The 43,991-nt window shown below is 45.6% G+C and carries 34 protein-coding genes (1 of these 34 only partly in view); 17 read left to right on the top strand and 17 right to left on the bottom strand.

The window, feature by feature from the left end; all coding sequences use genetic code 11:
• On the bottom strand, positions 1–243 hold the start of the coding sequence (gene prmA, locus KO533_RS17970; protein WP_105250427.1) for a 50S ribosomal protein L11 methyltransferase. Its footprint begins 639 nt before the window's first position; only the first 243 of its 882 coding nucleotides appear in the window; the start codon lies at positions 241–243; the stop codon falls past the left edge of the window.
• Positions 244–697: 454 nt separating this feature from the next.
• Here prmA and KO533_RS17975 point away from each other — a divergent pair, with 454 nt between their 5' ends.
• From KO533_RS17975 to KO533_RS17990, 4 genes are all read left to right on the top strand, one after another.
• Positions 698–1,420: a fumarate reductase cytochrome b subunit gene (locus tag KO533_RS17975; RefSeq protein ID WP_219255448.1), complete on the top strand. Its 723-nt coding sequence runs from the start codon at positions 698–700 to the stop codon at positions 1,418–1,420.
• Between the two features lie 171 nt (positions 1,421–1,591).
• Positions 1,592–2,263, top strand: coding sequence for a fumarate reductase cytochrome b subunit (locus KO533_RS17980; RefSeq protein WP_219255450.1), 672 nt, complete (start codon positions 1,592–1,594; stop codon positions 2,261–2,263).
• A gap of 93 nt (positions 2,264–2,356) precedes the next feature.
• Entirely contained in the window at positions 2,357–4,363 is a 2,007-nt protein-coding gene (locus tag KO533_RS17985) for a fumarate reductase flavoprotein subunit (protein ID WP_219251925.1), read from the top strand.
• On the top strand, positions 4,363–5,094 hold the full coding sequence (locus KO533_RS17990; protein WP_113940800.1) for a fumarate reductase iron-sulfur subunit: 732 nt from the start codon (positions 4,363–4,365) through the stop codon (positions 5,092–5,094). The genes KO533_RS17985 and KO533_RS17990 overlap by 1 nt, the downstream gene beginning before the upstream one ends.
• A gap of 50 nt (positions 5,095–5,144) precedes the next feature.
• Here KO533_RS17990 and KO533_RS17995 read toward each other — a convergent pair whose 3' ends face one another.
• The gene (locus KO533_RS17995; protein ID WP_219255451.1) at positions 5,145–5,429 is read right to left on the bottom strand and encodes a putative quinol monooxygenase; all 285 of its coding nucleotides are present in this window, start codon (positions 5,427–5,429) and stop codon (positions 5,145–5,147) included.
• Positions 5,426–6,448 carry a zinc-binding alcohol dehydrogenase family protein gene (locus KO533_RS18000; protein WP_173247891.1) on the bottom strand — a complete coding sequence of 341 codons (1,023 nt, stop codon included), beginning with the start codon at positions 6,446–6,448 and terminating at the stop codon, positions 5,426–5,428. Before KO533_RS18000 ends, KO533_RS17995 begins: the two co-directional genes overlap by 4 nt.
• 134 nt (positions 6,449–6,582) lie before the next feature.
• On the opposite strand from KO533_RS18000, the gene KO533_RS18005 reads away from it, so the two are divergent.
• The gene (locus tag KO533_RS18005) at positions 6,583–7,509 is read left to right on the top strand and encodes a LysR family transcriptional regulator (RefSeq protein WP_219255453.1); all 927 of its coding nucleotides are present in this window, start codon (positions 6,583–6,585) and stop codon (positions 7,507–7,509) included.
• A 51-nt stretch (positions 7,510–7,560) separates the two neighbouring features.
• On the opposite strand, the gene rho is transcribed toward KO533_RS18005, so the two are convergent.
• Together rho and trxA are read right to left on the bottom strand one after the other, a co-directional pair.
• The gene (gene rho, locus KO533_RS18010; RefSeq protein WP_011787892.1) at positions 7,561–8,826 is read right to left on the bottom strand and encodes a transcription termination factor Rho; all 1,266 of its coding nucleotides are present in this window, start codon (positions 8,824–8,826) and stop codon (positions 7,561–7,563) included.
• 209 nt (positions 8,827–9,035) lie between these two features.
• A complete protein-coding gene (gene trxA / locus KO533_RS18015; RefSeq protein ID WP_105250415.1) occupies positions 9,036–9,362 on the bottom strand; it encodes a thioredoxin TrxA in 327 nt (108 codons plus the stop codon).
• A 152-nt stretch (positions 9,363–9,514) separates the two neighbouring features.
• On the opposite strand from trxA, the gene rhlB reads away from it, so the two are divergent.
• A complete protein-coding gene (gene rhlB, locus KO533_RS18020; RefSeq protein ID WP_063884693.1) occupies positions 9,515–10,831 on the top strand; it encodes an ATP-dependent RNA helicase RhlB in 1,317 nt (438 codons plus the stop codon).
• Positions 10,832–11,758: an exopolyphosphatase gene (locus tag KO533_RS18025; RefSeq protein WP_219255455.1), complete on the top strand. Its 927-nt coding sequence runs from the start codon at positions 10,832–10,834 to the stop codon at positions 11,756–11,758.
• A gap of 66 nt (positions 11,759–11,824) precedes the next feature.
• Here the strand turns inward: KO533_RS18025 and KO533_RS18030 are convergent, their stop codons facing one another.
• The 10 genes from KO533_RS18030 to nadC all read right to left on the bottom strand — a co-directional run bounded on the left by KO533_RS18030 (position 11,825) and on the right by nadC (position 21,128).
• The gene (locus KO533_RS18030; protein WP_113940794.1) at positions 11,825–12,361 is read right to left on the bottom strand and encodes a thioredoxin family protein; all 537 of its coding nucleotides are present in this window, start codon (positions 12,359–12,361) and stop codon (positions 11,825–11,827) included.
• A gap of 502 nt (positions 12,362–12,863) precedes the next feature.
• Positions 12,864–13,256 carry an 8-oxo-dGTP diphosphatase MutT gene (gene mutT / locus KO533_RS18035; protein ID WP_219255457.1) on the bottom strand — a complete coding sequence of 131 codons (393 nt, stop codon included), beginning with the start codon at positions 13,254–13,256 and terminating at the stop codon, positions 12,864–12,866.
• A gap of 78 nt (positions 13,257–13,334) precedes the next feature.
• Entirely contained in the window at positions 13,335–13,544 is a 210-nt protein-coding gene (gene yacG, locus KO533_RS18040; RefSeq protein ID WP_006083355.1) for a DNA gyrase inhibitor YacG, read from the bottom strand.
• 73 nt (positions 13,545–13,617) lie between these two features.
• Positions 13,618–14,352 carry a cell division protein ZapD gene (zapD, locus tag KO533_RS18045; RefSeq protein ID WP_219255459.1) on the bottom strand — a complete coding sequence of 245 codons (735 nt, stop codon included), beginning with the start codon at positions 14,350–14,352 and terminating at the stop codon, positions 13,618–13,620.
• Positions 14,345–14,962: a dephospho-CoA kinase gene (gene coaE, locus KO533_RS18050; RefSeq protein WP_219255461.1), complete on the bottom strand. Its 618-nt coding sequence runs from the start codon at positions 14,960–14,962 to the stop codon at positions 14,345–14,347. Before coaE ends, zapD begins: the two co-directional genes overlap by 8 nt.
• Before the next feature lie 39 nt (positions 14,963–15,001).
• Positions 15,002–15,928, bottom strand: coding sequence for an A24 family peptidase (locus KO533_RS18055; RefSeq protein WP_219255463.1), 927 nt, complete (start codon positions 15,926–15,928; stop codon positions 15,002–15,004).
• 32 nt (positions 15,929–15,960) lie between these two features.
• Positions 15,961–17,229, bottom strand: a complete 1,269-nt coding sequence (locus KO533_RS18060; RefSeq protein ID WP_219255465.1) for a type II secretion system F family protein — start codon at positions 17,227–17,229, stop codon at positions 15,961–15,963.
• Positions 17,230–17,282: 53 nt separating this feature from the next.
• Complete coding sequence (pilB, locus tag KO533_RS18065; protein WP_219255467.1) at positions 17,283–18,992, bottom strand: type IV-A pilus assembly ATPase PilB; 1,710 nt, start codon at positions 18,990–18,992, stop codon at positions 17,283–17,285.
• Positions 18,993–19,063: 71 nt separating this feature from the next.
• Positions 19,064–19,498, bottom strand: coding sequence for a prepilin-type N-terminal cleavage/methylation domain-containing protein (locus tag KO533_RS18070; RefSeq protein WP_219255469.1), 435 nt, complete (start codon positions 19,496–19,498; stop codon positions 19,064–19,066).
• A gap of 748 nt (positions 19,499–20,246) precedes the next feature.
• On the bottom strand, positions 20,247–21,128 hold the full coding sequence (gene nadC, locus KO533_RS18075; RefSeq protein WP_105250404.1) for a carboxylating nicotinate-nucleotide diphosphorylase: 882 nt from the start codon (positions 21,126–21,128) through the stop codon (positions 20,247–20,249).
• A gap of 257 nt (positions 21,129–21,385) precedes the next feature.
• Between nadC and ampD the strand changes: the two genes are divergently transcribed.
• The 9 genes from ampD to KO533_RS18120 all read left to right on the top strand — a co-directional run bounded on the left by ampD (position 21,386) and on the right by KO533_RS18120 (position 39,624).
• Positions 21,386–21,949: a 1,6-anhydro-N-acetylmuramyl-L-alanine amidase AmpD gene (gene ampD / locus KO533_RS18080; protein ID WP_219255471.1), complete on the top strand. Its 564-nt coding sequence runs from the start codon at positions 21,386–21,388 to the stop codon at positions 21,947–21,949.
• Between the two features lie 81 nt (positions 21,950–22,030).
• Complete coding sequence (gene ampE, locus KO533_RS18085) at positions 22,031–22,882, top strand: beta-lactamase regulator AmpE (RefSeq protein WP_219255472.1); 852 nt, start codon at positions 22,031–22,033, stop codon at positions 22,880–22,882.
• A gap of 310 nt (positions 22,883–23,192) precedes the next feature.
• Positions 23,193–23,945, top strand: coding sequence for a pyruvate dehydrogenase complex transcriptional repressor PdhR (pdhR, locus tag KO533_RS18090; RefSeq protein WP_105250401.1), 753 nt, complete (start codon positions 23,193–23,195; stop codon positions 23,943–23,945).
• A gap of 81 nt (positions 23,946–24,026) precedes the next feature.
• Positions 24,027–26,693 (top strand): pyruvate dehydrogenase (acetyl-transferring), homodimeric type, encoded by a 2,667-nt coding sequence (aceE, locus tag KO533_RS18095; RefSeq protein WP_105250400.1) that lies wholly within the window; start codon positions 24,027–24,029, stop codon positions 26,691–26,693.
• 12 nt (positions 26,694–26,705) lie between these two features.
• Positions 26,706–28,712, top strand: a complete 2,007-nt coding sequence (gene aceF / locus KO533_RS18100) for a dihydrolipoyllysine-residue acetyltransferase (protein WP_219255474.1) — start codon at positions 26,706–26,708, stop codon at positions 28,710–28,712.
• Positions 28,713–28,859: 147 nt separating this feature from the next.
• Positions 28,860–30,287, top strand: coding sequence for a dihydrolipoyl dehydrogenase (gene lpdA, locus KO533_RS18105; RefSeq protein WP_105250398.1), 1,428 nt, complete (start codon positions 28,860–28,862; stop codon positions 30,285–30,287).
• Between the two features lie 139 nt (positions 30,288–30,426).
• Positions 30,427–34,899, top strand: a complete 4,473-nt coding sequence (locus KO533_RS18110; protein WP_219255476.1) for an EAL domain-containing protein — start codon at positions 30,427–30,429, stop codon at positions 34,897–34,899.
• A gap of 237 nt (positions 34,900–35,136) precedes the next feature.
• On the top strand, positions 35,137–37,353 hold the full coding sequence (locus KO533_RS18115) for a patatin-like phospholipase family protein (RefSeq protein ID WP_219255478.1): 2,217 nt from the start codon (positions 35,137–35,139) through the stop codon (positions 37,351–37,353).
• 228 nt (positions 37,354–37,581) lie between these two features.
• Complete coding sequence (locus tag KO533_RS18120; RefSeq protein ID WP_219255480.1) at positions 37,582–39,624, top strand: M13-type metalloendopeptidase; 2,043 nt, start codon at positions 37,582–37,584, stop codon at positions 39,622–39,624.
• A gap of 80 nt (positions 39,625–39,704) precedes the next feature.
• Here KO533_RS18120 and KO533_RS18125 read toward each other — a convergent pair whose 3' ends face one another.
• The gene (locus KO533_RS18125; RefSeq protein WP_219255482.1) at positions 39,705–40,046 is read right to left on the bottom strand and encodes a DUF2845 domain-containing protein; all 342 of its coding nucleotides are present in this window, start codon (positions 40,044–40,046) and stop codon (positions 39,705–39,707) included.
• Between the two features lie 96 nt (positions 40,047–40,142).
• Positions 40,143–40,802: a hexitol phosphatase HxpB gene (gene hxpB / locus KO533_RS18130; RefSeq protein WP_113940780.1), complete on the bottom strand. Its 660-nt coding sequence runs from the start codon at positions 40,800–40,802 to the stop codon at positions 40,143–40,145.
• A gap of 436 nt (positions 40,803–41,238) precedes the next feature.
• Between hxpB and acnB the strand changes: the two genes are divergently transcribed.
• Positions 41,239–43,836, top strand: a complete 2,598-nt coding sequence (acnB, locus tag KO533_RS18135) for a bifunctional aconitate hydratase 2/2-methylisocitrate dehydratase (protein ID WP_168825809.1) — start codon at positions 41,239–41,241, stop codon at positions 43,834–43,836.
• Positions 43,837–43,991 lie beyond the last annotated feature (155 nt).

Raw genomic sequence — 43,991 nt, forward strand, 5'->3', positions numbered from 1 at the left:
CTCACCGAGGAAAGGCAAGGTTTTCAGCATGGCGATGGTTGGTGTCAGATCGGTTTCTGCATCGAATAAGGCCACTACCACGGTATCGCGCCACAGTGGGGTTTCGCCTAATTTAGGTTCAAAAATAGGGGTATCTTTACCGTCTTCGAAGGTGATAGAGACTGAACCTTCTTCCATGAGCAAGTCGCTGATGGTTTCAGCGTCATCGCTATTGGTGTTTATACGGAGTTGGATCCAAGGCATGGGGGCATCCTGTGACTGAGTGTTCATAAACTAAGGGTTCAAAATATCGCGGTATTGTATACCCAAACTATCCCAAAATGCAGGATGTAGGGGGAATTTAAAGCGCTTTAGGTAAGGTCGTTTGGTTATCACTAGGCTTTAGGTTCGACGACTGGCTATCCTGGTATTACGCTTTTGTCTATACAGACAAGGGGTTAGCTGGCGGGTATAGATTGGTGTTAAAAAACGAATTGTCAGTTTCATTATTTGATATAACACTATGAAAAGTATTGGTTAATTGGTTTTACCTTTGTTTGGTTTTGATACGTTTTTTGTGATCATCTTCTAAGAGTTTAACTCCGTCAGGTGAGTTGGCTCACGCTTTAAATCTGTGACACTCAAGCCTGATTTGAGTTGCTGCTATGGTGTAGTTTGCCAAGAGGTGCCAACGATAAACGACATAGGTTAATTCAAGATGACAAGCATAACTCGAGTTCACAATAGGGTGAGTACACCGCTAGGTCATCCTTGGTCGGCTAAGGCTGATAGGCTGCAGAGTGCGACAGGGATTATGCTTGGCAGCTTTTTACTATTACACATGCATTTTGAATCGAGTATTTTGCTGGGTAAAGAGGCTTTTTATCGGGTCGTTCAGTTGCTTGAAGGTGGAATGTTTAGCAGCACAGGACATGGCTTTCCTATAGTCACTAAAGTGTTTTCAGTGTTTATGCTATTGGTGGTGATAGTACATGCCGCGGTGGCGCTACGGCGTTTTCCGGCGCAGCTAGGGCAATGGCGAGCCCTGCGTTCGCACATGGGGAATATCAAGCATAAGGATACCCATGCGTGGTTTTGGCAACTGATCACTGGCTTTATCTTATTTTTCCTCGTTCCTGTTCACCTCTTCACTATGATTTTGAATCCTGAAATTGGCCCGCATTTATCGGCTGAGCGGGTTTATCACGATAACGCTTGGTTGCTGTATGCGTTGTTACTTCCCGCTGTAGTGGTACACGCCATGATTGGTCTCTATCGCGTAGCGGTAAAGTGGGGCTTAACCACTCAGCGCTCAGGCCTGCGAAAAATCGCTAAGGTGCTGATTATTTACTTGCTATGCCTTGGTACTGCGAGCCTTGTGTCCTATCTTTTTATCGGTAGCGAGCTCGGTATTCCTGTGCAGCCCTTCGTACCTGAGTAGGCTTTAAGCCAGCAGCAGGATTTTGTTTCACTGCTATTATTAAGCATTAGGTTAATTATTCAGCACTCAATTGATCTGGCTCACGTTTTCGTGTGGATGTGTGAGCGATATTAGTTTGCGATAAGACTTAATGAGATTGGCTCGATAAGGTCAACGGCGTGAGGCGATAGGATGGCGATCAAATTAAATATTAAAAAATGGAGTGCTTGGCTGGATTTAAGCCAGAGTTTGTCAGGGGTAATACTCGCAGTCTTTTTGTGGACCCACTTAGTGTTAGTGTCATCGATTTTATTGGGTGCGGATGCCATGAGTTGGGTGGCACGCACTATGGAGCTGAGTTTTCTGTCCGCTGATGGACACGGTTATCCTTGGGTAGTGACTTGTATTGCCATTGGTATTGCCATTTTGGCGTTAGTGCACGTGTTAGTGGCATTGCAAAAATTACCCATGAGCCTGCGTCAGCAAAGGGCTCTGCGCCAACAAATGCAAGTGATCAACCACAGCGATACTCGCTTGTGGCGTTGGCAAGCCATTACCGGTGTCGTGATTTTACTGCTGTTGCCTGTGCATTTGTGGCTTATTGGCTCGTCTCCCGAAACGATTGGCCCTCAGGGAAGCGCCGATCGTATTTGGAATCAAGGTGTCTGGATGGTTTATCTGCCTTTGCTGCTCACTGTGGAGTTACATGCAGCAATTGGCATTTACCGTGTGGCTTTGAAATGGGGCGCGGCGCGGGATCTCAACAACCGCAGTCGATTACGTAAGATCAAGACCATAGTGAGCATGCTATTTGTCTCTGTTGGTGTTGCCTCACTTTTGGCATTTTTACCCTACGCGAGTTAATTCCGCTTTTAATCAATGATTAAGTTAATCAGTGAATAGAATGTCGAACATAAAAAAACAGCACAAAACAATAGACCCTATTAAGGAGCAGGCGTGAAACTGATTTATACCGATTCATTGGTGGTAGGAGCTGGGCTCGCGGGCTTAAGGGTCGCTATCGCTTCGAAAGAGCGTGGGCTTGACACTTTAGTTTTGTCACTCATTCCTGCAAAACGTTCCCACTCTGCTGCCGCTCAAGGGGGTATGCAGGCGAGTTTAGGCAATGCCGTTAAGGGAATGGGCGATGATGAGGATGTGCATTTTCAAGATACGGTAAAAGGTTCCGACTGGGGCTGCGATCAAGATGTCGCACGGATGTTTGCCCATTGTGCACCTAAGGCAGTACGTGAGCTGGCCAATTGGGGCGTGCCTTGGTCTCGGGTGACTGCTGGCCCGAGGGAAGTGATAGTCAATGCACAAAAAGTCACGCTACATGAGGCGCAGGAAGCCCATGGATTAATTAATGCGCGGGACTTTGGCGGGACTAAAAAATGGCGCACTTGTTATACCGCCGACGGTACAGGTCATTCGCTGTTATACGCTATGGATAACAAAGCGATTTCCATGGATATTCCCGTCCATGAACGTATCGAAGCCTTGGCACTTATTCACGATGGTAAGCGTTGTCATGGCGTGATTGCTCGTTGTTTGATTACGGGTGAACTTAGAGCATATGTGGCTAAGTCCACTACGATAGCCACTGGTGGTTATGGCCGAATTTATGAAGTGTCGACCAATGCGATTATCTGCGAAGGTATTGGCCAAGCGTTGGCATTGGAAACGGGCGTGGCAAGGCTTGGCAATATGGAGGCGGTACAATTCCATCCCACTGCCATTGTTCCCGTGGGCATTTTAACAACGGAAGGGTGCCGTGGTGATGGCGGCTTATTGCGCGATAAAGACGGTTATCGCTTTATGCCTGACTATGAGCCCGATAAAAAGGAGTTGGCATCGCGGGATGTCGTATCGCGTCGCATGACTGAACATATACGTAAAGGTAAGGGCGTCGATAGCCCTTATGGCCCCCACCTGTGGCTAGATATTACCCTTTTAGGTCGCAAGCATATTGAAACGAATCTTAGGGAAGTGCAGGAAATTTGTGAGAATTTCCTTGGCATCGATCCCGCTAAGGATTGGATCCCTGTTCGCCCAACTCAGCATTATTCTATGGGCGGTATTCGGACTAATGCCACAGGTGAAAGTCCGCAGCTTAAAGGCTTATTTAGCGTAGGTGAGGCGGCTTGTTGGGACATGCACGGCTTTAACCGTTTAGGCGGTAATTCGTTGGCCGAAACCGTGGTTGGCGGCATGATTATTGGTAAATATGTCGCCGATTTTTGTGAGAACAATAGCCTTGAGATCGACACTCAGCTTGCTGAACGGTTTATGCAGCAGGTGCAGAGTGAAATCGATATGCTGGTCGAGGGTGATGGTCACGAGAGCGCCTTTGAGCTCAAGCGCGAAATGCAGCGCATCATGATGGATTATGTGGGGATTTTCCGTAATGGCCCCGAGCTTGAAAAAGCGGTTGCCGAGCTAAAAGTGTTGCTCGAGCGTTCGCGTAAACTCGGACTTAAGTGTAAAAAGCGTCACGCCAATCCCGAGTTAGTTGAAGCCCTGCGGGTCAAGCGTATGCTAAAAGTGGCGCTAACCGTAGCCTGCGGGGCCGCAGCGCGAACAGAGAGTCGTGGTGCCCATGCTCGCGAGGATTATCCGCAGCGAAATGATCGAGACTGGCTGAATCGCACCCTGGCCAGCTGGCCGGATCCCGAGGCACTCGAACCTGTGCTTAACTACGAAGCACTCGATGTGATGAAGATGGAACTCCCGCCGGGTTATCGTGGTTATGGCATCAACAACGCCATAGTGCATCCCGATACCGAAAAGCGTGAACAGCAAATTGCCGAGATTTTAGCTGAGCTAGGTGATGATGCTGACCGTTATCAAAGGCAGCGGGCTCTTATGCCCTTTGAATTACCCGAGAGCTTACAACCCAATAATGAACGTTTAAGTGATACTTTAAAAAGTCCATCTGCCAATGCGTTAGGAGAAAAATCATAATGAGCCAAGGTCGCCAGTTAACCTTTAATATCTTTCGTTATGATCCGCAGGAGCCAAACGATAAGCCGAAAATGGTGCGTTATCAGCTTACCGAAACGCCGGGGATGACGGTATTTATCGCCCTTAATAAACTCAGGGAAGAACAAGACACTTCATTGCAGTTCGACTTTGTTTGTCGTGCTGGCATCTGTGGTAGCTGCGCTATGGTGATCAACGGTTTCCCGACGCTAGCTTGCCGCACCTTAACGGCCAAATACCCTAAGGGCGAAATCACCTTAATGCCGCTGCCAGGTTTTGAGTTGATTGGTGATCTCTCGGTTAATACTGGTAAGTTTATGCGGGAACTGGCCGAACGCTTAAAGCTGTGGTTACACCCTAAGGCCAATGATATAAGCGTGCATCGGCTTGAAGATCCTATGGACCCAGATGAAGCTGCGCGTTTATATGAGCTAGAGCGCTGCGTTGAATGTGGCGTGTGTGTTTCTGCCTGTGCGACTAAACAAATGCGTGAAACTTTTGTCGGCGCTGTGGGCATGATGAAAATAGCTCGTTTTGAGATGGATAGCCGTGACGCTCGTACTGCCGAGGATTTTTACCATGTGATTGGCAATCAGGATGGCGTATTTGGTTGTATGACTTTACTCGGCTGCCAAGACAACTGTCCTAAGGATTTGCCACACATGCAGCAAATTGCGTATTTACGCCGTAAGATGGCCATGACTTTGATTTGATGTGTGATAAATGATGAAAAGCGCCAACGTGTTTGGCGCTTTTTTGTTGATTAGCAGGCGTAGCTTTTGTGAATGTCAGCTCGACTGATTAAGTCTGCGGTTTGAGCGACGAATGCTTGAAAGTGCGTACTCACCATATGTTCATCCAGTGCAGCTTGGGATTGCCAAATTTCGTACATCCAGAAGATATTTTCATCATCTAATGAGTGATGCAGTTTGTATTCGATGCAGCCAGCTTCGGTATGAGTGTCTGTCACGAGTTGCTTGAGTATCTTAAATAGCGTATCGCTTTGGCCTTGATTCGCTATGATTTGAGCAAATACTGTTATTTTCATTGGTTAAAACCTTCTAAAACAATTTTACCGATCGCTTTGCCAGACTCTATCTGAGCGTGAGCTTTGATTAAGTTTTGGGCATTAATGGTGCCGTAGTGTTCACCGAACGTACTCTGTAACTCACCTGTATCGATAAGGGCGCTTAAGCGGTTGAGTAAGTGATGTTGCGCAATCATATCCTCGGTCTGATATAGGCTGCGGGTAAACATCAGTTCCCAGTGTAAGGATAAGCTTTTACGCTTAAGTTTCATCACATCTAATGGCCCCTTAGGATCATCGATTAATGCTAGTTTTCCTTGTGGCTTAAGCACTTGTACTATTTCATCAAAATGTTGATCGGTTTGGGTTAAGCTAATCACATGGGTCACATCAGTAATGCCAATATTCGCAAGTTCCTGTGAAAGTGGCTTGGTGTGGTCGATAACAGCATCGGCACCAAGTTTGTGCACCCAAGCGGCGGATTCTGGACGAGATGCAGTGCCTATCACTTCTGCACCTGTGAGTTTTACTGCAAGCTGAGTGATGATTGAACCCACACCGCCGGCCGCACCGATAATTAAAATACGGGCGTCAGTTGCCGAACCATCTTGGGGTAAAGCTAAACGGTCGAATAAAATCTCCCATGCCGTAATCCCCGTTAAAGGTAATGCCGCGGCTTGGGTATAGGTTAAACTTTTAGGTTTATGGCCGACAATTCGCTCATCAACCAATTGATATTCTGCGTAACTTCCGCTGCGACTGATATCGCCCGCATACCACACTTCATCGCCAACGTTGAAAAGACTGACTTTCTCACCAACTGCTTTGACGACACCGACCGCATCCCAGCCGATAATTTTGTATTCGCCTGCAGGTGCAGAGCTAGATGCACGGATTTTTGTATCAACCGGATTGACAGAAATGGCTTTGATTTCCACTAAAAGGTCAAAACCTGTCGCAGTTGGCTCGGCTAGCGTGATGTTTTCTAATGCATTTGGCGCTGTGATTGCACTTGCTGTCTGGTAACCAATGGCTTTCATGTTTATTCCTCTGGGTGTACTTGCTGGAGTCGACTTATTTGAGTGTACTTGTATCGTGTAGCCATTGTGTGGAATATTAGCCAAGAGATAAACAGGATAAAGTTTGTAATTTTTTCAAAGGATTTTTGATAATCATGCTAATTAATGATTTAGCTTTGTTCGTGCGAGTCGCTGATTGCGGCAATATATCTGCCGCAGCAGCCGAGATGGATATCTCCGCCGCTTCTGCCAGCGCGGCAATAAAACGGCTTGAAAAACAGCTCGATACTAGCTTATTTATCCGCACGACACGCAGCTTACGTTTGACTGTGCAAGGTGAACGTTATCTTATTCATTGCCGACGTGCGCTAAGCGATTTAGCGCTTGGCGAACAAGCTATCGCCAGTGATAAAGGTAAAATATCCGGCACCTTAAGCCTGTCGGTTTCTTCAGACTTTGGCCGTAATCTTTTTGTGCCTTGGCTCGACGAGTTTTTGCTCGATTTCCCTCAACTGCAAGTTCGCTTGCACCTTGGCGACAATATCAGCAGTTTTTATCACGATAAAATTGATGTCGCCGTGCGCTATGGAAAACCGCAGGATTCTAACCAAGTGGCTTTCCCTATCTGCAGTGTTGATCGTGTCTTGTGCGCCTCACCTGAATATCTCGCTAAGTTTGGTGTGCTTAATTCATTAGAACAATTAGTTGAGCATAATTGCTTGTTTTATAAGTTGGATGATCGCACCCACGATCAATGGCTATTTAGGCGTGATGGTCAAGAATTCAAAGTGCGTGTCACGGGCAATCGTAGTGCTAATGATGCCGAGATTGCCCGCCGTTGGGCTGTGGCTGGCAAAGGGTTGGTCTTTAAGTCGAGTCTAGATCTGGCCGATGACTTAATCTCAGGGCGATTAGTTCGTTTGTTGCCTGAGTATCAGGGGGAGCCAGTCGATTTGTACTTAGTGTGCCCAGGACGTGAACATGTCACGCCTGTCGTGCTCTTACTACGGGAAATGCTCCGGCAGCGAACACAGGCTTTGAGTAAAAACTTGAGTAAAATATTAGCAGTGAAAAAATCTTAGATAACAAAAAAGCCGCATAATGCGGCTTTTAGTTTAGAGACTCACTGAGATTTAAGACTTAGTGCGTTTCATGGCGGTAAAGAACTCTTCGTTAGTCTTGGTCATCGCCAATTTATCGATTAAGAATTCCATTGCGCTGACTTCATCCATAGGATTGAGGATCTTACGCAGGATCCACATTTTTTGCAGTTCTTCTTGAGTCGTGAGTTTTTCTTCACGACGGGTACCGCTGCGGTTGAAGTCAATGGCTGGGAACACGCGCTTTTCTGCCGCTTTACGTGACAAATGTAGCTCCTGGTTACCTGTACCTTTAAATTCTTCGTAGATCACTTCGTCCATCTTAGAACCCGTATCAACCAAGGCTGTGGCGATAATGGTCAAGCTGCCGCCGTGTTCGATGTTACGTGCCGCACCGAAGAAGCGTTTTGGACGGTGCAGGGCGTTGGCATCTACACCACCAGTTAACACTTTGCCCGATGATGGGATAACAGTGTTATAAGCACGGGCTAAACGGGTAATCGAATCGAGTAAGATAACGACGTCTTTCTTGTGCTCAACCAAACGTTTTGCTTTTTCAATCACCATTTCGGCAACTTGAACGTGACGGCTGGCTGGTTCATCGAAGGTTGATGCGATAACTTCGCCTTTAACGAGGCGTTGCATCTCAGTTACTTCTTCTGGGCGTTCGTCGATCAGTAATACCATCAACACCACTTCTGGGTTGTTGTAGCTGATGCTTTGAGCAATACCTTGGAGTAATAGCGTTTTACCGGCTTTTGGTGGTGCAACGATCAAACCACGTTGACCTTTACCAATTGGTGAGCATAAATCCAGAATACGCGCGGTAATATCTTCAGTTGAGCCGTTGCCGCGCTCCATACGCATACGTTCTTCTGCGTGGAGTGGGGTTAAGTTTTCAAAGAGGATTTTATTACGGGAGTTTTCTGGTTTATCGAAGTTAACTTCGTTGACTTTCAATAGAGCAAAATAACGCTCGCCTTCTTTTGGTGGGCGAATTTTACCAAAAATGGTATCACCCGTTCGCATGTTGAAGCGGCGAATTTGGCTTGGTGAGACATAGATGTCATCTGGACCAGCTAAATAAGAACCGTCTGAGCTGCGTAAGAAGCCGAAACCGTCTTGGAGTATTTCTAATACCCCACCACCGAAAATGTCTTCTCCACTTTTTGCGTGGGCTTTAAGGATTGAGAAAATAATGTCCTGCTTGCGAGCGCGGGCCATATTTTCGAGCTTCATATTTTCAGCTAGCGAGACTAGGTCAGAAATCGGCGTGTCTTTTAATTCAGTTAAGTTCATTTTGGGGGTCTTGTGTTACGCGACAAAGCTTACCGCGATCAATCAGTAAGGATGTAATTCAGGATAGTGATTGACGAGCGAGAAGAGGTTATTAGAAAGAATCTGGTTATTAAAGTAGCACTAACAAAGCGGGGCGTCCAGAAATTTAGGGAAATTCCGGCACAATTAATTTATAGCTTGTGCCGGAGGTCACTCATTACGACGTCAAATTAGATTTGAGCGTCGATAAACTCTTTCAATTGCGTTTTTGAGAGTGCGCCAACTTTAGTCGCGGCTAATTCGCCGTTCTTGAATAGCAGTAAAGTTGGGATGCCACGAACGCCATATTTCGCTGGAGAAACATTGTTTTGGTCAACGTTTAATTTAGCGATAGTCAAGCGACCAGCATATTCTTCAGACACATCGTCTAAAATTGGAGCGATCATTTTACAAGGACCACACCACTCGGCCCAGAAGTCTACCAATACTGGCAAATCAGACTTTAATACGTCGTTTTCGAAGCTGTCGTCACTCAGGTATATAATTTTATCGCTCATGATGTTCTCCAGTTTGGGTGCCATTGCTGGTTTGTTAATGGCTTACCATGTATATTGGGGCTGAAAAATAGCTTTTCAAGTTACCTTTTTACAATGTGGCTATTTCAAACGATCGAGTATCTTATTGCAACCTCAACAGGTAAGCTTGCGCTATGAGCGAAACACATCTATCTACCCAAAGGTTTGCCGACCTACCTCTACATCCTGAGGTTAAACAGGCCCTTGCCGAGAACGGCTTCGAATTTTGTACGCCGATTCAGGCGTTATCACTGCCTGTATTACTCCAATCAAAAGATATCGCAGGCCAAGCACAAACGGGCACTGGTAAGACAATGGCCTTTTTGGTCGCCACGTTTAATCATTTATTATCGACTCCCATACCTGAAGGTCGACTGATTAATCAGCCCCGCGCCATCATTATGGCCCCGACTCGCGAACTGGCGATTCAGATTGCCAAAGATGCGATTTTACTCGCCAAGCACACACACTTAAAGGTGGGTATTGTTTATGGCGGTGAAAGTTACGATGTGCAGCGTAAAGTATTAGATCAAGGTGTTGATATCTTGATTGGTACAACGGGTCGAATTATCGACTACGTTCGCCAAGGTATTATTGGCTTGAATTCAATTCAGGCTGTGGTACTTGATGAAGCCGATCGTATGTTTGATCTTGGTTTTATTAAAGATATTCGCTTTTTATTTAGACGTATGCCTGAGGCAAATCAACGTCTTAATATGTTATTTTCGGCAACCTTGTCCATGAAAGTACAAGAGCTGGCTTATGATCATATGAATGAGCCCGTTAAAGTCGAAATCGCCCCCGAAGAAAAAACCTCCAAAAACATCAAAGAAGAAATCTTCTATCCTTCCCAAGAAGAGAAGATGCGTTTGCTGTTGACCTTGATTGAAGAAGATTGGCCAGAAAAAGCCATCGTTTTCTCCAACACTAAGCACAGCTGTGAAACGCTTTGGTCTTGGCTTGAAGGTGACGGACATCGTGTGGGTTTATTAACGGGTGATGTGCCACAGAAAAAGCGTATTCGTATCCTTGAGCAATTTACCAGTGGTCAATTAGATATATTGGTTGCTACCGATGTTGCGGCTCGCGGTTTACATATTTCTGACGTTTCACATGTGTATAACTATGATTTACCTGATGATTGCGAAGACTATGTTCACCGAATCGGTCGTACGGGTCGTGCGGGCAACAAAGGCATGTCGATAAGCTTTGCCTGTGAAGAGTACGCATTGAACTTGCCTGCAATCGAAAGCTACATCAATCATTCGATTCCAGTAAGTAATTACGACAGTGAAGCTTTACTGGCCGATATTCCTACACCAGCGAAGATCCACCGTAAACACCCTAGCGGCACTCGAAACTTGCGTGATCGTTCAGGGGCAAGCCGCCCAGGTGCTCAACGCAGTGGTGCTCGCCCTCCTCGTCATGATAGGACACGTAGACATTCGTAAATGCCAACACCCGCTTATGCCGCTATAACATTAGGCTCAAATAGTTTTAATATGCTGATCGCCAAAACCCGTGGTGGTCAGCCGCATATTATTGCGAAATATAAACGCAAGGTGAGGCTCGCCGAAGGCATAGGCAACGATGGCAAATTAAGCCCCGATGTCATGCAGCGCGGCCTCGACTGTTTGAGTATGTTTGCCCAGATGTTGGTGCAACATAAGATTGAAGCAAACCATGTTGCTGTGATTGCAACTGCAACTCTTCGCAGTATTAGCAATGCTGATGAGTTTAATCAGCGTGCATTGCCACTCTTAGGTCATCCGATCGAAATTATCTCTGGTATGCGTGAAGCAGAGCTCATCTATCAAGGTATGGTGGCGACCACTTGTGGTCAAGGCCGTCGCTTGGTTATTGATATCGGTGGGGCGAGTACAGAGTTTATCATTGGCGATGGGCATCAAGTGCTGTTCAAAACCAGTTTGCCCTTTGGTAGCGTGACTTATAATCGCCAATTTTTCAGCAGTTTGCCGCTGCAGCAGTTAGATTTCGATGATGCTAAGCAGCAAGTGCTAACCGCATTAGCTGAGCATAGACAAACCCTACGTGATCTTGGTTGGCATTGTGTCGTTGGTGCCTCCGGGGCTGTACAGTCCGTGGTAGAAGTGTTACTACACCGAGGGTTATCTGAAACTATCACACTCGATGTGCTTACTCAGTTGAAGGCTGAGATCCTCGCTCAAGAAGATATTAGCTTAATGGGGATTGTTGGGCTTTGCAGTGAGCGAGCACCGACTTTTGCTGCGGGTGTCGCTATTTTATTGGCTTTGTTTGAGTTGCTGGGGATCGAGCATTTAGCCTTATCTGGCGGCGCATTACGTGAAGGTGTTTTAGTGATGTTAGCCCAGCGGATTATTGACGAAGTCAGCTAATGTTTTATTGAAACATGATAAAAATCAAAGGCCGCTATGCGGCCTTTATTGTTTGTACTGTGTCGATTATTTCAATAAATCGGCGAGATCTTTTTCTAAGGAAACCGTTGGACGCTCTACGATGCGGCCAACTTCTTTACCTTGCTGCAGTACAATAAAGGTCGGTATACGGGTAAAGTCGTATTTTGCGGCTAAGCCTTCGGGATCTTTTTTCGTTCGGTCGACACCAATATAGGTCACTTTAATATTGGGATTAGCGACTTCTTCCATAATACGGATAAAGCGCGGCGTTTCCCGGTGACAATCTGGGCACCAAGTACCAATGATCACTACAATTTCTGTAGGTTCAGTGATGCTTTTAAGCGGGGTGATTGCAGTGGTATCGACTTGATAGGTTTTATACCCTTCGGCAAACTCATTGAGATCTGTGACTAAATGTTGTGCTTCTACTATGCCAGTTAAAATCACTTCTTGTTTCTCCTCACTGCAGGTCGCAATTAAACCCTGTTGTTGTTCTTCAAATCCACAGCCACCATTGGCTAGTACCTGACAACTAAAAAATAAGGCGGTAGTGGCTAGGAATGCCTTAACGTTATTGTGCATGATGCGCCCTCGAAATCGAAGAGAAAGAATGAAATTCGATTCAAACATTATTCTGGATGCGATTAAAGCGATTAAAGCGATTAATTGATTTGCTGCAAGCAAGATCACGCATTGCTAATATCTATACCCAAGCAACCTGAAGATACGAGTTTCAGAGCGCCTAGGGTGCTTCAATTCAAGGCGCATCAATGACAGAATGTCGGCCACCTTTTGAATTGATGCAACACTGAAGTGGAGTGCCCTAGGCGCTCCGTCCCGGCGGGTTGTAACGCACTTTATGCGGTGTTGGTTATTTTTAACTTAGCCCGCTAGGTCTGCAAATAGCCGCCTTGCCTAAAGTGCGTTAAATTCCCGCTGAATCCTGCATCTTCAGGTGGTTTGGGTATGTAAGCTTAACGATCACAAAATTGCTTAGTTTGTGGAGTTAAGGCATTGAAAAAGTTCATCCCCGAATCGTGATTCGGGGACAGAACACATTGAGATGATGAGGTAAATTACTTGATTACTGAGCCAGAATTTTTTCTAAAATAGGCTTGTTAGCCTCGGGGAAGTCATAACTAATTAAATCGGCTTTAGTGACCCAAGCGATAAGCTGACCTTCAAGGCCTTGAGCTGTGCCGTTAAATTCTGTGACTGAATGGATATCGAGTAGCACTTGTTTATCGGGATAGTCGAAACTCAACGCCATAAATGGCTGACTATCGGTGACATCGAGTGCAACTTCCTCTTTGAGTTCACGGATCAATGCCTGAGTGACAGTTTCGCCTGTCTCAACCTTACCACCAGGAAATTCCCATTTTCCACCTTGATGTAAATGATCTGGGCGTTTTGCCAACAGAATTTCACCGGCCGAGTTAGTAATAATGCCGACGGCAACATGGATGCGTTTAGTCATAATATTTATCGATTAATGAGTGGGTAAAAGTAAGTGCATTAAAGGCTTGAGCTGAGTTATTCGTGTGTAAACCCAAAATTACTCTTTAAAAAAATCGCCTTCATCGAGATCAAATTCATCAAATGCTTCTGGATCAAACTCGGCTTTGACTGGGATGACGTGTTTTTCTGACGCCCAATCGCCGAGGTCGATCAACTTACAGCGCTCGCTGCAAAAAGGTTTAAATGCAGATTGTGGCACCCACTCGACAGGGGCTTTGCAAATAGGGCAGTTAACGGTCAATGGCATAATTGTTCTCTTGGTTAACGGCGATAAAGCGGCCGCCAATACGAATGTCTTTCAGGCCATTAGTGTAAAGGCTTCATGCACAGGTAGCCAGTAAGAAATCAATTGAACGGTCGGAGTGGCGTTGTTGTTCAAACTGCACAAAATGGATAGCGAAACGGTTTTTATGGCCGCTAATCGTAGGATAACACCCGTGGGAAGCATCGACTTTAACCCTTACCAAAGCAAGTGCTTGGGCACTGTCACCTTGATAAAAGCCTGCGTGGGCAACGGCATTGTCGTAATGGGACGTGCTACGAGTGAGTTGGAGTAATAGTGTGATGGGGGTGAGCAAAGGTTCGAAATGCGCTATCCAAGAGCGATAATCGTGCTGTTTTTCTTCCCAAGGTTTAGATAGCCAATAATGCAGTTGCGGTAGGTCGAAGTTACAGCAAGCACCTGGCATGCCGAAGCGTTGTCGTAGTGCGGAAATAAATTTGTCTTGTTTTAATTGGCTGCCGAAGCGTTCAGGCTTTTGTAAGGGTTCACGGGCTTGGGTGAGGGCGTTGATATAGATATTGATTTGCTGGTGGTCGACGTGATCTAATTCTTGCCATTTGCTGAGTTGCAGCAAGTGCCGCTCAATATCTTTTAATACTTCATTGCGATAATCGCAGCGTTCAGACAATTCACAGAGGGAAAACAGCGGATAAAAACATCTATGTTGGTGGTCATTGCTTAGGTTACTTTGCAGCTGTTTATCGAGGTATTCGAGCCGCAAGTAGCTGCGAATTTTCTCGTTTAGGGGCTGTTCGTAAACTAATTCAGTCATGGGCGTTATGAGTACCAGATAGTTGTAAATAGCGTTGGTGCAATGCTAGCACCTCTCGTTTTAAGGTTGATATCTCTCCCTGATTATCAATAATGTCGTCGGCTTGGGCGAGTTTTTCGCTGCGGCTCAATTGGCTGTTAATGATGTTATTTACTTGAGATGCATCAACATTGTCCCTTTTTGTGGTGCGGCTGATTTGTAACTCAGGCGAAATATCCACCACTAAAGTCCGATTGACTAACCTATCTAACCCGTTCTCAAATAGCAAGGGCACGACCATAATTACATAGGCCGAGGTTGCTTTTTCTACCTGCGCTAGCATTTCTTGGCGGATCATGGGGTGCAATAGCTGGTTTAACCATTCACGTTCTTCAGGGTGGCTAAATATCCGTTGCCGCAGTTTGGCGCGATCGAGTTCACCCTCAGGCGTTAACATCTCAATGCCAAAATGGCTAACGATGGCCTCAAGTCCTTTTGAACCCTGAGCGACAACGTCGCGGGCAATAATATCGGCGTCGACTAAGGTAATGCCTTCTGCGGCGAATAAATTGGCAACAGTCGTTTTACCGCTACCTATGCCACCAGTAAGACCAACGATAAACTTTGACATAACATACTCCGGATAACTCAGTGCTTAGTTTGCGAGCTTTTACAGTGTTGATAGGTACCAATCAACAATCTGTTGTCCAAATAGCAAGGCTATCCAGCCTGCGGCAGCAATATAAGGCCCAAATGGGATGGGATTACCTTGCTTGAGGCGTTTACTGACAATCATAGTGATGCCGACCACTGCTCCGACTAAGGACGAAAGTAAAATGACCAGCGGCAGCATTTGCCAGCCGAGCCAAGCACCGAAAACGGCGAGCAGTTTAAAGTCCCCATAGCCCATGCCTTCCTTGCCAGTGAGGATCTTAAATAGCCAAAAAATGGACCACAAGCTTAAATAGCCTGCTGCCGCACCGATAATGGCATCGGTTGGGCTCGCAAAGGTATGATTTAGATTGATGATCAAGCCGAGCCAAAGTAACGGTAACGTCATTTGGTCAGGCAGCAGCATCTCATCAAGATCGATACCAGTAAGGGCGACAAGTATAAATGTCAGTATGCTCGCAAAGACAAATTGCCAGCTTGGACCAAAGTGCCACGCTAAAGTCGCGATAAGTAGCCCTGTGACGAATTCAATTATTGGGTAGCGGGCGGAAATTGGTGTGTGACAAGCGGCGCATTTTCCCTTGAGCATTAACCAGCCGAATACAGGTAAATTATGCCAAGGTTTAATCGCCGTTTTGCACTTAGGGCAAGCAGAGCCCGGCACCACGAGATTATATTTTTCGGGGAAGCTATCTATAGGTGTATTGAGTTTATCAATACCGATTTTTGTGACTATCTCAGCGTGGTATTCCTGCAAATACTGATTACATTCTTGCTGCCATTCCCGTTTCATCATCACAGGAAATCTGTGGATCACTACGTTTAAAAAACTGCCTATGGTGGCGGCAAAAATAAAGCTTAGCGTAATAAAGAGCCAAGGACTCTGATCAAAAGAGTGGCTCAAAAGAGAGATAAATTCTGACATTTAGTTTTCTTATTTTATTTGAATCGAATGAATTAACTGACGATTTTACCCATTTGGAAGATAGGAAGATACATAGCGACAATTAACCCGCCGACCACAGTACCTATGACTACCATCATAATAGGTTCAATTAGGCTTGATAAACCATCAACCGCATCGTCTACCTGCATTTCATATATGGTTGAGACTTTATTGAGCATGTTATCCAGCGAGCCGGATTCTTCGCCTATCATCACCATCTGCACTAGCATATCGGGGAAAAGCCCTGTGGTTTGCATCGCGACATTCATTTGCATCCCCGCCATTACCTCTTGGCGAATATTCAATATGGCTTTGCGATAAACTGCATTACCCGATGCGCCAGCGGCGGATTCTAAGCCATCAATTAACGGCACACCTGCAGCAAATGTGGTAGCTAAGGTGCGGGCGAAACGAGCCATAGCCCCTTTGTGTAAAATCGGTCCAATGGCAGGGATTTTTAGCACGGCTTCGTCTACTCTATCTCGCACCATTTGCGAGTTTCGATGTGCGCGGACAAACAAAAATACGCCGCCGACAATAGCGGCTAAAAAGATATACCAAGAGGATTGTAAGCCGCGGGAAATATGCAGTACCAGTTGCGTAAAGGCGGGCAGTTCTGCACCAAAGCCCTTAAAAATATCTTCAAACTGCGGCACCACAAAAAGAAGTAATAAAGCTGTAACTAAAATAGCAACGATTACAACCGCAGCAGGGTAAAACATAGCCTTCTTAATTTTTGATTTGAGTGCTTCTGATTTTTCTCTGTAGGTTGCGACGCGATCGAAAACCAAGTCTAGTGAACCTGAATGCTCACCCGCGGCGACTAAGTCAACATATAGTTCGTCGAAGTAACGTCTATGAGGGCGCATGGCATCGGATAAGGGAATACCCGATTGAATTTCGGTTAAAATAGTACCCAGTAATTCCCGCATTTTAGCTTTTTCATGGCCACGGCCGAGTAGTTCAAATGTCGTTACCAAAGGAACGCCTGCCGCCAACATAGTCGCGACTTGACGTGTCATCATGGCAATATCCATAGGGGTGATGTTGGCTTCACCTAATTTAAATAGTGGGGATGACTGCTTACGAACGCTCTTAGGGTTTACTCCTTGGGATTTAAGCTGGCTACGAATTTCGGCTGCGGTTGCACCTCTAAGCTCTCCTGCTGTTTTTTTGCCGTCGCGATTTACGCCTTTCCATTCGAAGGTATAGATTTTGGGCTGGCTTTTTTGCTCGTTTTTTTTGCCGCGAGACTTTCTTACTGTTGTTGCCGTAGCCATAAATAATCTCTGTTAGGTTGTAAACGCGAGACGCTTTTTGCAGTGCTCTACGCTTAAAAACTCGTTACGCGATTGACTTCTGCAATGCTGGTAACTCCATGAATTACTTTTAATAATCCTGACTGACGTAAATCACGCATCCCTTGCGCTTTAGCTTGGGAGGCGATTTGTAAGGAGTTACCGCCTTCCATGATAGTACGCGCTATTTCATCGGACATCTTCATCACTTCGTAAATACCAACCCGGCCTTTGTAGCCGCCGGAGCAATGCTCGCAGCCCACAGGTTTAAAGGTAGTAAAGCCTTGGGTAATTTGTGCTTGGGCAAAACCTAAACGTAATAGTTCGTGCTCAGGTATGATTTCAGCCTGCTTACATTCGGGGCAAAGTCGACGCGCTAAACGCTGGGCAATAATCAGGTTAACTGAGCTGGCGATGTTATAACCGGGCACGCCCATATTGATTAAACGGGTCAAGGTTTCGGCGGCCGAGTTAGTGTGTAGGGTCGATAACACTAAGTGACCTGTTTGTGCCGCTTTAATGGCAATTTCGGCGGTTTCAAGATCGCGAATTTCACCTACCATCACCACATCGGGATCTTGGCGTAGGAATGAACGTAAAGCGGAGGCGAAAGTGAGGCCGGCTTTTAAGTTAATGTGAACTTGGTTTACACCCTCAAGGTTTATTTCTACCGGATCTTCGGCAGTAGAAATATTACGCTCTTCAGTATTGAGAATATTTAACCCAGTATAGAGTGAGACGGTTTTACCTGAGCCCGTTGGACCAGTCACTAAAATCATCCCTTGGGGTTTTGCCAACATCTCAAGATAGAGTTTTTCTTGGTCAGGCTCGTAGCCAAGTTTTTCAATGCCCAATTGTGCGGAGGATGAATCCAAGATCCGCATTACAATTTTTTCGCCCCACAGGGTCGGCAAAGTGCTTACCCGAAAGTCGATGGACTTAGTGCGGGAAAGTTTCATCTTGATTCGGCCGTCTTGTGGCACGCGGCGTTCGGCGATATCAAGTTTCGACATTACCTTTAGCCGCGCCGATAAACGATTTGCAAGGCTTATAGGGGGTTCGGAAACTTCGTGTAAAATACCGTCGATGCGAAAACGAATTCGGTAGCGCTTCTCATAGGGTTCAAAGTGTAAATCCGAGGCACCTTTACGGATAGCATCGGTTAGAATTTTATTGATATAGATAACAATAGGTGCATCATCGCTACTCTCACCTGCTGACTCTTCATTGCGTCTGTCGGTATCTGTTATTTCAATATTGGCTAGAGCTGCTTCATCCATACCGCCTAAATCTAGGCCGCTAATATCTACTTCGAGAATTTTTTCTAGTGCTTTGGCGAGTTTATCTTCTTCAACTAGAATTGCTTCGGCGTGGAGGCCTGCACTAAATTGGAAATCTTCGAGGGCGGCAATATTGGTCGGGTCGGATGTGCCGATATAGAGGCGATTTCCCCGTTTAAACAGCGGTAAGCAGCGGTGCTTCTCAATCAGCTTTTTATTGAGGAAATCCTCAGGAATGGAAGCAAGATCAAATTCATTGAGATCGAGGAGTGGCGTGCCATATTCCTCATAGCACAGCTCAGCAATAGCACGAGCTGAAACCAGTTTACTTTGTACTAAAGTGCTAACTAATGCTTGCTTATTTTGACGGGATTTTGTGATGGCGTTAGCCATCTGCTCTTCATTTAGCAGACCCTTACGGATAAATAAGGTGGATAATCCTAAATGAAGGCCTGATGTAGGCATTTATCTTTATTCTCGTAATTTTAAGTAAAAAAATAAGAGGCCAAAATTAGCCCCTTATATACTTAAGGTGATTATGGGGCTACAACAGTTAAGCCTGCTCCTTCTTGGCACTGTGCATCATCAGCACCAGCCCCACTTGAAGCCGCGATATATGAAACTGGTCCTTCAGCTGGTATTGTTGCAGTAACAATACATGTGCCATCATCGTAAGCTAATGAACTATCTGTATCTTGGACTACGGTGCCCGTTAACTGGGTTACAGCAGTCACATCAGCTGCTAAAGAGGTGCAGCCAATGCCAGTTTGAACACAAGCCACCCCTTTTTGTGCAAAGCCAGCAACTCCTTTCATCGCTGCACCACCGTGAGATGTCGCTATGTAATCTTTATATGCAGGTAATGCGATCGCAGCCAGAATACCGATAATGGCGACAACGATCATCAGTTCGATCAGAGTAAAACCCTGAGCTTTTTTATTTAATGCTTTGTTTAAATTCATGGCCTTCATTTTTCTCTCCAGCTAACTATTTAGTGACTTACTGTGGTTGAATAGAGTGTTTAACCTAACCGCTGTTTTACTCTATAAATTGTTTTATCTCATCAAACTTTATTACTCATTTATGTCAATAAAATCATTTATATGATCTATGTAACATTAACAGTACACCGATGATCTTGAATGACCCATGTGTAATGACTCATGCTGATTTATCCAAGCTAGCTTTGCTAAATTAGCACTAAGTTAATGCTGGGTTAGCGCTTGTTTGAATAAATTGTTTCGGCAACCGCACCTTAGGCTAACGTTTTCAAAAATATGCCTCTCAAAAAACGTGAACTAGGCAATTTTAAAAAGAATCCCAGTGCTGACCTTAGGTGAGGTTGACCAAACGGCCATCTCGCCTTGGTAAAAGTTAGTACAAAGTTAGGTAAAAGGAAACAAAAATTAAGTATAAAGTACTAATAAAGTGTTGTTTTTGTATAAAAGTCTAACTTATCGACATGTTAGGTTATAACAACTTTTTGACAATATCAGTTTAGCTGGCGTGTCTTTCGATGTTGTCAAATTGGTGACATGAAATGGTGACGGGGTGGGGGAATCGTGAGGGTGAATGCTGAGTATGATAGTGCTGGCACGATTTCACATTTGGTTTGGAGGAGTCCTACAAAAAAATGCATTTCGCCTTAATATTTTATGAGTGGAATGTGCTTACGGTACTTTGCGAGAACATTCCACTACCAGCTAACATCCAGCGGTTTTAAGCTTTTAATCTGAGTGATAAATCTAAGGCGCGAACATGCTTAGTGAGTGCGCCAACTGAGATATAGTCCACCCCTGTTTTGGCGAATTCGGCTAAGGTATCTAAGGTGACATTACCAGAGACTTCGAGCTTAGCGCCGGCGCCTTTAGCTTTATATTGATTGTTCATTTCAACTGCTTCGACCATCTTAGTGATGTCGAAGTTATCTAACATTATGATATCTGTGCCAGAGTCGAGTGCTAAGGCGAGCTCTTCGAGTGACTCAACTTCGACTTCAACGGGTTTATTCGGGTACAAACTGCGGGCGGTATCTACGGCTTGGCGAATACCGCCACAGGCCATAATGTGGTTTTCTTTAATCAAAAAAGCATCATATAAACCAATGCGATGGTTTTTTCCGCCGCCGCAGGTGACGGCATATTTTTGTGCCGTGCGTAGGCCTGGAATCGTCTTGCGAGTATCCAACAAGCGAGTGTGAGTCCCCGCCAGTTTATCGACATAATGTTTGGTTAAGGTGGCAACACCAGAAAGTGTTTGAATAAAGTTCATTGCCGTGCGTTCGCCAGTGAGAATAGCGCGCGCAGGACCTGATAATTCACATAATAGCTGGTTGGGTAATACTAGATCGCCATCATCCACATGCCAATGCAGTGCGACTTCGCCACCGAGTTGGTTAAAAACCTGCTCTGCCCATGCTTTACCACAAAAAACGCCTTCTTCACGGGTGATTAAAGTGGCTTCAGCGTACTTATCGGCGGGGATCAACATTGCTGTGATGTCGCCATAAGCGATGGCTTTGGTTTGATCGTTGATTTCGGTGCCACCTAAGTCTTCACTGAGGGCTGATTTTACTGATTGGCGGATATCGTTTTCTAACATAAGCGGAGTCCTTGCATTACGGCCTACTTGCATTTTAGGTTAAGATTACCACGGCCTTAGGTCTCACGGAACAGGTTGGAAGATTGAGCAAAAGGAGTAAGCTGCAGCCTTATTTAAATTGAGAGTGGATGGTTTGCTCCATGATCTCAATGTTAAAAGATAGCTCAGTCAGTAAGTTCCGTGCGCAGGGTTTCTTCTTTGCTTGGAGGAATACTGTTAGAGTAAGCAGTATATGTGGCATAGAGGATAAGCTCATCATGCGGTTTGATTCGGGTTGGTGTGATAGTGCGAGGCGTTGTGAGTCGCCACATTTTAATCAACGTCCCTTGAATGAAGTGAGTTTGTTAGTGATCCACAATATTAGTCTGCCCGCAGGCTGCTTTGGATTACCTTACATTGATCAATTATTTCAAGGGTGTTTAGATACTAATGCCGATTCCAGCTTTGCACCGTTGCAGGGCTTGCAAGTGTCGGCGCACTTTTTGATCCGCCGCAATGGCGAGCGTGTCCAATATGTAAGCTGTAATGACAGGGCTTGGCATGCTGGGGTGTCTCGTTATGGTGAGAGAGAGAATTGTAATGATTTTTCCATTGGTATTGAACTGGAAGGCACAGATACTGAGCCTTACACTCCTGAGCAATATCAGTCACTCATCGAGTTAACACAAGCCCTACTGGTAGAATATCCATTGCTGAGTATTGAACGGATTGTGGGTCATTGTGATATTGCGCCAATGCGGAAAACGGACCCAGGGCAAAGTTTTGATTGGGAAGGATATTTAGGCAAGTTAAAGGAATATACTCAGGCGTTGCGCTCTTAGTTAATCACTTAACTTTTTGGATTTTAGACGTATTCCATATAAACCTAGACTATTTATGGACAAATTATAGAGGTACAGCCCATGGCATTATTTTCACTCTTGGTCGCCATTTTAGTGGAGCGACTTAAATTTCTTCCTTCATCATGGCAATTTGATCGTTTACTGCAATCCTATCAGACAACATTTTTTGGTGATAAAGCGTCACTGACAAGCGTGATTATGGCATTGGCGTTAGTGCTACCAGCCTTGTTGGTATATGTTTTATCTTGGTTAGTGGCGGGAATGTTTTGGGGCTTATTAAGTTTAGCCCTATGGATTGTTGTGGCAGTGGTTTGTTTTAACCATCAGAAGCAGCGTGATATTTTCAAAAAATATATGCAAGCGGCTTGTCGCTCAGACGTCCAAGCTTGTTACCATTATGCCGCCGAACTCGATTGTAGCGAGTGTTTAGATGCTGTATCCGAGAAAGACCTTGGTGCCAAAGTGGGTCAAAGTGTTGCTTGGATTAACTATCGTTATTATGGTGCCGTGGCGCTGTTTTTCATTTTTTTAGGTCCAGTCGGTGCGGTACTGTATTGCACGGTACGTTTTTATGCCGAAGAGAATGCCCGTAAATCCCTAGAGCTACCCTTAGTCAACGAAGTGATTACGATACTGGATTGGTTACCGAGCCGGATTTTCGCCTTTGGTTATGCCTTAAGTGGTCAATTTAGTGAAGGTTTAGCGGCGTGGCGCCGTAATGGATTGACTTTAAATGTGAGCGCTCGCACTGTGGTTGCTGAAACGGCATTAGCGGCACAACCTTTACCTGAGGTCGCAAGTGCACCTATATGTGTACAATCAACCTTAGCATTATTAGTGCTCAGTAAACGTAACTTTACACTTATTGTTGCAATACTTTCATTACTGACCATTTTCGGATTGGTGAGTTAAAAGAAGGATGCTTTGCAGCGAGAATCGAGAACGCTTCGCTGCTAGGGCGTCGCTGTGCTCCTTCTAGTCTAGAACCTAGAATTTATCCGCTGCGCTTTTGGCAGCGCCTAGTGGGGCGAAGTCCGTGCTTTTGTCAAATGGTCTGACCCCATAAACATTTTTTTCCGCTATGCTCTCTCTTCGTGAGTGCTTTTGATCGAGATCGCTTTTAAGGAGTGATCTTCAATCTGGACATCAAAACGCTGATTTGATAAAGTGCGCTCACTCAAAAAAATTGGTAAGACCAATTTACAACGGAGCTGAGCGCCTGATGGCCTATAGTAAAATTAATCAGCCAAAAATTTCTGACGTGATCATGGCGCAATTAGAGCAAATGATCTTAGAGGGGAGTTTACAGCCCGGTCAGAAGTTACCGCCTGAACGCGAACTGGCGATCCAGTTTGAAGTGTCTCGACCTTCTTTGCGTGAAGCTATTCAAAAGCTTGAGGCAAAAGGACTGTTAATGCGCCGCCAAGGCGGTGGTACTTATGTCAAAGAACAACTCTGGCAGACCCTTGCCGATCCTATTGTTGAACTGATGAATTCAGATCCAGAGAGTCAGTACGACTTACTGGAGTTCCGCCATGCCACCGAAGGCATGATGGCCTATTTTGCGGCCCTTCGTGGTACCGACGCCGATATGCAAAATATCAAGCGTATGATTCTCGAGGTGGAAGCCGCCACCGATATCGAACAAAAAGCTGCTGCGATTGTGCGTTTTTATCGTGCTGTGGCGGAAGCGTCACATAACGTGGCTATGTTACACCTCGTTCTTAGTTTAACCCCTGTGCTGCATCAAAATGTGGCGCAAAACCTGGAGCTTTTAAGCCGCCGCGAAGAAGCTTCTACTATGGCTAACGATCACAGACGGGCATTGCTCGCTGCCATCGTTCGTCGTGATCCCGACGCCGCCAGAGAAGCCTCGAATGAACACTTAAGTTACATCGAAGAGGTGATGTTATCTGTGCGGGAAGAAGATAGCCGGTTGCAGCGAAGCTTGCGCCGTTTAAAGAGTGGCGCTTAAGTTCTGTGATTTAGCTGCCAGCTAAATCGGAATATGCCGCAAACACCATTCATTATCATGTATATAGAGAAGGACAGTGTCATGTCTGAAGATATGCTACAAGACGTAGATCCGTTAGAGACTCAGGAATGGGTTGATGCCCTGCAAGCCGTGTTGGAACAGGAAGGCCCAGAGCGCGCGCATTTTTTATTAGAAAAGCTGATCGATAAAGCGCGTCGTAATGGCACTCACTTGCCTTATAACGCCACAACGGCTTACCTGAACACTATCCCTGCGGGTCAAGAGCCGCACATGCCTGGCAACCAAGAGATGGAACGTCGCATTCGCGCCATCATCCGTTGGAACGCTTTAGCTATGGTGCTTCGTGGTTCTAAGAAAGATTTAGAATTAGGCGGCCATATTTCAAGCTTCGCCTCAAGTGCGACTATTTATGACGTATGTTTTAACCACTTCTTCCGTGCCCCCAATGAAAAAGACGGTGGCGATTTAGTGTATTTCCAAGGCCATATCGCCCCTGGTATTTATGCGCGTTCATTCTTAGAAGGTCGCTTAAGCGAAGACCAACTGGCTAACTTCCGCCAAGAAGTGGATGGCAAGGGTCTGTCTTCATACCCACATCCAAAACTGATGCCGGATTACTGGCAATTCCCAACGGTTTCTATGGGCTTAGGTCCTATCCAAGCGATTTATCAGGCGCGTTTCCTGAAATATCTGACTGACCGTGGTCTGAAAGATTGTTCAGCACAAACCGTTTACTGTTTCTTAGGTGACGGTGAGTGTGACGAGCCAGAAGCCTTAGGTGCGATTGGTTTAGCGGCCCGTGAAGAATTAGATAACTTAGTCTTCATCGTTAACTGTAACTTACAGCGTCTTGATGGCCCTGTACGTGGTAACGGTAAGATAATCCAAGAACTTGAAGGCGAATTCCGCGGCGCAGGCTGGGAAGTGGTTAAAGTGATTTGGGGTCGTTACTGGGATCCATTATTGGCCCGTGACACTAGCGGTAAGTTACTGCAGTTAATGGAAGAAACCGTTGACGGTGAATACCAAAACTGTAAAGCCAAAGGTGGCGCTTATACTCGCGAACACTTCTTTGGTAAGTATCCTGAAACGGCCGAAATGGTTGCTAATATGTCAGATGATGACATTTGGCGTTTAAACCGTGGCGGTCATGATCCAGTGAAAGTGTACGCTGCCTTAGATCACGCACAAAAAACCAAAGGTCGCCCAACGGTGATTTTAGCTAAGACTGTAAAAGGTTATGGCTTAGGTGATGCGGGTGAAGGTAAAAACATCGCTCACAACGTGAAGAAAATGGGTATTGAGTCTATCCGTTACTTCCGCGATCGTTTCAATATTCCGATCCCAGATGACCAGTTAGAAGATCTGCCTTTCTATCACCCAGGTCCAGATTCTGAAGAAGTGAAGTACATGATGAGCCGTCGTGAAGCGCTGCATGGTAGCGTGCCACAACGTCGTCAAAAGTTCACCGAAGAGATGGAAGTGCCGTCACTGAAGATTTTCGATTCGATTTTACAGGGCTCTAACGGCCGTGAAATTTCATCGACTATGGCATTCGTTCGTGTTCTGACAGCTCTGCTGAAAGACAAGAAAATTGGCAAAAATATTGTGCCAATTATTCCTGACGAAGCTCGTACTTTCGGTATGGAAGGTTTGTTCCGTCAAGTGGGTATTTATGCTCACGAAGGCCAAAAATATATTCCGCAGGATTCTGACCAAGTTGCTTACTACCGTGAAGATAAAACCGGCCAAGTATTGCAAGAAGGGATTAACGAACTCGGCGCTATGTCTTCATGGGTATCAGCAGCGACGAGCTACTCAGTCAACGATACACCTATGATCCCGTTCTACATCTACTACTCAATGTTCGGTTTCCAACGTATTGGCGACATGGCTTGGGCTGCGGGTGATATGCGTGCTCGTGGTTTCTTAGTCGGTGGCACTTCAGGTCGTACAACGCTTAACGGCGAAGGTTTACAGCATCAAGATGGTCACAGCCACGTATTGGCGAACACTATCCCTAACTGTATTACTTACGATCCAACATACGGTTACGAAATCGCCGTTGTGGTACAAGATGGTATCCGTCGTATGTACGGCGAAAATCAAGAAGATATCTTCTACTACTTGACCACAATGAACGAAAACTATGAGCAACCAGCCATGCCAGAAGGCGCGGAAGTGGGCATAGTGAAAGGTATCTATAAGTTAGAAACGGTTGCGGGCTCAGGTAAAGGCAAAGTTCAGTTAATGAGCTGTGGCACTATCCTTGAACAAACCCGTAAAGCGGCGCAAGCACTGGCGAAAGACTTCGGTATTACTGCCGACGTATTCAGTGTGACCAGCTTTAACGAATTGACTCGTGATGGTCAAGCCGCTGAGCGTTGGAACATGCTGCACCCAACCGAAACGCCAAAACAAGCCTATATCAGCCAAGTGATTTCAAGTGATGCACCTGCAATCGTCGCGACTGACTATATGAAGATTTACGGCGAACAGTTACGTGCTTATATTCCTACCGATTACAAAGTGTTAGGTACTGACGGTTTCGGTCGTTCAGACAGCCGCGAGAATCTGCGTCACCACTTCGAAGTGGATGCTAAGTTCATCGTTATTGCGGCACTGAAATCACTGGTTGATCGCAAAGAGCTGCCTGTCGATGTGTTAGCAAAAGCCATTAAAGAATATGGTATCGACGCTGACAAGATCAATCCACAGTACGCGTAAGAGGCAATGAAAATGGCTGAATTAAAAGAAGTTTTTGTTCCTGATATCGGCGGCGATGAAGTGCAAGTGATCGAAATTTGTGTGGCTGTGGGTGATACCTTAGCTGCAGAAGAATCGATTCTTACCGTCGAAAGCGACAAGGCGACTATGGATATTCCAGCGCCTTTCGCCGGTGTTTTAGCCGAATTGAAAGTGGCTGTGGGCGATAAAGTATCTGAAGGTACTTTGATTGCTATGATGCAAGCGGCGGGCGCGGCAGCAGCCGCTCCGGCTCCAGTTGCAGCACCCGCTCAGGCGGCACCAGCATCTGCACCAGTTCAAGCGGCTCCTGCCCCTGTGGCTGCTGCTCCTGCGACGGGCGCAACCAAAGTGGTTGAAGTGACAGTACCAGATATCGGTGGCGACACTGATGTATCGGTTATCGAAGTCCTGGTTGCTGTCGGTGACAAGATTGAAGTTGATAGCGGTTTAATTACCCTAGAAACAGACAAAGCGACGATGGACGTGCCATCACCTTTCGCGGGTGTGGTTAAAGACGTTAAAGTTGCGGTTGGCGATAAAGTGTCGCAAGGCTCTTTAGTCATCATGCTTGAAGTGGGCGGCGCTGCACCTGCTGTGGCTCCAAGCGTTAGCGCGCCAGCTGCAACTGTGGCTCAGGCGGCTCCTGCCGCTACGGTAGCGCCAGTGGCTGCTGCACCAGCGGCAAGTGTGGTTGCGGTAAAAGAAATTCAAGTGCCGGATATTGGCGATGCCAGCAATGTCGATGTGATCGAAGTGCTCGTCTCTGTCGGTGATGAAATCACTGCCGACCAAGGTTTGATTACGCTTGAAACTGACAAAGCCACCATGGAAGTGCCTGCGCCATTCGCCGGTAAACTGCTGTCTTTGACTGTTAAAGTGGGTGACAAGGTTTCTCAAGGTAGCGTCATTGCGACGATTGAGACGACTTCTGTTGCAACAGCAAGTGCTCCAGCACCTGCTGCACAAGCGGCGGCTCCTGCTCCAGTGAGCGCGGCGCCCGTTGCTGCACCTGCAAGCCGTCCACCAGTACCACATCACCCAAGCGCAGGTACACCTGTGTCTACCGGTGCGGTACATGCGTCTCCTGCTGTACGCCGTTTAGCCCGTGAGTTTGGTGTCGACTTGACCCAAGTGACAGGTTCTGGCCGTAAAGGTCGCATTATGAAAGAAGACGTGCAGGCGTATGTGAAATACGAACTGTCGCGTCCGAAAGCGACTGCTGCAACTTCTGTTGGTTCAGGTAACGGCGGTGGTCTGCAAGTGATTGCAGCACCTAAAGTTGATTTCAGTAAGTTTGGTGAAGTGGAAGAGATTCCATTAAGCCGTATCCAGAAGATTTCTGGCCCTAACTTACACCGCAACTGGGTAACTATCCCTCACGTGACTCAGTTCGATGAAGCTGATATCACTGAAATGGAAGAGTTCCGCAAGCAGCAAAACGATGTAGCGGCGAAGAAAAAAGCCGATTACAAGATCACGCCTTTAGTGTTTATGCTGAAAGCTGTGGCTAAAACGTTGCAACAGTTCCCCGTGTTCAACTCGAGCTTAAGCTCTGATGGTGAATCACTGATCCAGAAGAAGTATTTCCATATCGGTGTGGCGGTGGATACGCCAAACGGTTTGGTTGTGCCAGTCGTACGTGACGTGGATAAGAAAGGCATTATCGAGTTATCTCGTGAACTGGCTGATATCTCTATCCGTGCCCGTGATGGCAAGCTGAAATCTGCTGATATGCAAGGTAGCTGTTTCACCATTTCAAGTTTAGGTGGTATTGGCGGTACGGCGTTTACGCCTATCGTGAACTACCCAGACGTGGCGATTTTAGGTGTGTCTAAATCTGAAATTAAGCCTAAGTGGAATGGTAAAGAGTTCGAACCTAAATTGATGTTGCCGCTGTCACTGTCATACGATCACCGCGTGATCGATGGTGCCATGGCTGCACGTTTTAGTGTGACGCTGTCAGGAATTCTGTCCGATATTCGTACTTTGGTTCTGTAAGCATATAAGGCTGCTCATCTTGAGCAGCCTTTTGTTTATTGTGATCAGTATCAAACACAGGTTAAAATGCGCCCACCTTACGCGCTGGCGCATTTTCGGTTGGCAGGATAGCTCCTCCAACGGATTGAATGAGAATTAGAGGAAAACATGAGTAACGAAATCAAAACTCAGGTAGTGGTATTAGGTGCAGGTCCTGCAGGTTATTCTGCGGCTTTCCGTGCTGCTGACTTAGGTCTGGAAACCATCATAGTTGAACGTTTTAGCACTTTAGGTGGCGTGTGTCTTAACGTGGGTTGTATCCCATCTAAAGCCTTACTGCACGTTGCTAAAGTTATCGAAGAAGCCAAAGCGGTTGCCGCTCACGGTGTGGTCTTCGGCGAGCCAACTATCGATTTAGATAAGTTACGTGGCTTTAAAGAAAAAGTCATTGGCCAATTAACTGGCGGATTGGGCGGCATGTCCAAAATGCGTAAAGTTAACGTGGTTAACGGTTTTGGTAAATTCACTGGCCCTAACACGCTAGAAGTGACTGCTGAAGATGGCACTGTGACTAAAGTGACTTTCGAGCAAGCGATCATTGCTGCGGGTTCTCGCCCAATCAAACTGCCATTTATTCCGCATGAAGATCCACGTATTTGGGATTCGACTGACGCATTAGAACTGAAAGAAGTTCCAGGCAAGTTGTTAGTGATGGGCGGCGGTATTATCGGTCTAGAAATGGGTACTGTGTACGCATCTTTAGGCAGCCAAATCGACGTGGTTGAGATGTTCGACCAAGTGATCCCTGCGGCTGATAAAGATGTGGTTCGCGTATTTACTAAGCAAATCAAGAAGAAGTTCAACCTGATCCTTGAAACTAAAGTCACAGCGGTCGAAGCCCGTGAAGACGGTATTTATGTTTCTATGGAAGGTAAGAGCGCGCCAACTGAAGCTGTTCGTTACGATGCCGTATTAGTGGCTATTGGCCGTGCACCTAATGGCAAGTCGTTAGATGCTGAAAAAGCAGGTGTTAACGTTGATGAGCGTGGCTTTATCAAGGTTGATAAGCAACTGCGTACTAACGTACCGCACATTTATGCTATCGGCGACATCGTTGGTCAACCAATGTTGGCTCACAAAGGCGTGCACGAAGGCCATGTAGCGGCTGAAGTTATCGCTGGCATGAAGCACTACTTCGATCCAAAAGTCATCCCATCAATTGCTTACACTGACCCTGAAGTAGCTTGGGTTGGTTTGACTGAGAAAGAAGCGAAAGAGCAAGGTATTGCTTACGAAACCGCAACTTTCCCATGGGCTGCAAGTGGTCGTGCGATTGCGTCAGATTGTTCTGAAGGTATGACTAAGCTGATTTTCGACAAAGACACTCATCGCGTGATCGGTGGTGCTATTGTGGGTGTTAACGGCGGCGAGCTGTTGGGCGAAATCGGTCTAGCGATTGAAATGGGTTGTGATGCTGAAGATTTAGCATTAACCATTCACGCTCACCCAACACTGCACGAATCAGTAGGCTTAGCGGCTGAAATGTACGAAGGTTCTATTACTGATTTGCCAAACCCAAAAGCAAAGAAAAAGTAATTTAGCTGTCGATTAAAAAAGCGCTCACTTGAGCGCTTTTTTATTGCCTGTATTTTTTTGTAACTTTTATGTAAACAAGCGGATGAATTGAAGGGATTGAGCTGCTACAGTACAGTTATGGTATGCGGTAAGTTGTCACATGCAAACAAAAATAATTAGAACAATTCTGACATGTTTCATCCTTTCACTGATTAGCGTCCATTCGGCTTGGGCGGGCGGCTTTGTGCAGCGTGTTTTTACCGATAGAGACGGTTTAGCTGTCACCAGCATCCGAGGTTTAGCCTTAGATGACTACGGTTTTGTATGGGCAGCGACTGAGCAGGGCTTGTATCGGGTCAGTAATTCTAAGGTGCGGCGCATTGATAAAATTGGCACGGAATCACGGCTTGCGGATGACTTTTTAACGACAGTGGTGAACATCGACCGAGACAAGTTATTGGTCAGCACCAATGCCGCGATTTACCTTTACGATATAGTACAAAATCAATTTACCGCGTTTGGCTCTCCCTATCTATTCCCGCAGTTTCCAGGTGGTGCGCTGATATCGGCAGCCCGCAAGAATAGCAAAACATGGCGATTATTAATTGATAATGGTCAGATCTATGAGTTTTCCCCTTCAAAGTCTGAACTGCGCCTTATTACTCAATTAGCTGTTAATCGTGACCTTCCTTGGCGCAAGTTATTGCTTATGCCCAATGGACACATGTTGGTTGCGGGGCAGTTGCAACTAGAGCTCCTCGACAACAAGGGCGCACGGCTGTTCCAATACCCTTGGACCGAATCTATGGGCAGTATTCTCGATATGTTGGAGGATACTCAACATAGGATCTGGATTGCGACAGGGCGTGGCGTTTATCAATTAGATCAAATCGCTCATCAAATTACACCTGTGCCAGAATTACCCGATTGGAGCACAGCGATCATTGAAGATGCTAAAGGGTATTTGTGGTTTGCCAGTCGTATTGGCTTGTTAAAATGGTCGCCTGAGACGCGGTTGATTGAGAATTATCAGCAAGAGTTGAAGGCTGAGGCCAACATGGAAACGCTGAAAGCCATGTTGTTTGATGATGCAGGCTTGATGTGGGTTGGAGGCTCTGGTGATGGATTGGCATTGTTAGCGTCACCGCCTGATTTTATTCTTGATACTTATTCGGCAGATGAACCCTATCAGCTGAGCGATGCCATGACTTGGTCTGTACATGCCAGTGATGAAGGGGTTTGGCTCGGTTCTTCTAGTTTAGATTTTGTTGCTAAGGGCAGTAAAAAAGCGGTTAACATTCCGATTGAGGGGTTTAATCCCCACGAAAGTATTTATGATATTAGTGAGTTTGAGGACCATTATTTACTGATCTCAACAACCAGTGGTCTTTTTGTTATTGATAAAGAGACCTTGCAAGGAAGCAGTTTTTCTAAATGGACTCACGGTCAGGATGACTTTAAAAATAAGCTCATATATAAAACTTATCGGGATCCCAAACTGAAAGGACGCGTCTGGATTGCGACTACCACGGGACTCTATTTTTGGGAAATGGGACTCTATGAGCCCCAGCCATTTGATATTGATAAGTCATCGAACGAATTTGATGGCCCCAAGCGGCCAGTGATCCGCACGATTTATCGTACCTCTGACGGTCGTCTTTGGGTTGGCGGTAAAAAAGTCTTTGGTTACATAGACAGTCAAAACGAGTTTCATGATCAACGGCACTTATTTAATGCTTTTGCGGCGCAACCAACGATTAGCCATATTGAAGAAATGTCCCCGGGAATTATCTGGTTTGGTTCCTATGAAAAAGGTTTGTTTGAATATAATCAGCAGGCGGAATCGTTAGTTTCACTGACTTCCGAATGGCAATTAAATTGTAGTTCAGTGTTTTTTATTCAAAAGACCCCTAAGTCAAATCTTGTGGGTTGTGCTGATTCTTTGATTCGTCAGGATATTCAAACTGGCAATATCGCCATGTTTAATCAACTCGATGGTTTGATTTCCGATGAAATGAACGAGGGCGCTTATTTTTATTCGCCAAAAACAGGCTTTTACTTAGGAACACCTGAAGGTGTGATGCGACTCGATGTCAATAGGCTGGTCAATCGTATAACCGATGACCATGTGATGCTTGAATCTGTCTCTGTGTACTATAACAACACGACAGAGGTATCTTTGTTGCCGCGTAACCTGATGACCATCAAACCCGATGCGAATATGGTGAGTTTTCAAATCACTAACTTAGATTACCTCGATGATTCGCCAATCCAATTTAAATACCGATTACGCTATCAGGATGAAGATAGCCATTATGTTTTGTTGCAGGGGGAATCTCAGATCAACCTCGCAGGATTAGCGGCGGGTGGCTATGTGTTAGATATTTTGAGTCAAGTTAATGGGATATGGTCAGATAAGCCGTTCTCTTATCCTTTTTATGTTGAGCAGCATTGGTGGTTATCCCAAGGTTTTAAAGGTATTTTGCTGCTGTTATTTTCAATTATTGCTTTAAGTCTTGCTTGGTATCGACAACGACAGATCAATACCTTTAAGCAGATGAATCTGGCATTAACGGAGAGTGAAGACAGGTTAAGGCAGTCTTTGCGCGGCAGTGACTCAGATCTCTGGGAGTGGCATAAAAATACTCAGGCATTTCACCTTGATAATCGCGGTTCGGTGCTTGGTACGCATGCCAATGAGATTGTGGTGAGCTTAGAGGATTTGCCAGTGCACCCGCAGGATAGGGAGAAAGCTCTCGCTCAGTGGGACAACATGATGGCGGGTGAGATTGACCGATTTGAAGCCGAATATCGCTATCAGCGTAAGGACGGTAATTGGGGATGGCTGAGGGTTAGAGGTCGGCCAGTTGCTCGCAATAAGCACTCAAATGAAATTGAACGGGTCGCGGGTATTTATAGCGATATTACTGTGCAACGCCAGCTAGAAGATGAAATTAATTTATTGGCGAAAGCGTTTGGCAATACCTCTGAAGGTGTGTTGATTTTAGATGTCGAAGGCGGTATTCGCGTTGCGAATTACGCTGCGCAACAAATTATTGGTATAGATTCTGACGACTTAGTCGGGCAACCATTTGCACAATTCGTACAGATGAATGACGGATTAGCATCGGAAATCAAGCAACTTCTCCGTGATAGTCAGTCTTGGACTGGAGAGCGGGAGTTAATCCGCGCCAATCAGCAACTTTGTCCTGTGTGGCTAAACGTGTCGGTGATGCAAAGCATTAACGGGAAAGTAACCCACTATGTGGTGGTATTTTCTGATATTACGGAGCGTAAACGTACTGAAGCCGATTTACGCCGTTTGGCTAATTACGATGTGCTTACTGGGTTGCCAAATCGCTCCTTATTTTCTAGCCGTCTATTACAGTCGATTCAAGCTGCGCAACAAACAGGTGAGAAACTGGCGCTACTGTTTTTAGATCTCGATAGATTTAAGCATGTTAATGATTCCTATGGTCATAGCATGGGCGATGCACTGCTGGTCGAAGCATCAAGCCGACTGCAATCTTGTATTTCCAGCGAGCATTTACTCTGTCGTTTTGGTGGCGATGAATTTGTGATTTTACTCCGCAATGCAAACAGCATTGACGATATTAACCATGTCGCCGAGCGCCTGTTGGAGCAAATTGTCGCGCCTTTTAAGTTATATGGTCGGGAATTTTATATTTCGACCAGCATAGGCATCAGTATTTGGCCCGACGATGCGGTGCAGCCTGAGGCTTTTATCAAGAATGCCGATCTTGCTATGTACCATGCCAAAGAAGAAGGGCGAGGGAATTTTCAATATTATTCCTCGGAGCGTAATGCTCAAGCCCTCTATCATTTACGGCTTGAGGCCGATTTACGCAAAGCGATAGAGCGGCAAGAGTTCGAGCTTTATTACCAGCCGCAAATTGATATTTTGCGTAACGATAAGCTCATAGGCATGGAGGCATTAATTCGCTGGAAACATCCGCAAGACGGATTTATTCGCCCCGATATTTTCATTAAAGTTGCTGAGGCTTGCGGTTTAATTGTTGATATTGACCGCTGGGTATTAAGACAAGCCTGTGTGCAGGGGGCCAATTGGACTAAGCGCTATGGCTCGGGCTTTAAGTTGTCGGTTAATATTTCGGCGGTGCATTTTAGGCAGCCAGATTTTATTGAAGATATCCAAAGAATTTTGCAAGAAACCCAAATGCCAACAGCATCTTTAGGATTAGAAATCACCGAAGGCGTATTGATGAAGGAGTTGCATGTCGCTAAAGACCATCTTACTCGATTGAAATCTTTGGGGATCGAGGTTGCCATCGATGACTTTGGTACTGGGTATTCTTCACTGGCTTATTTGCGTAATTTTGAGGTCAATACTCTAAAAATTGATCGCTCCTTTTTGATTGATATCGCCACTAATACCGCAGATCAGGCGATTGTGAGCAGTATTATTGAATTAGCCCGTAACCTTAAATTAAATGTGGTTGCTGAAGGGATTGAGACGGTTGAGCAGTTAGAGCAAGTATTTAGCCGTGGCTGTTATATTATTCAAGGGTATTATTTTGCTAAACCTATGTGCGTTGATGATTTTGAGCGCTATTTAGAGACAGATAACAAAATCGTCTCTATTGATCATTAAGCTAGAAACATAGTCTATTATTGGCTCGCGAATACTTAATATTTGTACAGCTGATGGGGAATCGTCTTCAGTGGTGATGGATATTTTGTTTAGCGGTTTATTCAATTAAACTTCATCTGTTTGTATAAAGAGTACACAAACTTATCACTAGTCGGTCCAGATAAAATATGACTGACGGTTAAATCGATAAGTTTGTTAATATAACTCGGATTTTTATCCCATAAAAAGTAGCCTCACATGATGCGTCAATTACTCGCTTCTATTATTTTGTGTTTGTGTGTTACCCCGTCTTTGGCTGCAGAGCGCCTTAAAATTGGTGTCGTACTCAGTGGTGGTGGTGCTAAAGGCGCCGCTCACGTGGGCGTGCTCAAAATATTAGAAGAACATAACATCCCCGTTGATTACATCGCGGGCACCAGCATAGGCGCCTATGTCGCTGGCATGTATTCACTGGGTTACAGTGCGAGTGAAGTGGAAGCTATCATGATGGGGGTCAACTGGGACAGTGGCTACTCGGACACCATACCGCGCAATATTTTGAGTTACAGGGATAAACAGTTACGCGACCGTTACAATATTCCGTTAAACATTGGCTATAACGAAGGCCAAGTGAGGGCGCCAAGTGGTCTGCTACGTGGACAGACTATGTCACAACTTTTACGTCAGTCGACAGATCTGGTACAGCAATTTGGTCATTTTGATGATTTAGCCATTCCCTACCGAGCGGTTGCAACCGACTTAGAAACTAGCTTACCTGTGGTGATTAGTCATGGCAGTATGGTTAAAGCCATGCAAGCGTCTGCAACTGTACCTGGTGCACTTCAGCCCGCACAAATTGAAGGCAAGTTATTGGTCGATGGTGGTATTGCTAATAACATGCCCGTCGATGTGGTTAAGGCCATGGGAGCCGATATTATTATCGCCGTCGATATTGGCTCGCCTCTGGTCAAAAAAGATAAATTAGACAGTACCATTGCGGTACTGGATCAACTGTCTAATTTTCTGACCAATGCCAGCACCGCCAAGCAAAAGGAGCTGCTAACAGATAAAGATGTATTGATCCGACCCGCGATTGACGCCCTCAGCACCACTGATTTCACTATTATGCCGCTGGCATTAACCCTTGGAAAAGAAGCCGCTAATGGTCAGCTTTATAAGTTGAGCAGTATGAGCGTGAGCCCTGAGGAATATGCCGCCTACGTCGAGGCTAAAAAAGCCAAAGGTAAATTATTAATGGCGGATGTACGTCATCCCATTAATGAAATCGTATTTGATAACCAATCTAAGGTGAGTTTGAATCTCTTGACGGAAACCTTGGATATTAAGCCTGGGCAAGCTGTATCTAAAGACGAGCTTAATGAGGCGTTAAAGCGTATTTACTCTCTCAATAAATTTGAACGTGTCGATGCTGAATTTGTAGAAGGTGAGGATGGCCGCATACTCACTGTCACTACTAAGGCTAAGTCTTGGGGGCCGAATTATTTCCAACTGGGCTTTAATTGGGAGGATGACTTTAATTCAGAATCTGCCATCAGTTTTGACATGGCTTATACCATGACCGATTTGACCTTTAATGGTGGCGAGTGGCGCAATGAGGTCAAACTCGGCATTGAAAAGTTGTTTGCAACTGAGTTTTATCAGCCTTTAGACAGGGACCAACAGTTCTTTAGCCGTGCCCGCTATCAATACGATACCCGTGATTGGGACTTATACGATAATAACAGTCGTATCTTAACCTTCGACAAGAAAACCCATACGATTGAATTAGGCATAGGTTATAACTACACCTTACAAGGGATGATTGAGTTAGGCTTAGTCGCAGAGAAGGGGTCGATAGTCAATGATGTTTGGCTAACGCAGGACTTAGATTTTAGTTCCTATGGTGCTTACTTTAGGTTCGGTTACGATAGCTTAGATAGCATTAGCTTCCCGACATCGGGTAATCGTGTAACCTTAAACGTCTACGTGCGCAATGAAGATTTCAATGACAGTATCGACGATAATCAAAACCAATTTAGCGTGCAAATAGAGGCCGACTGGAAAGGTGCCTTGAGTGTCGGTAACCACGCTTTTGTTGGTAAGGCATCAATTGCTACTAACAATAATGATGGGGTCAATACGCTGCATTTATCTGAGCTGGGAGGATTCTTAAACCTATCTGGTTACCATAAAGACTCAATTATGGGCGCACATAAAGTGTTTGGGGCCTTTATTTATCAATATGATCTCGGGCGTGATGCGCTAGGTATGACAGATTATCCTCTATACCTAGGTTGGAGCTTAGAGGCGGGGAATGTCTGGGACGAGCGCACTGATGTCACCCTGACCGATCTGATTTATGCATCGAGTCTTTATATCGGTACTGATACTTCCATGGGACCTGCGGCACTTGGTTTTGGGATCACAGATCTTGGCGATAAGTCTTTCTATTTATTTGTGGGTAAAAACTTCTAGTTTGAGATTGGTGTAAAGAACTTAAGGGCATGACTGAGGTTGTGCCCTTACTTTTTGGTCGATGGAAAAACTATAAGCGTCATCCCTATGGAAGTTATCTTGCCGAAATAGCTAAGAGTGTCGCTAAAGTGTCATATCCTTTTACAAAATCTTACTACTGTGAGGCGTGCCAAGATGCTAAGGTTTTGCGGGAAAAATAATAACTCTCAACGGAAGCTGGGGAAAACAATGAAGAAGATAAGCACACTGGCACTGAGTATCGCCTTGAGTTTAGGTTTAGCGGCTTGTAGTACTGAGCCTAAAACTGAAGCCGTTGCGGTGTCTGGCATTGAATTGCAAAACTTTGATGCCTCAGTTCGCCATCAAGATGATTTCTATTACAGCGTTAATGGAAAATGGTTGGCAAATACGCCTATTCCAGCTGATAAATCTAACTATGGCGCGTTTTCTGTGTTGTACGACCAAAGCCAAGATGCATTGAAGAAAATTATCGACGAAGCGGCCGCTAAAAAGAATCCTGCTGCAGGTTCGAATGAGCAGAAAATCGGTGATTTCAATGCCAGTTTCATGAATACCGATTTGCTTGAAACCTTAGGTGTTACTCCGCTTAAGCCATTGCTGGCCGATATCGCTGCCGCAAAAACGCACGCTGACTTACCCGCTGTTATGGGCAAATTACTGACGACGGGTTCTGGTATTCCTTTTGGTTTTTACGTCAATAATGACGCTAAAAACTCAACCCAGTATGCGGTGTATTTAAGCCAGTCAGGCCTCACGCTACCGGATCGTGATTATTACCTTAAAGATGACCCTAAATTTGCCGCTAATCGTCAAGCCATGGCGAAGTATGTGACTGAGATTCTGACCGAAGCGGGTTACAAGGACGCTAAACGTGCTGCTAAAAGCGTTGCTGACATCGAAATGATGATCGCCAAAAGTCAGTGGAGCCGAGTCGAATCCCGTGATGCCAACAAGGCATACAACAAGTTAGATCGTGCTGAACTGCAAAAGTTAACCGGTCAATTCGATTTTAATTCCTTTGCTGCGAGTGCGGGCTTAGGCGATAAAGTGACTGAAGTGATCGTGCGTCAGCCCTCTTATTTTGAAAAACTCGGCGCCAGTTTCGAGACATTCCCAGTATCGGCTTGGCAGGATTATCTGGCGTTCCACTTAGTGGATAGCTACGCCGAGTTACTGAGTAAAAACTTTGTTGATTTGAACTTCGCCTTTAAGAGCAAAACCTTAATGGGTATCGAAGAGCAGCAGCCACGCTGGAAAAAAGCGGTTGATGGCGCCGACCAAGTGATTGGTGAGTTAGTGGGTGAAGAGTACGTTAAGCAATACTTCAAGCCAGAAGCTAAAGCGCGCATGGAAACCATGATCAAAAACTTGATCAAAGGTTTTGAAGTCAGCATTAATGAACTTGAGTGGATGACGCCAGAAACCAAAGTCGCCGCCCAAGAAAAACTGGCTAAATTTACCTACAAAATTGGCTATCCAGATAAATGGAAAGATTACTCAGGTTTAGATATTAAGGCTGACGAGTTAGTGGGTAACTACATGCGTTACGCTCAGTTTGAATATCAAGACATGATCAACAAGCTAGGCAAGCCAATTGATCGGACCGAATGGGGCATGACACCACAAACGGTGAATGCTTATTACAGTCCAGTTAAAAACGAAATTGTGTTCCCTGCTGCGATTCTGCAACCGCCATTCTTTAATATGGATGCCGATGATGCCGTTAACTACGGTGGTATAGGTGCCGTAATCGGCCATGAAATTAGTCATGGTTTTGATGACCAAGGCGCTAAATACGATGGTGATGGCAACCTGCGTGATTGGTGGTCAGATAAAGACAGAGAAGAGTTCCAAAAGCGCGGTAAGCAGTTGTCTGCCCAATACTCAGGTTATGAGGCAATGCCCGGCAAGTTTGTTAATGGTGATTTGACTTTAGGGGAAAACATTGGCGACTTAGGTGGTTTAACTGTAGCGGCACGTTCGTATTTGATGAGCCTTAACGGCAAACCTGCACCTGTGCTCGATGGTTTAACGGGCGAGCAACGCTTCTTTGTGGGTTGGTCGCAAGTATGGCGCCGTAATTACCGTGATGAAGAACTGAGCCGTCGTTTGCTGACAGATCCGCATTCACCGAGCCATTATCGTGCCATGGGTACGCCACGTAACGTGGAAGCCTTCTATAAGGCCTTCGATATGAAAGAAGGCGATAAAATGTATTTAACACCAGATGAGCGTGTGAAAATTTGGTAATACATTCAGTAGATTGAAATAAGAAAAGCCAGACAATGTCTGGCTTTTTTATTGATGACAATAATCAATGATGCTGCAGATTAATGTCCATAACCTAAGGATTCAATTTTTGTGACTTTATTATCAGTGGCATACAGGCGACGCATTAAGCGTGTTGGTCCAAAGTCATAGGTCCATTCTTGATACTCAGTTGGCAACTTGCTGGGATCGATCACCCTGTCTCCGTTAGCGTTGAGATAAGTCGCGGGCAGACTGTATTCTCGAATATCACTGGGCGAGCCGCATTTATCCTGCACAGTCGTTAAAGTATCGCCCGTATTGATCACTTGTTGTTTACAGTGCATGGTCTCACCTGCGCTAGCGGGTAAACAGGTGGACATGAGCATTAAGCCCATGGGCAGTATTAAGGACAGGTATTTCACATTGAATTCCTTCTGGGTACATACACCATTGTGCTATTTATCCGTAGGGCAAAGACTAAGCTTATCCGCCCTGCAGAAACTCGGTGTATTGTGACGTTATTTTGCCAAAATTGTTGTTAATGCCAACAAACTCTCTGCCTGATGATGGGCGATAATCCACTTAGCATCGCCTCTTTGTTCTGGCGCAGGGATCGCGACCGTTTGCATGTTGGCTGCTCTGGCGGCAATTAAGCCGTTAAAGGAATCTTCGATGGCAAGACAACAACGGGGATCAACATCTAACGCCTTAGCGCAATTCAAATAAACTTCTGGGTGGGGTTTGCCATAGGTGAGTCCCTCGGCCGATTGTACTGCCATAAATTTATCACTGAGTCCTAGCTTAGAAAGAACTGCCTCAATAATAGTGTAGAACGACGAGGTCGCTAAGCCGATTTTAAGGCCAAGCGCTTGGCAGTGATCAATCGCTTCGTGGACGCCCAGCATAGCTTCGCCGCTAACCAGAATTTCATTTGCAACTTTATCAACAATCGTTTGGCTGACCTTGGCATTATCATAGTGTGGCCAAGGTGCCTTGTGGTACCAATAATCGACGCATTGATCGATGCGTAAGCCCGTGGTTTGTTGAATCGTCTCTATCGTCACTGGCACGCCGAGTGCGGATAACACTTCATACTCGACTCGCTGCCATAGGGGTTCTGAATCGATTAAAACGCCATCCATATCAAAAATAACGGCTTGAATGCTAAGGGATGTCATTGGTACTCCGATGGACTAAGGAAATAACTGAGATATGCAGTAAATTAAGCCTGAGTGTAAGTTCTCGCACTGCATCTTAAAAGCCAAAATGCAGCAAGATGAGAAAAATTTATACCTATTTTTGCTCTGGGGCGCGGAAAATTGCTTGTTCGATTTAAAATTAATGAAACATTGTTAACTATTTGTAGTGTATGGTTTTTTGTCTGTTTTCAAACTATTGTCTAATTTCACTTGTTTTAATCTTCCCGTAAGTTGGCATTCGCCGCCGGATTTAGTCCTTATTTCGCTTTTTGCCGAGTGTGACCTGATTCATACTTTTGCAAAGCTGTAGTATACTGCAGGCCGGAAATACGGGTCGATCATGTCGGACTGTCAGCTTCAATTAAGAAGACGTGCAGTTTCGTTGTTAGAGCGCCAAACAAAGAGGAATGTTGCCGTGCTAGAAGCATATCGTAAACACGTCGCAGAACGTGCTGCAGAGGGCGTAGTCCCTAAGCCATTAGATGCACATCAAGTGGCTGAACTGGTTAAGTTAATTCAAAACCCACCCGCAGGTGAAGAGGCTTTCGTTCTCGACCTGCTTGAAAATCGAATTCCCCCAGGTGTTGATGAAGCCGCTTATGTTAAGGCTGCTTTTTTAGATGCGGTTGCCAAAGGCACTGAAAAATCACCGATTCTGTCTGCTGAGCGTGCTACTGAGTTATTAGGCACAATGCAAGGCGGCTACAACATCGAACCTCTGATCGCGCAGCTGGATAATCCAGCGTTAGCACCTTTAGCCGTTAAAGCGCTATCTCACACTCTGCTGATGTTTGATTCTTTCCACGATGTGGTTGAGAAGATGGAAGCGGGCAATGAGTTTGCTAAGCAAGTGGTTGAAGCGTGGGCGAATGCAGATTGGTATTTAAGCCGTCCAAAACTGGCCGACAAAGTCACTCTGACAGTATTTAAAGTTTCTGGTGAAACCAACACCGATGACTTGTCACCTGCACCCGATGCATGGTCACGTCCTGATATCCCATTGCACGCGTTAGCTATGCTGAAAAACGCCCGTGATGGTATCGAGCCTGATGTTGCTGGCGCCGTTGGCCCAGTGAAAAAAATCGAAGCATTAAAAGCACAAGGTCATCCATTAGTATATGTGGGTGACGTTGTGGGTACGGGTTCATCACGTAAATCTGCGACTAACTCAGTACTGTGGTTTATGGGCGATGATATTCCATTCGTACCTAACAAGCGCGCTGGCGGTTTCTGCCTTGGCGGTAAAATTGCACCGATTTTCTTCAACACTATGGAAGATGCGGGCGCACTGCCAATCGAGCTTGACGTAAACAAGATGGAAATGGGCGATGTGATTGACATCTACCCATACGCCGGTGTGGTTAAGCGTCACGATAGCGACGAAGTGATTTCAGAATTCAGCTTAAAAACGGAAGTCTTGTTAGACGAAGTTCGTGCTGGTGGTCGTATTCCATTGATCATCGGTCGTGGTTTAACTGACAAAGCCCGTGACGTATTAGGCTTAGGGTTATCTGACGTCTTTGTACGTTCTCAAGATGTCGCTGATACTGGCAAAGGTTATACACTTGCACAGAAGATGGTCGGTAAAGCTTGTGGCGTAGCGGGTGTGCGTCCTGGTCAATACTGCGAACCTAAGATGACGTCTGTCGGTTCACAAGACACAACAGGTCCTATGACCCGTGATGAGCTGAAAGATTTAGCTTGTTTAGGTTTCAGTGCTGATTTGACTATGCAGTCATTCTGTCACACTGCGGCTTATCCAAAGCCAGTGGATGTGAACACACATCATACTCTGCCAGATTTCATCATGAACCGCGGCGGTGTATCACTGCGTCCAGGTGACGGTGTTATCCACTCGTGGTTAAACCGTATGCTGCTACCAGATACCGTTGGTACGGGTGGTGACTCACATACGCGTTTCCCAATTGGTATTTCATTCCCAGCGGGTTCTGGCTTAGTAGCGTTTGCTGCTGCGACTGGCGTTATGCCACTCGACATGCCTGAATCCGTATTAGTGCGCTTCAAGGGCAAAATGCAACCGGGTATCACACTGCGGGATCTGGTTCATGCTATCCCATTAAAAGCCATTGAACTGGGCATGCTGACCGTTGAGAAGAAAGGTAAAGTAAACATATTCTCTGGTCGCGTACTGGAAATCGAAGGTCTTGAAACCTTGAAAGTTGAACAAGCTTTCGAACTGTCTGATGCTTCAGCTGAGCGCTCTGCTGCTGGTTGTACCATCAAGTTAGACAAAGAACCTATCATTGAATACCTGAACTCAAACATCATCATGCTCAAGTGGATGATCGCTGAAGGTTATGGCGATCGTCGTACGATTGAACGTCGTATCAAAGGCATGCAAGAGTGGTTAGCCAATCCTGAGCTGATGAGCGCCGATAAAGATGCTGAGTATGCTGCAGTAATCGAAATCGACTTAAATGACATCAAAGAGCCAATCCTGTGTGCGCCAAACGATCCTGATGATGCCGTTTTACTGTCATCTGTTGCGCAAACTAAGATTGATGAAGTGTTCGTCGGTTCTTGTATGACTAACATTGGCCACTTCCGCGCAACCGGTAAGATGCTAGACAAGTTTGCTAAAACCCTGCCAACACGTCTGTGGATTGCACCACCGACTAAGATGGATAGAGATCAGTTGACTGAAGAAGGCTACTACGCGATTTTTGGTCGTGTAGGCGCGCGCATCGAGATCCCAGGTTGTTCACTGTGTATGGGTAACCAAGCACGTGTAGCTGAAGGTTCAACTGTGGTATCGACTTCTACCCGTAACTTCCCTAACCGTTTAGGTACAGGTGCTAACGTTTACTTAGCCTCTGCTGAACTGGCTGCGGTTGCTGCACTGTTAGGTCGTCTGCCGTCACCTGAAGAATATCAAGAATACGCTAAAGAGTTAGATGCAACTGCAGCTGACACATACCGTTACTTGAACTTCGATCAAATCGAGTCTTACACAAAAAAAGCATCGGAAGTGATCTTCCAGACTGCCGTGTAATCGATTGCCGTTAAGGTAACTTGATGTAAAAAGCCAGCGTAAGCTTAATGCCGTTCACTTAAGAGTGAACGGCATTTTTCTTGGTCTAACCGGGAACTTGTTTTTGCTCATTTTAAGAACTCGTGGATATGCCCTTTCCCGTTTACCATCCAGCT

It is taken from the genome of Shewanella sp. NKUCC05_KAH (assembly GCF_019345585.1).
In the GTDB taxonomy this organism is placed as follows: domain Bacteria; phylum Pseudomonadota; class Gammaproteobacteria; order Enterobacterales; family Shewanellaceae; genus Shewanella; species Shewanella oncorhynchi.

Bases quoted from the DNA above. Each gene is read 5' to 3' on its own strand.
- KO533_RS17975 (WP_219255448.1), top strand. From the start codon at position 698: ATGACAAGCATAACTCGAGTTCACAATAGGGTGAGTACACCGCTAGGT.
- KO533_RS17980 (WP_219255450.1), top strand. From the start codon at position 1,592: ATGGCGATCAAATTAAATATTAAAAAATGGAGTGCTTGGCTGGATTTA.
- KO533_RS17990 (WP_113940800.1), top strand. From the start codon at position 4,363: ATGAGCCAAGGTCGCCAGTTAACCTTTAATATCTTTCGTTATGATCCG.
- KO533_RS17995 (WP_219255451.1), bottom strand. From the start codon at position 5,429: ATGAAAATAACAGTATTTGCTCAAATCATAGCGAATCAAGGCCAAAGC.
- KO533_RS18000 (WP_173247891.1), bottom strand. From the start codon at position 6,448: ATGAAAGCCATTGGTTACCAGACAGCAAGTGCAATCACAGCGCCAAAT.
- KO533_RS18005 (WP_219255453.1), top strand. From the start codon at position 6,583: ATGCTAATTAATGATTTAGCTTTGTTCGTGCGAGTCGCTGATTGCGGC.
- rho (WP_011787892.1), bottom strand. From the start codon at position 8,826: ATGAACTTAACTGAATTAAAAGACACGCCGATTTCTGACCTAGTCTCG.
- trxA (WP_105250415.1), bottom strand. From the start codon at position 9,362: ATGAGCGATAAAATTATATACCTGAGTGACGACAGCTTCGAAAACGAC.
- rhlB (WP_063884693.1), top strand. From the start codon at position 9,515: ATGAGCGAAACACATCTATCTACCCAAAGGTTTGCCGACCTACCTCTA.
- KO533_RS18025 (WP_219255455.1), top strand. From the start codon at position 10,832: ATGCCAACACCCGCTTATGCCGCTATAACATTAGGCTCAAATAGTTTT.
- KO533_RS18030 (WP_113940794.1), bottom strand. From the start codon at position 12,361: ATGCACAATAACGTTAAGGCATTCCTAGCCACTACCGCCTTATTTTTT.
- mutT (WP_219255457.1), bottom strand. From the start codon at position 13,256: ATGACTAAACGCATCCATGTTGCCGTCGGCATTATTACTAACTCGGCC.
- yacG (WP_006083355.1), bottom strand. From the start codon at position 13,544: ATGCCATTGACCGTTAACTGCCCTATTTGCAAAGCCCCTGTCGAGTGG.
- zapD (WP_219255459.1), bottom strand. From the start codon at position 14,352: ATGACTGAATTAGTTTACGAACAGCCCCTAAACGAGAAAATTCGCAGC.
- coaE (WP_219255461.1), bottom strand. From the start codon at position 14,962: ATGTCAAAGTTTATCGTTGGTCTTACTGGTGGCATAGGTAGCGGTAAA.
- KO533_RS18055 (WP_219255463.1), bottom strand. From the start codon at position 15,928: ATGTCAGAATTTATCTCTCTTTTGAGCCACTCTTTTGATCAGAGTCCT.
- KO533_RS18060 (WP_219255465.1), bottom strand. From the start codon at position 17,229: ATGGCTACGGCAACAACAGTAAGAAAGTCTCGCGGCAAAAAAAACGAG.
- pilB (WP_219255467.1), bottom strand. From the start codon at position 18,992: ATGCCTACATCAGGCCTTCATTTAGGATTATCCACCTTATTTATCCGT.
- KO533_RS18070 (WP_219255469.1), bottom strand. From the start codon at position 19,498: ATGAAGGCCATGAATTTAAACAAAGCATTAAATAAAAAAGCTCAGGGT.
- nadC (WP_105250404.1), bottom strand. From the start codon at position 21,128: ATGTTAGAAAACGATATCCGCCAATCAGTAAAATCAGCCCTCAGTGAA.
- ampD (WP_219255471.1), top strand. From the start codon at position 21,386: ATGCGGTTTGATTCGGGTTGGTGTGATAGTGCGAGGCGTTGTGAGTCG.
- ampE (WP_219255472.1), top strand. From the start codon at position 22,031: ATGGCATTATTTTCACTCTTGGTCGCCATTTTAGTGGAGCGACTTAAA.
- pdhR (WP_105250401.1), top strand. From the start codon at position 23,193: ATGGCCTATAGTAAAATTAATCAGCCAAAAATTTCTGACGTGATCATG.
- aceE (WP_105250400.1), top strand. From the start codon at position 24,027: ATGTCTGAAGATATGCTACAAGACGTAGATCCGTTAGAGACTCAGGAA.
- aceF (WP_219255474.1), top strand. From the start codon at position 26,706: ATGGCTGAATTAAAAGAAGTTTTTGTTCCTGATATCGGCGGCGATGAA.
- lpdA (WP_105250398.1), top strand. From the start codon at position 28,860: ATGAGTAACGAAATCAAAACTCAGGTAGTGGTATTAGGTGCAGGTCCT.
- KO533_RS18110 (WP_219255476.1), top strand. From the start codon at position 30,427: ATGCAAACAAAAATAATTAGAACAATTCTGACATGTTTCATCCTTTCA.
- KO533_RS18115 (WP_219255478.1), top strand. From the start codon at position 35,137: ATGATGCGTCAATTACTCGCTTCTATTATTTTGTGTTTGTGTGTTACC.
- KO533_RS18120 (WP_219255480.1), top strand. From the start codon at position 37,582: ATGAAGAAGATAAGCACACTGGCACTGAGTATCGCCTTGAGTTTAGGT.
- hxpB (WP_113940780.1), bottom strand. From the start codon at position 40,802: ATGACATCCCTTAGCATTCAAGCCGTTATTTTTGATATGGATGGCGTT.